At 51.6% G+C, this 57,671-nt stretch carries 39 protein-coding genes, 2 tRNA genes and 1 pseudogene (1 of these 42 running past the window's edge); 25 read left to right on the top strand and 17 right to left on the bottom strand.

Translation table 11 applies throughout. From position 1 onward, the window contains the following. Window positions 1-324 precede the first annotated feature (324 nt). Window positions 325-855 (top strand): annotated as a pseudogene (locus tag KA369_07110) (recombinase family protein). 1,067 nt (window positions 856-1,922) lie between these two features. On the opposite strand, the gene KA369_07115 reads toward KA369_07110, so the two are convergent. Then, window positions 1,923-1,994, bottom strand: a tRNA-His gene (locus KA369_07115). A gap of 548 nt (window positions 1,995-2,542) precedes the next feature. Here KA369_07115 and KA369_07120 point away from each other — a divergent pair. Next, window positions 2,543-2,746 carry a cold-shock protein gene (locus KA369_07120; GenBank protein MBP7735726.1) on the top strand — a complete coding sequence of 68 codons (204 nt, stop codon included), beginning with the start codon at window positions 2,543-2,545 and terminating at the stop codon, window positions 2,744-2,746. Between the two features lie 169 nt (window positions 2,747-2,915). Here the strand turns inward: KA369_07120 and KA369_07125 are convergent, their stop codons facing one another. Together KA369_07125 and KA369_07130 are read right to left on the bottom strand one after the other, a co-directional pair. Beyond that, on the bottom strand, window positions 2,916-4,622 hold the full coding sequence (locus KA369_07125) for an acyl-CoA dehydrogenase (GenBank protein ID MBP7735727.1): 1,707 nt from the start codon (window positions 4,620-4,622) through the stop codon (window positions 2,916-2,918). A gap of 129 nt (window positions 4,623-4,751) precedes the next feature. Further along, window positions 4,752-6,458, bottom strand: a complete 1,707-nt coding sequence (locus KA369_07130) for an acyl-CoA/acyl-ACP dehydrogenase (GenBank protein MBP7735728.1) — start codon at window positions 6,456-6,458, stop codon at window positions 4,752-4,754. A gap of 315 nt (window positions 6,459-6,773) precedes the next feature. On the opposite strand from KA369_07130, the gene KA369_07135 reads away from it, so the two are divergent. From KA369_07135 to KA369_07175, 9 genes are all read left to right on the top strand, one after another. Beyond that, complete coding sequence (locus KA369_07135) at window positions 6,774-7,391, top strand: TetR/AcrR family transcriptional regulator (GenBank protein MBP7735729.1); 618 nt, start codon at window positions 6,774-6,776, stop codon at window positions 7,389-7,391. A gap of 103 nt (window positions 7,392-7,494) precedes the next feature. Then, window positions 7,495-8,664 carry a hypothetical protein gene (locus tag KA369_07140; GenBank protein ID MBP7735730.1) on the top strand — a complete coding sequence of 390 codons (1,170 nt, stop codon included), beginning with the start codon at window positions 7,495-7,497 and terminating at the stop codon, window positions 8,662-8,664. Further along, window positions 8,657-10,105, top strand: coding sequence for a hypothetical protein (locus KA369_07145; GenBank protein MBP7735731.1), 1,449 nt, complete (start codon window positions 8,657-8,659; stop codon window positions 10,103-10,105). Before KA369_07140 ends, KA369_07145 begins: the two co-directional genes overlap by 8 nt. Window positions 10,106-10,115: 10 nt before the next feature. Then, window positions 10,116-10,862, top strand: a complete 747-nt coding sequence (locus KA369_07150; protein MBP7735732.1) for a hypothetical protein — start codon at window positions 10,116-10,118, stop codon at window positions 10,860-10,862. A gap of 198 nt (window positions 10,863-11,060) precedes the next feature. Then, window positions 11,061-11,264: a cold-shock protein gene (locus KA369_07155; protein ID MBP7735733.1), complete on the top strand. Its 204-nt coding sequence runs from the start codon at window positions 11,061-11,063 to the stop codon at window positions 11,262-11,264. A 178-nt stretch (window positions 11,265-11,442) separates the two neighbouring features. Further along, window positions 11,443-11,970 carry a MarR family transcriptional regulator gene (locus tag KA369_07160; GenBank protein MBP7735734.1) on the top strand — a complete coding sequence of 176 codons (528 nt, stop codon included), beginning with the start codon at window positions 11,443-11,445 and terminating at the stop codon, window positions 11,968-11,970. 95 nt (window positions 11,971-12,065) lie between these two features. Further along, entirely contained in the window at window positions 12,066-13,376 is a 1,311-nt protein-coding gene (locus tag KA369_07165) for a TolC family protein (GenBank protein MBP7735735.1), read from the top strand. After that, window positions 13,366-14,328, top strand: a complete 963-nt coding sequence (locus KA369_07170) for an efflux RND transporter periplasmic adaptor subunit (GenBank protein MBP7735736.1) — start codon at window positions 13,366-13,368, stop codon at window positions 14,326-14,328. The genes KA369_07165 and KA369_07170 overlap by 11 nt, the downstream gene beginning before the upstream one ends. 9 nt (window positions 14,329-14,337) lie before the next feature. Then, a complete protein-coding gene (locus tag KA369_07175) occupies window positions 14,338-16,299 on the top strand; it encodes an ABC transporter permease (protein MBP7735737.1) in 1,962 nt (653 codons plus the stop codon). Between the two features lie 2 nt (window positions 16,300-16,301). Here the strand turns inward: KA369_07175 and KA369_07180 are convergent, their stop codons facing one another. Beyond that, window positions 16,302-17,234, bottom strand: a complete 933-nt coding sequence (locus KA369_07180) for a HEAT repeat domain-containing protein (GenBank protein MBP7735738.1) — start codon at window positions 17,232-17,234, stop codon at window positions 16,302-16,304. Window positions 17,235-17,240: 6 nt separating this feature from the next. Further along, window positions 17,241-17,990 carry a tetratricopeptide repeat protein gene (locus tag KA369_07185; GenBank protein MBP7735739.1) on the bottom strand — a complete coding sequence of 250 codons (750 nt, stop codon included), beginning with the start codon at window positions 17,988-17,990 and terminating at the stop codon, window positions 17,241-17,243. A gap of 405 nt (window positions 17,991-18,395) precedes the next feature. On the opposite strand from KA369_07185, the gene KA369_07190 reads away from it, so the two are divergent. The 5 genes from KA369_07190 (at window position 18,396) to KA369_07210 (ending at window position 26,939) form a co-directional block, all read left to right on the top strand. Then, window positions 18,396-22,943 (top strand): hypothetical protein, encoded by a 4,548-nt coding sequence (locus KA369_07190; GenBank protein MBP7735740.1) that lies wholly within the window; start codon window positions 18,396-18,398, stop codon window positions 22,941-22,943. 33 nt (window positions 22,944-22,976) lie between these two features. Then, window positions 22,977-24,506 (top strand): carboxypeptidase regulatory-like domain-containing protein, encoded by a 1,530-nt coding sequence (locus KA369_07195; protein ID MBP7735741.1) that lies wholly within the window; start codon window positions 22,977-22,979, stop codon window positions 24,504-24,506. Window positions 24,507-24,616: 110 nt separating this feature from the next. Beyond that, a complete protein-coding gene (locus KA369_07200) occupies window positions 24,617-25,594 on the top strand; it encodes a hypothetical protein (GenBank protein MBP7735742.1) in 978 nt (325 codons plus the stop codon). A gap of 36 nt (window positions 25,595-25,630) precedes the next feature. Continuing rightward, entirely contained in the window at window positions 25,631-26,194 is a 564-nt protein-coding gene (locus KA369_07205) for a hypothetical protein (protein ID MBP7735743.1), read from the top strand. A gap of 133 nt (window positions 26,195-26,327) precedes the next feature. Beyond that, window positions 26,328-26,939, top strand: coding sequence for a hypothetical protein (locus tag KA369_07210; GenBank protein MBP7735744.1), 612 nt, complete (start codon window positions 26,328-26,330; stop codon window positions 26,937-26,939). Window positions 26,940-26,951: 12 nt separating this feature from the next. On the opposite strand, the gene KA369_07215 is transcribed toward KA369_07210, so the two are convergent. The 3 genes from KA369_07215 to KA369_07225 form a co-directional block, all read right to left on the bottom strand. Then, window positions 26,952-28,643, bottom strand: a complete 1,692-nt coding sequence (locus tag KA369_07215; GenBank protein ID MBP7735745.1) for an AMP-binding protein — start codon at window positions 28,641-28,643, stop codon at window positions 26,952-26,954. A gap of 307 nt (window positions 28,644-28,950) precedes the next feature. Continuing rightward, entirely contained in the window at window positions 28,951-30,435 is a 1,485-nt protein-coding gene (locus KA369_07220; GenBank protein ID MBP7735746.1) for an OFA family MFS transporter, read from the bottom strand. 170 nt (window positions 30,436-30,605) lie between these two features. Continuing rightward, window positions 30,606-33,932: an efflux RND transporter permease subunit gene (locus tag KA369_07225; GenBank protein MBP7735747.1), complete on the bottom strand. Its 3,327-nt coding sequence runs from the start codon at window positions 33,930-33,932 to the stop codon at window positions 30,606-30,608. A gap of 286 nt (window positions 33,933-34,218) precedes the next feature. Between KA369_07225 and KA369_07230 the strand changes: the two genes are divergently transcribed. The 4 genes from KA369_07230 to KA369_07245 all read left to right on the top strand — a co-directional run bounded on the left by KA369_07230 (window position 34,219) and on the right by KA369_07245 (window position 39,549). Continuing rightward, window positions 34,219-35,706 (top strand): amino acid permease, encoded by a 1,488-nt coding sequence (locus KA369_07230; protein MBP7735748.1) that lies wholly within the window; start codon window positions 34,219-34,221, stop codon window positions 35,704-35,706. 93 nt (window positions 35,707-35,799) lie between these two features. Then, entirely contained in the window at window positions 35,800-38,691 is a 2,892-nt protein-coding gene (locus KA369_07235; protein MBP7735749.1) for a hypothetical protein, read from the top strand. Window positions 38,692-38,710: 19 nt separating this feature from the next. After that, on the top strand, window positions 38,711-39,403 hold the full coding sequence (locus tag KA369_07240) for a hypothetical protein (GenBank protein MBP7735750.1): 693 nt from the start codon (window positions 38,711-38,713) through the stop codon (window positions 39,401-39,403). Window positions 39,404-39,475: 72 nt separating this feature from the next. Beyond that, window positions 39,476-39,549: transfer RNA gene (locus KA369_07245), tRNA-Arg, on the top strand. A gap of 87 nt (window positions 39,550-39,636) precedes the next feature. On the opposite strand, the gene KA369_07250 is transcribed toward KA369_07245, so the two are convergent. Together KA369_07250 and KA369_07255 are read right to left on the bottom strand one after the other, a co-directional pair. Next, entirely contained in the window at window positions 39,637-40,308 is a 672-nt protein-coding gene (locus KA369_07250) for a hypothetical protein (protein MBP7735751.1), read from the bottom strand. A 231-nt stretch (window positions 40,309-40,539) separates the two neighbouring features. Beyond that, entirely contained in the window at window positions 40,540-41,487 is a 948-nt protein-coding gene (locus KA369_07255; GenBank protein MBP7735752.1) for a hypothetical protein, read from the bottom strand. A 302-nt stretch (window positions 41,488-41,789) separates the two neighbouring features. Here KA369_07255 and KA369_07260 point away from each other — a divergent pair, with 302 nt between their 5' ends. After that, complete coding sequence (locus KA369_07260) at window positions 41,790-42,905, top strand: hypothetical protein (protein MBP7735753.1); 1,116 nt, start codon at window positions 41,790-41,792, stop codon at window positions 42,903-42,905. A 10-nt stretch (window positions 42,906-42,915) separates the two neighbouring features. Here KA369_07260 and KA369_07265 read toward each other — a convergent pair whose 3' ends face one another. Further along, complete coding sequence (locus tag KA369_07265) at window positions 42,916-43,737, bottom strand: SDR family oxidoreductase (protein ID MBP7735754.1); 822 nt, start codon at window positions 43,735-43,737, stop codon at window positions 42,916-42,918. 541 nt (window positions 43,738-44,278) lie between these two features. Between KA369_07265 and KA369_07270 the strand changes: the two genes are divergently transcribed. Continuing rightward, window positions 44,279-45,670, top strand: coding sequence for a phosphotransferase (locus KA369_07270; GenBank protein MBP7735755.1), 1,392 nt, complete (start codon window positions 44,279-44,281; stop codon window positions 45,668-45,670). Here KA369_07270 and KA369_07275 read toward each other — a convergent pair whose 3' ends face one another. From KA369_07275 to KA369_07285, 3 genes are all read right to left on the bottom strand, one after another. Continuing rightward, window positions 45,671-50,341: a protein kinase gene (locus KA369_07275; protein MBP7735756.1), complete on the bottom strand. Its 4,671-nt coding sequence runs from the start codon at window positions 50,339-50,341 to the stop codon at window positions 45,671-45,673. Between the two features lie 214 nt (window positions 50,342-50,555). Further along, the gene (locus KA369_07280) at window positions 50,556-51,242 is read right to left on the bottom strand and encodes a DnaJ domain-containing protein (protein MBP7735757.1); all 687 of its coding nucleotides are present in this window, start codon (window positions 51,240-51,242) and stop codon (window positions 50,556-50,558) included. Between the two features lie 89 nt (window positions 51,243-51,331). Beyond that, window positions 51,332-53,014, bottom strand: coding sequence for an FAD-dependent oxidoreductase (locus tag KA369_07285; protein MBP7735758.1), 1,683 nt, complete (start codon window positions 53,012-53,014; stop codon window positions 51,332-51,334). A gap of 174 nt (window positions 53,015-53,188) precedes the next feature. Here KA369_07285 and KA369_07290 point away from each other — a divergent pair, with 174 nt between their 5' ends. Then, on the top strand, window positions 53,189-54,226 hold the full coding sequence (locus KA369_07290; protein MBP7735759.1) for a DUF2804 domain-containing protein: 1,038 nt from the start codon (window positions 53,189-53,191) through the stop codon (window positions 54,224-54,226). A 3-nt stretch (window positions 54,227-54,229) separates the two neighbouring features. Here KA369_07290 and KA369_07295 read toward each other — a convergent pair whose 3' ends face one another. Beyond that, window positions 54,230-55,087: an alpha/beta hydrolase gene (locus KA369_07295; GenBank protein ID MBP7735760.1), complete on the bottom strand. Its 858-nt coding sequence runs from the start codon at window positions 55,085-55,087 to the stop codon at window positions 54,230-54,232. A 13-nt stretch (window positions 55,088-55,100) separates the two neighbouring features. Further along, on the bottom strand, window positions 55,101-55,481 hold the full coding sequence (locus KA369_07300; GenBank protein ID MBP7735761.1) for a pyridoxamine 5'-phosphate oxidase family protein: 381 nt from the start codon (window positions 55,479-55,481) through the stop codon (window positions 55,101-55,103). 281 nt (window positions 55,482-55,762) lie between these two features. Between KA369_07300 and KA369_07305 the strand changes: the two genes are divergently transcribed. Further along, window positions 55,763-56,476 (top strand): cytidylate kinase-like family protein, encoded by a 714-nt coding sequence (locus KA369_07305; protein MBP7735762.1) that lies wholly within the window; start codon window positions 55,763-55,765, stop codon window positions 56,474-56,476. Between the two features lie 29 nt (window positions 56,477-56,505). Then, window positions 56,506-57,456, top strand: coding sequence for a prolyl oligopeptidase family serine peptidase (locus tag KA369_07310; GenBank protein ID MBP7735763.1), 951 nt, complete (start codon window positions 56,506-56,508; stop codon window positions 57,454-57,456). 21 nt (window positions 57,457-57,477) lie between these two features. Here KA369_07310 and KA369_07315 read toward each other — a convergent pair whose 3' ends face one another. Beyond that, window positions 57,478-57,671, bottom strand: the 3' end of a protein-coding gene (locus KA369_07315; protein ID MBP7735764.1) for an NAD-dependent epimerase/dehydratase family protein. The gene runs 799 nt beyond the window's last position; 194 of the gene's 993 nt are visible here — the last part of the coding sequence; its start codon lies off the right edge, out of view; its stop codon occupies window positions 57,478-57,480.

Here is a 57,671-nt window from a genome sequence, read left to right on the forward strand (position 1 = left end):
GGTGGAGAGAATATAACGAGGAAAGACCTCAAAAGAGATTAAAAGGAATGACACCAAAACAATACACTGATATTTTAGTGATCGAAAAAACTAAACTTGAAAGTGGTCGAATTGTGGGGTAGGATCACATGGATAAAACTGCCGAATTGATATTGAATATTAATGAAAAAATATCCATGCGAAATGATTTATTGAATCACGTTATATCTTACAATAAACGTGATGAAGACTTAACAGCTGATGAATGTAATAGGATTAGTTATTTTAGAACAAAAATACTTATAAACTTAAATAAAGATAAATATATAATAGGGATGTAGTATTATGCGGTGGCAGAATATTCAAAATCTAATTCATCATGAAGAAATCATGAAATCTATTCATGAATCAAAAGAAAAAGGTATTCCGCACGATAAACTAGCATTAGCTTATGCAAGAGTATCGACAAAGCATAATGAACAGCAAAATTCAAAAGAAAATCAAGTTGAAGAATGTAAGGAATATGCTGAAAAGCAAGGGTTGTATATTATTTATATTTTTGAATGTGCTGAAAGTGCAAAAGCCCAGGGCAGAAAAGTTTTCAATACTTTAATTGAAAATGCTTTGAAGTATGAAATTAAACATCTAATACTTAAAGATACTTCAAGACTTACGAGGAATCTAAGTGATAAAGACAGAATTAATCAACTTGTTAAAAATGATAAAATGCAAGTTCATTTTTATTTACAAAATGATATATTGAATTCAGAAAGTAGAATGTTGTTCAGTAATATAATGTCAATAATAGATGCTGATTTTAGTGAAAACTTATCAATCAAGATGAAGCATGTTGCAAGGAAAAAAAAGGAAAAAGGCATCCCATATCAATTACCCGCTGGTTATATCTTCGGAAGAAGTGATAGAGGAGAAACAGAAACATCTATTATTGAATTTGATCCTAAATATGAGAGTATTATACATGAAATGTTCGATCTATATCTTAATCATGGATGTACACTCACAGATATATCACAATATTTTAATTCTGTAGGATACAATACTCGTCAAAAAAAACCATTTTATGAATCTACAATCCATAGGATGTTGACTAATAAGTTTTATACTGGAAAATATTTTAAATCATCAGGAGTTTGGGAAAAAATTGGTTTTTATTGTCCAGCCTATATTTCTGAAGAACAATATGAAGAAATTCAAAGAATTATTAAAGTGAACAGTACTGGGAGTAAGAAGCGGAGAGAAAAGTCATATCTTTTAACAGGATTAGTTCTTTGTGAAAAATGCAAATGTTTTGCTTCCGGGAATAGATGGTCATCAACTATTTATTATTCGCATAAATGTAAATGCAATGGTTCAAATAAAAAACCATATTGGCCTGAAAAAACTTTGATTGAAGCAATAAATTTAGAAGTTGAAAAGATTGTATATAATGAAAATCAAACAGAAATTCTTAAAGATAGATTAAGAACAATAATCAATTCACAAAATACAATAACACAAAAATCAGAAAAAGAAATAAATGTACAAATTAATAGATTGAGAAAGCATAAGGAAGTTTTATTGAATGATCGACTTGATGAAACAATAAGTAAGGATGATTATAAAAAGAGAAGTAATGAAATTGAAAAAGCATTAAAAACCTGTCAGGAAAGACTGGAAAATCTAACATTTAATTTATCCGATCATTATAGAGATGCAGAAAAGGTTATTGATGCAATAAGAAACTTTTCGATAGTCTACTTACAGGCAGTTAATATTGAGCGGATTATATTGTTAAGAAATATGGCAAAATGGATCAGTTTCGATGGCGAAAAAGCATATATCGAATGGAAAAAGCCTTTTAATATACTCTTAAATACAGATGAGACATTAAAACAACATCCCGCAGCCTATAAAGAGACTGGGGATGTTATATTATTACAATGGGTGGATGACGGGATTCGAACCCGCAACGACTGGATCCACATTCCAGGGCTCTACCGTTGAACTACATCCACCGTATTGAGTGGCCATTATTTTTATGAATTATACGTTGTCAAGAGCAAATTATCCGGGGAATAGAAGGGCGCAATGATAGCAGTGATTTTTTAGGGGCATGGAGCCATCCCGGCTAGCCCCTCGCAGGCGTCCGTGCCTTTCCCGTAAATTACAAATGTTATCAGTACTAACAAGATTATTATTTGGATCACTAAGAGCAATCGGGGGATATTGGTTATTGGGTAGGACTGATTCCTTGAAGAACGGGGAATTAATACTTCCATTATGCAAATGAAGTATGTCGCATTAGATCTGCTTACATGTACAGAGAATAAAAAATATGAATGGAAAAATTTTATTGAAAAGTTAAAAAATCGCCGACAAAATTAAATATAAAGAAAAAAAACCATTGACATTATTGTATAATCGTAATCAATATCAAATAACAATTAGTCTCAAAACGCTTCAATTGTCTTACCCTCGAATTTATCCTGGATTAAGTAATTGTAGTTTTGATGATTCTTTTTTAATCGGGTATATCCCGCATCATTTTTTCAGGAGTTTTTTAATGGCTAAAGGAACAGTTAAATGGTTCAATGAGAAAAAAGGTTTCGGATTTCTTTCTCACGATGACGGAACGGATCTTTTCGTGCATTATTCCGGCATAATCGGAAACGGCTTCAAGACACTCAACGAAGGAGACAGGGTCGAATTCGAGGTCGAGCAGGGCGATAAAGGCCCCCGCGCCATTCAGGTTCGGGCAATAAGCTAAATCTGTACTTAACCTTGTCAAAAATAAGGGCTGTATCCATCTGGATGCAGCCCTTTTTAATTATCATTTTCTAGGTATATCACTTCATTGATATCACGGATCTGACGAGGCCTGTGCAAAGGTGACAGTGTGTCGTTGCCGGCGGCTGTATGTCATCCATGATCCTGCGCTATTCATTCATCTTGTATGTGTCGGCCAGGGCGTACACGTAATCCTTGAGTATCCGGTTGTAACGCTCGGTGTCAACCACGGGCCGACGGATCATCTTCAGGCACAGCTCCTGCTGTTTTTCCGATGTGATCGGCTTCCCGTAGATGGTAAGGGCGAATTTCGACATGTCCCGCACCATGAAATCGAATATCTGGTCGATGAGCTCGTCATCGACGCCGTATATCTTCTTGTTCTCAAGGATTAGCTGTCCGTAGGCCACGAGGGTAAAGAGCTCTCCAAGGTTCAGGAGAAAGTCGATGTCCTTGCTCTGCTCCTTCATGGTGCCCATGGAGGCCATCATGAAGTCCCTGAACACGGCGATCTGCTCCTTGAACACGTTCACATTGGGTATGTTTACGCTGTTGTAGGCGAGGTTGTAGTCATGGAACTGGAGCTTGCCCAGGCCCTTCGTGGGGCCCTGGTTGAACAGGAAGTCGTCGTTCGCCGCGTCGCGGCGCTGCGGGACCTCCGGGAACGTCCCCGGGTTAAAGAAATAGTTGGGCATAAACTTGATGATAAGGGCCATGTTGACGTGCACCGTGCCCTCGAGCTTCGGCAGGGCGCGTATGTCCAGCACTGCGTTCTCGAAATACATGTCCTTCTCGAACCCCTTGGCCGCGATCACGTCCCAGAGGAGGTTGATGACCTCCTCGCCCTGGGTGCTCACTTTCATCTTGACCATGGGATTGTAGAGGAGGTAGCGCTTGTCAGTGTCGCTGGCGGCGCGCATGTAATCCGTGGCGCGCAGGGCGAAGAGTTTCATCGCCACCAGGCGGCAATAGGCGTCGGTAAAAAGCTGTTTGATGTGGGGGAAATCGGTAACATAGCTGTCGAAGAGCTTCCGGTGCGTCGCGTGGTTTATCGCTTCGTAGAAGGCATGCTCGCAGATGCCGATCGACGCCCAACCCAGGTTGAACTTGCAGATGTTGATGGTGTTGAGCATGTCGTCCCAGGCCTTGGGGCCGCGCTCGGTGATGTCGGCGTCGGTGATGGGATAATCGTGCAGGGCGTACTCGGCCACGTAGTCCTGGTTGTGTATTATGTTCTTAACGCACTCGTACTTCGGGTGCTTGGAGTTTACCGCGAAAAAGACATAGTCGCCGGTGTCGGCCATCTTGCCGAAGGTGGATACCATGGCCGCTTCGTTGCCGTTGCCGATGTAGTACTTGTCGCCGTTGGCCCGGTAGGTGCCGTCCGGGTTAGGGTAGAGCATCATGTCGCTGGAGTAAATGTCGGCGCCATGCTCCTTCTCGGACAGGCCGAAGGCGAAGATGGCCCCCTCTTTGAGAAAGTTGGCGGCCTTGTGCTTGGCCTCGGTGTTAGAGCCCAAAAAGATGGGTCCCAGACCCAGCGCGCTCACCTGGAACGTGTACCAGTAGGTGAGGCCGTAGAAGCCGAGGATCTCGGCGAAGTCGACTATGCGGGAGGTGTCCCACCGCGAATCGGGCCCTCCGAAGCCCTTCGGAGTGAGGAGCTTGGCCATGATCTGGTTTTCCTTCATGAAATCGAGGAATTCGGTGTACCATTTGCAGGCATGAAAATCATCTTTCATTTTCTTGAGGCCGCGGCCTTCGAAGAATTCGATGGTTTTGATCATGATCTGCCTTGTTTCTTCGTCAGCGTAGGTGGCGACGAGTTTTTTGGGATTTAAGATTATTTTTTCCATAATGGTCTCCTTGGGTGGGTTGTTAACCCCTCCCTTGATGGGAGGGGTTAGGGGAGGGTGATATACATCACCCCCACCCGGACCTCCCCCATTAAGGGGGAGGGGCTCATGCTTACATGGATTAAAAATTTAGAAATTCTGGTCCCTCATCTTATACGCGCCCTTGAGCGTATACACGTGGTCCTTGAAAATCTTCTCGAATCGCGCCGGATTGGGTATGGGCGTCCTGATGATTTTAAGCGACAATTCTTTCTGCTTGTCGGTGTTTGACGGCTTCATGTGAATGTTCAGGGCATACTTGGAGAAGTCCCGTACCATGAAGTCGAAAATCTCTTCCAGGAGGTCGTCCTCCACATCGATGAACTTCCTGCTTTCGATGATCAGCTGGCCATAGGCCACAAGGGTCAGGACTTCGCCCAGGGCCAGGAGGTAATCGATATCGGCAGATTGACCCTTGTCAGGACCGGCCTTCATGAGGAAGTCCTTGAACAGGGTGATCTGCTCCTTGAATATATTGACATTGGGAAGGTTCACGCTGTTATAGGCGATGTTGTAGTCGTGGAACTGGATCTTGCCCAGTCCCTTCGTCGGTCCCTGCTGAAAGAGGAACGCGTCGTTGGAGAGGTCGTCGCGGCGAGGCACATCCGGGTATTCCTTGGGATTAAAGAAGTAGTTGGCCATGAACTTGACGATAAGGGCCATGTTTACGTGGACCGTGCCTTCCAGCTTCGGCAGCATCGGCAGCTCGTGCTTGGCTATCTCGAAGAAGGGCTCGTTCTCAAAGCCCTTGGCGGCGATGATGTCGTGAAGTATGTTCATGACCTCTTCCCCTTCGCGGGTGACCTTCATCTTGACCATCGGGTTGTAGAGGAGGTACCGGCGGTCTTCAGAACCGGCGGAGCGCATGTAGTCCTGCGCGCGCTCGGAGAAGAGCTTCATGGCGACGAGCTTGCAGTAGGCGTCGACGAAGAGTCTTTTCACGTGGGGGAAGTCGGTGACGAATTTGCCGTAGACGTTGCGGTTCGCCGCGTGGTCAATCGATTCGTACAGGGCGTGGGTACAGAGTCCGATGGCGCCCCATCCCAGGTTGAACTTGCACACGTTGATGGTGTTGAGCATGTCGTCCCAGGCCTTGGGGCCGCGCTCGGTGATGTCCGCTGTTGTTATGGGATAGTCATGGAGGGCGTACTCTGCCACATAGTTCTGCTCGTTCACCACGTTGCGCACGCATTCGTACTTTTCGTGCTTGGAGTTTACTACGAAGAATACGTAGTCGCCGGTATCGGCCATCTTTCCGAAGGTTGAGACCAGCGCCGCCTCGTTGCCGTTGCCGATGTAGTACTTGTCGCCGTTGGCCCGGTAGGTGCCGTCGTTGTTCGGATAGAGCATCATGTCGCTGGAGTAGATATCCGCGCCATGCTCCTTCTCGGATAGGCCGAAGGCAAAGACGCCGCCCTCCTGAAGGAGCTTGGCTGTTTTATGCTTCACCTCTTCGTTGGTGCCGTTCCAGATGGGGCAGAGTCCCAGCATGGATACCTGCCAGGTGTACCAGTAGGTGACTCCGTAAAAACCGGTGATTTCGGAGAATTCGCAGTTGCGGTAGGTGTCCCACCGGGAATCTGAAGCACCGTATCCGGACGGCGTCATAAGTGTGGCAAAGACCTGGTTTTCCTTGAGGAATTCGACGAAATCATAGTTCCATTTTTTCTCATGCCAGTCTTTTTTTATCTCTTTAAGACCCTTTTTCTCAAAGAATTCTATGGTTTTAAGCATGATTTGCCTTGATTTTTCATCATTATACTTACGGTTGTGGTTTTTAGGATTGAATAAAATCATACATAACCTCTTAAATGTTTATTTTTAATAGAACTGCAATTATCATGTCGAACACTGTTCGGACTGTCAAACGATTTTCGGAAAATATCCTTGAAATAATTTTTATTTATTTCTGTAATGACTAAAAGAGAGATTAGATATTGTCTCATGCTCTTGGCCCCAAGAGGATGGGGGTATAAGGGGCTCCGCCCTTTGACCCCGATGAAGATTAATGGAATATATATGGTTCTATGATAAGGTGGGAATTTATCTCATAATAATACACCGGGATGGGATAACACTTTGACCCTTGAAAGAGCGTGACAAATAATGGTTATGAAACAAAAAAATACACTATCTAAAATGAAGAATAAGGAGCGTGAGGACAGAAAGCACCTCATCATCGATGCTGCGGAGCGGGTATTTTCCAATAAGCCCTTCAACAGGGTAAGCATGAGAGAAATAGCCAACGAAGCAGGTATCGCACCGTCATCGATATATACCTATTTCCCGAACCAGGAATCGCTCTTCGTTGAGGCCACGGTTCGGGACAGCAACGGCCTCATTGATGAGATTGACAGAATGGTCAATACGGCCGGCGAGGGAGCGCAGATCCTGGACCGCGGCATAGAGGCCTTCGTGGATTTCCTTGCCGACCATGATTCCTATTTCCGCATGATGGTGATCTTCATGACCGTGGGGAGCCTTAGCAAGGATTCCCTGCAGAAATTGTTCGAGGTGGTCCGCCGGGGCTTCGATCTTTTCGAGGCGATATTCAAGCGCATGGGCTACAAAGGAGATACAAGGATACTGGCCCACTATTTCTTCGCCATGATGAACGGCATACTGGTAACCTTCCGGAAACTGGAGGGGCGTAGCGACGAGCAGATCATCGCCCATATGAAACAGGTAGGCAAGGTTTTCAGGGAACTGCTGGAGAAAAGTATTAAGTAGAATAAGCTCTTTGAGACCTCACACCCTCGGTCCCCCTCTACCAGAGCGAGAGGGCGCGCCGGAGGCGGTGTGAGATCATACGGAATTAACTGAAGATATAGCCATGAAAAAGAAACCCGTCCCGGTAACAGCATCGGAGCTTGAGGAGATCCTGGACCATTACCTTGACGCCGGATCGACCCTCAATTACGCCCTGAAGATCGTCGGCCATCCGGGAATCGGCAAATCTGCCATCGTGCGCCAGGCAGCGGAACGGAAAAACCTTTATTTTATAGATACCCGCCTTGCCTTCAAGGAAAATGTCGACCTCGGGGGATACCCGGTGCCGGACCACCAGGCGCGGCGGATGGTCTATTATCGCCCGCGGTTCATACCGCCGGAACAGGTCCCCGATAACTATCGGGGCATCCTGTGGTTCCTGGATGAATCGAACCGGGCCCATCCGACGGTGATCCAGACCCTGTTCCAGATCATAACCGAGGGCACCTGCGGCGAGCACGCGCTCCCGGAAAAAACATCCATCATCCTGGCGGGAAACCTGGGCGAGGGGGACGACACCACCATTACGGAGTTCGACGATTCAGCCCTTGACGGAAGGCTGGCTGTGTTCCAGCTTAAGCCAACCGCGCAGGACTGGCTTCTCTGGGCGGAGCGTGAAGGCATCCATCCATCGATTTTACGATATATATCCATGTTCCCGGAGCGTCTCTGGGACGAGGAGAACATCAACCCCAATCCCCGGGGATGGCACCAGGTTTCCCGGGCCCTCGGCGGATCATATTTGATATTGACCGAGGAGGAGCTCCTGGCCCATCTCACGTCGGACCAGGGCGGGTCCCTGGAGAGTATCATCCATTCGCTCATAGGCCACATCGCCGGCGCTGATTTCATCTCCCAGCTCACGGCGCCGCGCGCCCTGAGCACAGCCGAGGTCCTCGGCGGCAGCGAGGAAAAGCTTTCACGGATGATAGACGGCTCCATTCCGTCAGAGGACATACTCTGGGCGCTGTCAGGGGCTGTCCGGGCCATGCGAGACCTGAAGCAGCAGCGGAAGGGGAACCTTGAAGGAAGGGACCTTGCCGAGCTCGCCAATGTGCTTCTCTTTATCGGCCACGCCCGGGCCGATCTGCGGCTTTCGTTCTTTTACCTGCTTCTGCGAGATTGCGGCATATTTACCCAGGTGCCCGCTGCAATCGGCCTCATTCCGGACGATGACAGGAAAAAACGGCTCCTTGAGAAATTCACAGCAATAATCGAGTCCGATGATGAATGAGCGCCTTGAATCCGTCCTTGAGTCCCTCTGGCGGAAGAGCAGGTTTGTCTCATATTTTTATCAGTCAGTCCATTTCATTGAAGATGAAGCCATCCCGACCCTTGCCCTCGCGGTCCGTGAATCCCGGCTCACCCTGTATTATTCAGCATTGTTTATTGAAGGATTGTCACCAGATGAGCTGACGGGTCTCCTTGTCCACGAGATGCTCCACGTGGTACTGAACCATGACCATCGGGCTTTTCCCGGGGATGACCTCTATCTGCAAAATATATCCCAGGACATGGTGATCAACAGTTACCTTTCCGGCGTGCGGAAAACCTTCTTCTCCCGCAGGGACGGGACAGCGCCAGTGGAACAGCTCCTTCTTCCCGCCGGCCTTCCCCGTGTTCCGGGGGATTTCATAACTGACACGGGCGTAACTGATCCTTCATGGGAGGAGCTGTACCGGTGGCTGAAACGTCAGCCCCGCCGTTCCATATCCGAGTATATATCCAACGATGACAACACGCCGGGAGTTAACGGGCCCGGCGCCGAGAACCTGTCGGACAGTCTTAACCGCGCCTTTAACTTCGATCCTCTTTTGGACGGCAGGTCCGACATGAATACCATATACTTCAGCGACATGAAGGGAATGGTCTTCACGGACAACCTTGATTCTGTCATGCCGACGGGGGTCCATCTCTACCATGACCGCGACAACAGGATGGTCATCGACGCGCGTAAGACGAACATCATAAGCTTGGCTGACAGGGACAGTGAATGCGCGGAGGAACGGGCCTATCAGGACATAAAGGGAATTATCGAAAAGATCCGGGAAATCGATACTGCCCCGTGGGAGCGGCAGCTGAAGAGCATCGTCGATTTTTCGGCGCAGTCCAATGAATGGACCTATACCTATGGAAGGTTCAATCGCCGCTATTTTGCCCAGGGCATTTATTCGCCGGGAAGGGTTTTCAAGGAACAGGAGCTCATAACCGTTGCCGTGGACGTATCCGGCTCCATGGTGATGACCCCGTCTGATATTGAGGGGGCCTTCGGTGTGGTCGAGCAGCTCATGGGCAAGTACCGCATAAACCTACTCTGCCTTGACGAGGAGCTGTTCGTTCCGGAAAAGCGGGGTGACATTCTTGCCGCCTCGAAAAACATGGCCAAGCCCTTCGTGTACAGCCGCGGCGACTGGCGGTTCATCAGGACGGGCAGCGGCGGCACGACATTTTTCGCGCCTCTTTTCAATCGATACATGAAAGGACACAGGGAGATGCTACTTGTAATTACTGACGGTTATATATATGACCTGGAAGGCCTCAGGCGATACAATCCCACGATCTGGGTCATTTCCGAAAGCAGGCAGGATCCCTTTCATCCTCCCTTCGGCCAGGCCGTGAAGATGAGGAGTATAAAACCCTCCCCCTTGATGGGGGAGGGCAGGGCGGGAGTGTAAAAAATCATTTATGAATGATAATACTATTATTAAAGAATGCCTCGAAAGATGCGACGCCGCCGGTCTCTATCGTGCCGCGATGAATAACAATGACATCGACATTGTTGCCGCCTGCTATGCGATGCTCAAGCTCGGCGATCCTGAATATATCTTTTTCGCGGGCAGGGATTGGCCCAGGTTCGATTACATGCGCGGTCTCGAGGCCCTTGTCCGGCTTAAGAGCTCCGAGTTCATACACAAGGCGGGAATTTTCTGGAAGGAGTTCGATTTTATCTCGGGGTTGACGGCATTGGACGACCTGGCTGATCCGGAGTACCTCTACCGCGCCGGGAGGTTCTGGAAGGGTTTTGACCATGAAAGAGGCCTCGACGCATTGATCAGAATCGGTAAGGCTCGGTATGTTTACTATGCCGGCCAGGAATGGAAGGTTTTCAATTATCGAAAAGGGTTTGAGGTGCTGATGGATATGGGAAGCGCCGAATTCATCTTCTATGCCGGCGCCCATTGGAAAGAATTCGATCACCGGATCGGCTTCAAACGACTCATGGAGCTTGGAAATGCAGAGTATCTGTACAAGGCTGGAACACTCTGGCCTCAATTCGATTATCCGGCAGCCTGGGCTGTTATTGAATCAGATCTTGAAGAGGGGGCGCGTTGGCGGGGAAAGGCCTTTACGCACCACATGTGGAGACCGGCTCTTAAAAAAATCTGGAAAGATTCCATGGCGGCGCAGGGGTTGCAAAGAAAGTATGAATAAAAAAAAATATACAAAAAAAATAAATTTAATAATTGACATTAATTTTATTTATGGTCCAATAGTCAAAGGTTGAATAACTTCGAACAATATCTTCAATTTTCTTACTGCGTGTTTCATAACAGCATAAAAAAATTGTAGTCAGGAAGTTTATTCATAGGGTAAAACCCGCATTATTTATTATTTATAGGAGTTTTTCTTATGCCTAAAGGCACAGTAAAGTGGTTCAACGAGAAAAAGGGCTTTGGTTTCCTTTCTCAGGACAATGGAGCAGATCTCTTTGTTCATCACACTGGCATACTCGGCTCAGGCTTCAAGACTTTGAATGAAGGCGATAGAGTTGAGTTTGAAATTGAAAATAGCGAAAAAGGCCCGAGAGCTGTTTCAGTCAAGCCCATCAGCTAATTTATCGTGAATGACAATTCATTAAAACCCGGCTTATCAAGCCGGGTTTTTTTTTTGAGGTTTTTTTGCCATTTCCAGGGTCATACAGGCAATTCTATCAAAAAAAACAACAAAATAGTTGACGATATAAATAATTGTTAATATAATAGTTGTATAAACAACTATGATATGGCTGCCAATGAAAAAAGCAAAACAATCTTTGACACATCCCGACGGTTTTCATGGTTCCGTTGACGAACAGCTGAAGTTCCTTGAACACCTGGAGAAAACAAGGCCTCCCTCGGTAATCGAGCAATCGATGGGATTCATCATAGCCTCCACCATGACCCGGATCAGGATCCTCATGCTTAGGAAGATCAAGGAATATGGATACGATATCACACCGGAACAGGGCGCCGTCCTAAATGCCGTCGGCGAGTCGGAAGGAATCTCCCAGAGCATGATCGCGGAGAAGACATTGAAGGACAAGCCGACCATCACGCGCATCCTGGACAATCTTGAAAAGAAGAGCCTTATCAGCCGCAAGGCAGATTCGGGGGACCGGCGGGCCTACAAGATCTATTTAACGGGATCAGGCAGGGAGAAGATTGAAATGTTCAGGCGAATAATCGCCGAGGTGGACGCAAAGGCTTTCGCGGGCCTGGATCAGAAGGATTTACGCAAGATGGAGGAAATACTACGGGCCGTCAGGGCCAATGTAAGTTAAAAATCAGTAACCCGGAAAAGAGGCTGATTCCAGATTATACAAACGGTGCGAAAATGAATCGATTGAGTATCAAAACAGTTGTTATATCAAGTATCATGGCCGCAGCATCGCAGGTTGCGTTCGGCCAGGAAAAGGTCACCTGGGAGGAATGCGTGATTTACGCGCATCTGAACAATCCCGCTTTGAAGTCTTCCCTGGAGGCGGTGAGTAAAAGCAGGGCGGCCACTGGCGTTGCGCGGAGCGCCTATCTTCCGCAAATAAGCGCCAGCGCCGCGGCCAATACCGCAAAATCCTTCGATAATTCAAAGACCGCCAATAAGGAAAAAATAACCTGGTCCCAGAGCCAGTACATTCAGGACATGCGCAAATCGGATTCGACCATAACCAATTCATTTTCCTACGGCGTCAGCGGAAAGCAGCTGATCTTCGACAGCATGAAGACCATTTACGACATCAAGGCGGCGGAGAGCGCCGCGGACGATTCACTCCTGCAATATCATATAAAATCGTCCCTGGTCCGCCTCGAGCTGAGGACCGCCTTCGTAAAGCTGCTGAAGGCGCAGGACGCGGTCAATATATCGAAGCAGATCATCGAGATCAGGAAGAAGAACTACAACCTGGTTAAGATGCGTTACCAGGCGGGAAGGGAGCACAAGGGGTCGCTCCTTAACGCTGAAGCGAACCTGGAACAGGCGAAATACACCATGAAGCAGGCCGAGCGAAACATCATCGCGGCCCAGCGGGCCCTTCTGAATGTAATGGGGATCTATTCCCACATGGACATAAGGGCACAGGGTAACCTCCTGGATAAAACGGCGGTGAAAGAAAAGCCCGATTTCAACTCGATAGTGAAATCACATCCGTCTGTCCTGAGCGCCAGGAAGCAGAGGGAGGCAGCGGGATATATGGAAAAATCGAAAATAGCCAGCTTCCTCCCGGTGATCAGCGCCACCGGCAGCGCGGACCGGACCATCTCGGAAACGACAGGAAGCAAGACAGACGCCGTGAACCTGAAAGCGGGCCTGTCCGCCACCATGCCACTGTTCACGGGCGGGAATAATTACTATAACCTGGAGCAGGCCAAGGCGCAATCGCGCAAGCTCAAGGCGGACGAGGAGACCGCGCGGGACCAGGTATTGACGGACCTTCAGCAAAAATGGATTGACTGGCAGAACGCCATTGACGCGGTGGAGGTGCAGCGCAAGTACCTTGCCGCCGCGGAGGAGCGGGCCAGGATCGCGGAGGCGGAATATTCGCTGGGACTGGTGGTGTTCGACATATGGATTCAGATCGAGGACCAGCTGGTCCAGATGAAGCAAAGCTATCTCGACGCCCAGGCCAACCGGCTGCTGGCCGAGGCGCAATGGATACAGTCAAAAGGGGAGACGCTGGCATATGACAAATAAACGGAACACGATACTGATCATTTCAGCCGCTGCGGCGGTCATATTGATTATAGCTATTTTTGCGATAAAAAAGAACGGCAAGACCGTCGCCATATCCAGGATCGTAACGCCCCATGTGGGCACCATCAACCAGGCGGTTTCCGCCACGGGAACAGTCCTGCCCTATAACCGACTGGAGATAAAGCCCCAGGTCAACGGGAGGATGGAAAGCGTTCTCGTCGTCGAGGGCCAGAAGGTGCGCAAGGGTCAGATACTCGGCTGGATGAGCTCGACGGAGAGGGCGGCCCTCATGGACGCGGCCCGGGCACAGGGAGCGGCATCCATTAAATACTGGGAGGACGCGTACAAGCCGATAGCGGTAATCGCCCCCATCAATGGAACGGTGATTGACCGGAGCATAGAGCCCGGGCAGGCGGTGCTGACCACTGCGGCCATCATGGTCCTCTCGGACCGTCTTATCGTCAAGGCCGACGTGGACGAGACGGACATCGGCAGGGTGAAGGAGGGACAGCGCGTCACCATCAGCCTTGACGCCTATCCCGATGTCAATGTCAGCGGCAGGGTGGACCTCATAGAATATGAATCGACAACGGTCAATAATGTGACCATGTACAAGGTGAACATAATACCGGACAGGGTGCCCGAGGTGTTCCGGTCCGGCATGACGGCCAATGTGAATATCATCGAAAAAGCGAAGGAAGACATCCTCCTGATACCCACGGACGCAATTGTGTCGGACAAGGGGAAATCATACGTATGGATCGCTACCAAGGATACAAAAGACCCTGAAAAGAGACTGATCACGACTGGCATGTCCGACGACCAGAATACGGAAGTGATTTCAGGCATTGATACCAGTGCCAGGATAGCCATACTGGCCCAGACGGGGATCAACCTTGAAGCGAAAAAAAGCACCAATCCATTCATGCCGCAGCGGAAAAAGGCGCGCTGACGAGGAACCATGATCGAACTGAAAAATGTTTCCAAGATATACGATACGGGCAAGGTAAAGGTCCACGCCCTCAATAATGTTTCCCTCACCATCGAGGAGGGCGAGTTCGTGGCGATCATGGGCCATTCCGGTTCCGGAAAATCGACCATGCTCAACATTCTCGGGTTTCTGGACAAGCCTGATACCGGCACCTATTCTCTCATGGGCGACGATATCACGACGCTGAGCGACGACGATCTTTCCATGCTGCGAAACCATATCGCCGGGTTCGTGTTCCAGCAGTTCAACCTGCTTCCCCGCATGAATTCCATGGAGAACGTGGGGCTGCCCATGATCTACGCCGGCAAGAGGGACTTCAAAACCGAGGCGACGAACAGGCTGCGGCAGGTCATGCTGGGACACCGGGAGAGCCATTTCCCGAACGAGCTTTCCGGAGGGGAGCAGCAGCGGGTGGCCATCGCCCGCTCCCTGGTCAACAAGCCGATGATCATCTTTGCCGACGAGCCAACAGGCAACCTGGACACGAAGAGCGAAGATGAGATCATCACCCTCCTGGAGGAGCTGAACAGCGAGGGGATCACCATCGTCATGGTGACCCACGAGATGGAAATCGCCGAGCATGCCAGGCGGATCATACGGATGCGGGACGGCGTTATTATGTCGGACGAACGGGTCAACAAGAATAAGTCCGGGGTCAAAGGCAAAAACACGCTTTCCATCAGGGATATCCTGGGCAAGAAACATTCCACCTTCGGCACCGCTGAATTCACCGACTACATGCGCCAGGCCTTTTCGGCAATTGTCACCCACAAGCTCCGCTCCCTTTTGTCGATCCTGGGCATCCTCATCGGCGTGGCGGCCGTGATCTCGATGCTGGCTCTGGGAGAGGGCGCCAAGGATTCCATAAAGCAGAGCATGAGCTCCCTTGGCTCCAATATTCTCACCGTGCGCACCGGATCGCGCCGGCAGGGCCCCGTGGCCCTCCAGTCGGGTCTGGTCACCAAGATCATCCTCGATGACGCCAGGGAGATCGCCCGCCTGAGCGAGGTAAAACGGGTCTCCCCGGCGGTCATGGGCCGCGGCCAGGTGGTCTATGCCACCAAGAACTGGAACACCCAGATATGGGGAACAGGAATAGACTACGCGGCCATGAAGGCCGCGGTCCCGATCAGCGGCAGGTTTTTCACCGAGGAGGAGGTACGTTCGCGCAGCAAGGTGGCGGTCGTCGGGGCGACTGTCGTCAAGCAGCTTTTCGGCACGGTCAATCCCGTGGGCCGCAGCCTCAAGATCAACAGGATCAATTTCAAGATCATCGGGATACTGCCGGTCAAGGGAACGTCCTTCATGTTCGACCAGGACGATGTCATCGTGATACCGGTGACCACGGCGATGTACCGTGTCCTGGGCAAGGAATATGTCGATTCCATAGACGTTGAGATCAAGGACCAGACTATGATAGACGAGTCCCAGGATGTCATCAGAAATCTTATCATCAAGCGCCACCGGCTGGACCAGGATGACGAAGAATCCTTCGAGATCCGCGACATGTCGGAGATACGGGATATGCTGTCTCAGACTACGAAAACCATGAGCCTGCTTTTAAGCATCGTGGCGGCCATCTCGCTCCTGGTGGGCGGCATCGGCATCATGAATATCATGCTGGTTTCGGTGAAGGAGCGCATCAAGGAGATCGGCCTGCGCAAGGCCATCGGGGCCCGGCGAAAGGACATCCTGGTGCAGTTCCTCATAGAATCGTCGCTCCTGACCCTTACGGGCGGCCTTGCCGGCATAACACTGGGTGTTGCCATATCGGTATTGATTTCGCTGATGGCGCAGTGGTCTATCAAGGTGTCGATATCGGCCATCATGCTCTCAACGGTGGTATTGGTGCTGATCGGCGTCGGTTTCGGCCTGTGGCCGGCCGTGCAGGCGTCGCGGCTCAACCCGATTGAAGCGCTGCGGTGGGAATAGGATTAACATGAATTCTCTTTCGCAAATTCATCACGGGCCTTTTTAATCTGACCTTTTAATTCCTCGTTGCGGGAAGCGCCGCTGATGTACATCAGGGCGGCATCGGCCGCTTTGCGCAGGTCCATGTCATTGTCGTTCAGTGCCTTGATGAGAGGCTTGACCGCCGGCTCGTAAGCGAGCTGACCGAGGGCATGGGCCGCCCACCACCGGACCTGAACCCAGGGCATGCCGCTGTCAGTGGCGGTTTCCGAGTAATTCTTGAATATCCCGAGGATCCGCTCCCCGGCCGCAGCATATCGGAGATCGCCCAGCGCCACTATGGCCGATCGTTTTACATGATAATTCTTATCATCAAGGGCGGCCATGAGTATGGCCGGGATCCTGGCATCCTTGATCCTGCCCAGGGCTTCCAGAGACGCGCAGCGGATGTATTGGTCTGGATCGCGGGCCACCTCGATGAGGGTGTCCGTCGAAGAAGGATCTCCAATGTTCCTCAGTGCGAAAATAGCCAGCTGGCGCGCCCCGTTTTTTGTATCCTTGACTATTTCGATGAGGACCTTCGACGCGGCCGGATCGCTGATGTTCTTGATGATGTCGCCCAGGGCCAGTATCGCTGGCTGGTTTTTCTGATAGTCATCCATCCGTGAGCTCAGGGTATTATAGGCCGCGATTGCCGGGGCAACGACGCGGGCGTCATTCAGCTTCGCCAGCTCAAGGCACGCCTCCGCCTGTTCCCTCTGGTTTCCGTCGGTCGCGCAGGCCACAAGGGTTTTGATCTTCTCCTCGATGTCTATATGATCGACGACGACAGCGGAGATGGAGAGCTGGTATTCAACGCCGCAGTAGGGACAGACGACCAGGTACTGCTTGTCGCCGCCGGTGATGGACCCGCCGCACTTGACGCAGGTGATGGTGGTGGTGATTATGGGCGCCATGAGTTCCTATGATTTCAATTGTTCGGTAATTGTTTTGGAAAAGCGAAGATACTGCTCGTTGCTTGGAGCCAGTTCCAGCGCTTTTTTTATCATCTCCTTGGCTTTCCAGTAGTCCCTTCTTTCAAAATAGAGATATGCCAGGCCGTAAAAGGTCATATGCTTGAACCTTGTTTCATCATAATCGGCTATCTTGAGGCCTTTCAGCCAGCGTTGCTCGGCGAATTCTTTTTCGTTCACGGCAAAGAAAACAGATCCCAGATTGTAGTAGGCCGCGCCATTCCGCTTGTTGAGCCTCAGGGCTTCAGTATACTGCGCAATGGATTTTGGGACGTCCTTTTTTGACCTATAATAAAAGTCTCCCAGGTATCTGTAGTATAGTGATTTGCTGGACTTGGCATACTCGCGGGCGATAGCTGTTTTAAGATCATTTTCCGCCGCGTCGAAATGTCCTTCGGCTTCATTGACGAGTCCCATGAGGGCCATGCAGCGCGTGGAGGAGCTTTTTAGCTGAAGGCATTTTTCAATATCCGCCCGGGCGGATTCAATGTTCCTGCTCTGGATATGACAGAATCCCCGTTCGGAATAAAATTTGTATTCGTCGGGGTACCTTGTTATACAGGTGTCGGCGAACTGAATAGCTTCGCTGTAACGGTCATTATTGCACAATTTAATTAATTTCGCGAAATCCTTGTCTGCCTGCGATTTGCAGCCGGTAACTGTTGATAATGCCATGATAAAAAGCAGTATTCGTTTCATGATTCTTCCCTATAAATAATTCTGTTACATGATTTTATATGGAGCTGTTAAAAAACCAGAGTGTCAAATAAAAATTAACCAATGTTGATTTTTTCTTGGTAATATAAACCACACTATTGCGGTTCAAAAAAAAAGGACCACCTCATAAAAAATTTTGTCAAAATAATCCGCAAATCGTTACCACCTTGTAGAAGGATGAATCAATCATTGGCCGGATGTAATCTTTAAAAGTTAAAGATAAGACCAAATCGTCCGGGCTCCCTTTGAAAAGCAATAGAATGCCGTTAACGGTTTACATACCGCAAGGATCGACCTATGCCTTCGCGGAAAAAAAGGATTCCTCCATATCATTGACGCGTCTGATCGCTGAAAATGATCGGGAATAGTATAAATGAGGGTAAAAGTATGAACATAAGATTATGTAAAACTCTTGTTTCGATTCTATCAGTGACAGCGGTAGTTATAGTCCAGGGCTGCGGCAAGAATGATTTTCTGGGTAAGAAAGCGACTCCACTCATGATCGAGGATGTTGATCCCGGCACCATCGGTCCGGTCGCTGCTCCGCAGCCGGTTGATCCGCAGAATCATGACAGTGACGAAAAAGATCCTTGCAATTCGGGGAAGATAACCCTCAAGCCGGCGGGAGGACTTCACCCGATCTTCAGCGCCCCCCTGGGGATTTCCATACCGCGTTACGCCATGGGCGTGGTGGACGCCGACCCGACGGGCGTAAGGGTTGAAAATGACTGGGACGGCGACGGAGTGGAAAACGACCTGGAAGTCATGTCAGGGTCCATGGTGGCTGATTACCCCCGCGTCGTTACCCGCATAACGACGCCCATTGTCATGGAGCTTCGCAAAAGCGAGACCGCCACCGGTGAAAATTACACCGAAGTGATCGATAATAGCGATACCAAGCAGACCATCGCCAACAGCATGGAGAACAGGCATTACGCCCAGATGAATACCAAGACGACCCCCTATGTGACAAAGGAGAGCCAGTCCACTGATAATGGCGACGCCTTCTCTTATGGCGATTCACACTCAACTGAAACTGATCTGAGTGTAAATATTGGACTCCCTGTTATTAGCCCCATGGGTGGCGCTGCCGCTGCGAATTCCTCAACAAGTACATCGACAAAATCAAGCAACAGCCAGAATTACAGCATATCAAGCAAGTTTGCTCAATCCACCATGTCGGAAAAGACCGTGTTCCAGGACGTGGACTACGCGGACAACCTGGACCGGAACGGCATCGAGTTCAGGGACGAAAAGATCCAGACCATGACCACCAATTTCCGCAAGAGCGAAAAGACCAAGGAAACCTATGAAGTTGGGCCCAATGCCGGTTTTGTGCGCGCCGGTCTCTACATCAAGAACGACACGGTGAACATGCCGGTGCGGATCAGCAATGTCATCTGCACTCTCTCTTTCAGGACAGCGGGAGGGGCAATTCTGCCGGTGAAGACCTTCCGGCTCCGCAACGACGACTACAGCGAATTCGACCAGGAGATCTACGGCGACGAGGAGCTGGGGCCCTATACTATCGAGGTGAGCGGCCTCAACACCTTTGAGGTGAAGCAGGCCCTTGCCAACGGCTACATGCCCCAGATCACCGTGGTCAACTATGACATGACCAGGGTTGATGATTCCAATTACAACCCCGGGGCCGACAATCTCAAAATCGTGGAGGAGACGGCCAAGGCCAGGACCGCCCTCATCAAGATCGTGGGGGCCAACACCAGGGAGATCTACCGCGTGGCCGCCTTCGACGTGGCCGGGGACGGCACCGTCACGCCGGGCATATCGTTAAAGAAGGCGCTGTTTAACATCTACGGCGATTCCATCGGCCGGGGGGAAACATGGGAGGCTGACACAAATGGCAATATCCTGACAGTACAGAATACCGGTTTGAAATGGAAGGAAGGGTTCATCCCCGAGGCTGATAATCAGAAGGAGTATGCGTATTCGTCCAATAAAAAGGGGAACCAGTGGCGGCTCTTCGAAACCTACGTGAAGTCCTATGTCGATGAATACAACCAGACCCGCAGGATTGAGACGATCAGGCGGATAGGCCCCCTGAGGGCGTACAATCCCTTCGACGTCATGGACAATTCAACCTACAATCCAAACGAGTACCTCGAACGGGAAGAGCTGATGAAAATGAAGTACTGGATCATACTCCACAACGGCCGTTATTTTGAGGGTGATATAAACGATCCTATCTGGGCCGGGGAGCGCTACGAGATCATATGCATGGACATCCGCGATTACAATGAATACTTCAAGGCCTGCTCTTTCACTCCGGTGCAGTCCAGGGAATACTTCACCATGGGCACGAGCTGGAACAGGCTTACCAACGAGGGCGAGTTTGCCCGGTCCAGGTATCTCGGCAGGATCGTGAAAAACGACGTGGTGCACCTGGAATTGAATCTCACCGATTCGAGGTTCCTGTTCGCCAATAACTCGAGATTTCTTCAAGGCGGAGGCGTGAACAATCACTATACGCTGGAAAGTGATGCAAAAGCGGCCGAAGGGATCCCGGCGCAATTTTCCCATTATGCCGAGGGAGGGTTCAATAATATAAAGGTCACCATCAATGAATCAAAGAACGCGCAGCGATACGAGATAAAATTCAGAAGAAACGCCAATGAAGCACAATGGAGAAAAATCGTGCTGGGCGCCGAAGAGCTGGCCAGAAACAACGGGGAGGTGTTCATTCACAGCAGAACCGTCGACTCCGACGGCCGGGGGATCGGCCTGGTCCAGGGGAGCCTTCTCTCGCAGGGCGGCCTTGAGTATGTGGTCAATGTGACGGCGCTGGGAACGATCAACGGAGTGCCGGTGTACACGGCCAGCATGAACAATAAAAAAGAAGAGGCCTTTGCCCATGTCTATGCGGTGGAGTACCAATCTGATTCGCAGAATTGCACGGCGCCGGGAGGCAGGCACGGTTTCACCTTCAGCGCCGCCGGGCTCGCGGACAATTGGATATACGTCCGCGTGGCCGACGCGGAATACACCGAATACTTCATCATCAAGGTAAAAGGGCCATATAACTATTCTCACAACGGATATGAACCGCCGTTGAAAGAAGATACCGTGCCGGTAAAGGATTTCATTGGACACAGGGGATTGAACAGGATACAGATGACCAATCCGCCCGGAGAGATCGGGGAACCGGGGGTGTACAAGGTAGAAGTGTACGCTCTCAACAACAACAGCGACGCCTGCGGCCTGGGCCCGAGGATGGCCGAAAACGAGCTGCAGTTCGTCACCCTCGCCCATGACCGCTACGCAGCCCAGAGGATTTACAAACCAGCCGTGAGCGAAAAACTATTCGATGTCAATGCCATAGACCTCGAGGTGAACTTCAACAATGGGGACGGGTGGTGCCGCCTCAAGCTCGAGGGGAATGACAGGGCCGCCGCGGATGTGTACGGTGAAAAGACGATAGACTGCAGGTTTCATAGCTATGTCGATTACGACACCCAGAGGTTCCACATTTTCTTCAAGGCGCCCACCGGGACAAATGACGAATACTCGAAGCAATTCGCCAACAGCCACAACGCCTTTTTCGGCGGACGTGAAACGGTGGATCTCTACATCAGGACTCCGGCCGATATGGTGTACCGGGACACGTTCTGGTCTAAGGCGCAGCCGGCATTCCTGCCCGATAACAGCATGGCTCCCGTATTGGATTGGCTGAACCTGGTCGTGGATAACGATACCACTGACGCTTCCAACATCGAAGAGACGCTGAAACATAATCTCACCGCGGCGGTCGGTTTCAACGGGGCGAATCTGGATGATTACTTCTTTTCCCCGGTGGAGTACCGGAAATTCGACATCCGGGCTTCCCTTGCGGAAAAACTCCCGGACATGCAGGCCAATGCCGTCGATCTCCCAAGGTATACCGTGGCGGGAAGCTGCGGCATGATACAATTGAGCAATATAAATTCGCGGTTTGCCGACAGCTACGAGATATATTATCGCATGGTCAATCCCGGCGTGCAGGGCGCCCCCTATATAACTTTCGGTGAAAGCCCCTTGAGCTGGGACAGGATCTCCCTGGAGCCGTCGCAGTCAATCCCGGGTCAATTGTTTCGGCAAGTCATTCCGGATCTTGCGGTCGGTCAAAGATATCTGGTCGCGGTGATCGGCTATAACAAGTATGGAAGAAGCGAGCCGTCGTACTGGGACGGTGCGGGTAATATCGAGGTGAAAACCGGTGATGACGCAACCCTGGTAAGGCCGGTGAGAGTGCCCGATTGCACGGCGCCGGGCGCGCCGACTTTCGATCTCGGGGAGAATCCGGGGAACAACAGGCGCATTGGCATTCACAATATCCAATGTGAAGGCGCCCATCACTATCTGATCGAATGGAAAGTGACAGATCCCGCCGTGACCATTTGGGAAAGCCATGATACCGCCGCTGATGCTAATCCGCTCCCCCTGGTGTATGCGACCCAACAGTTATTGCCATGGAGAACCTACCTGGTGAGGATGCGCGGAGTAAACCGTGATGGCTATGGAGGCGTTGACTCTGAAACCAAAGAGTTTGTCACGGGCACAGACTTCAGTTTCGGAAGTCCGTCCCTTGAATGGAGCGCTTTGTTTCAGCGTGGAACAAGGTGGTATGCAGATCTGTCATTGGTGAATATTAACAATCCCGAGGGAGTCGTCAGATATACGGTCTCCGGCACTGTGATAAGAACCGAATCGGATTTAAACGGCAACCAGATTGCCAACGAGGCAAGGTTGCCCGTGTCGTTCAATTCACTCCTTGTTGCTGATGATCTGTGGGTCGGGGATTATGTGGGAGCTTTCGCCCAATGGAAGACGGTCCATATTTCAGGTACGGTTAATATAACTTTTTACAGTAGCGAAGGCCTGATACATCGGATAACAGATGTTCCCGTAGAAGGAGGTTCTCCGGAACTGCCATGGTGATTTGTATTGAGCGGCGAGGAGAGGCTCCATGATATGAAACTATATCACATATTAATGGTAATGCCAATGATCCTGCCCATTGTTTCCTGCGAAAGCATGATAGCGGACAAGGCGAAGGCGTCAATGGACAATCAGATGGTCTTTCTCTTCAGACCAGACGAAGGAAAGGCAGTATCACGATGCATCATCTCCGGCAGGGTTCTGAAGGACGGATCCGGCATCGAGGGAGTGACCGTCACCGTAACCGGCGGGGACGGGGCGAATGTAACGGTCATCACGGACAGGGAGGGCCGTTACATAGCATTGCTTCCATCTCCGGGGAACTACACGGTGACACCGTCCGGGCAAAGATATCGCATGTACCCGCCGGCCAGGGACCTGGCAGTGGAAGGAAGGGCGTCGGATGTCGATTTCATGGCGGGGGCGTCCCTGTGGTGGCGCACCTACGGCACCGGTCTGGAAGAGAGGGCATTCAGCGCCTGCGCCACATCGGACGGAGGGTATCTCCTGGCGGGGTATGGGTATTCCCTGCGGAGCGGATCCTTCAGCCGTGACGGAAGGATGGTGAAAATCGACAGCGGCGGTAATGTGATATGGGACCGCTACTATGGCGGGTGTGGTGAAGAGGAGATCCGTTCAATAATTGAAACAACGGCCCATAATTATGCGGCTGCAGGATATACCTCTTCCAGGGGCCATGGAGGAAAGGATGCCTGGCTGATCATCATCGATCGGGATGGGAATGTCGTATCGAACCGGGAGCATGTTTTCGGCGGCGCCGGAGACGACCGGGCGAACTCGCTGATTCAGGGCTCCATGGGGGAATTGGTCCTCACCGGCGTAACCGAGACCGAAACCGCGGAAGAGGACGCCTATGCTGTGGGGATCAGCGAAGCCGGTTCAGTGCTTTTCGAAAAATCCTATGGCGGCGGCGGCAATGACCGGGGTAGCGCGGTAATTGAAGCCTGTCCAGGTGTGTACTTTGTGGCGGGCCACGGCAGGCCGGATGGTTCGGGAGATATGGACTCCTGGGCCTTTATGATCGACGGTTCCGGAAATATTCTTTCCGTCTCCGGCAGCTCCCCTGGGTGGAGCCGCTTTTACGGCAGGCCCGGCGAGGATACCTTCGACACGGCCATTAAAGACGTGGCTGGCGGGTTCATCCTCGGGGGATATTCCACTGACAGGGATAAGGGCCGCGTCCGGGCGCGTATGATGCGGATCGATTCAAGGGGCTCCGTTGTTTGGGACTGTAATGATGTGAACGGCGGCGGTGACGACGAAGCGATTAACGGTATGTGCATCACCCCGGAGGGAATCTTTGCCGTCGGCAAAACGTCATCAAACAACTTCTATGGAAACCCGCTTGTGATCAGGGTTGGTTTTGAAGGGGGCGGGCTGGAAAGAAAAACCATCGTCAATCCCGGGGATGGAGAGGCCTTTTCCATTGTTCCCGGCTGCGACGGTACGTACCTTGTCACCGGCTATATGAAGAATGATTATTCAGCGTCGATAGATTTCTGGGCGGTAAACGCGGACGTTTTTTTCAGGTTTAATAAATGAAAAGGGACGGTTCTTACAGTCATCAATGCATTAAGGTACTATTCTCTTTGGTAGTGTTCTATGCCTTTGCAGTCGCGCCGTTGCGGGCGCGAGGAAGAGATGCGGCGGGAATGGGTAGGCATGAGGCGCCGCAAAGAACTGTCGCCCTTGTCGTCGGAGTGACAAACTGCGGAGGCGAAGAAAGATCGTTTATAACCGGACTGCTGGTAAAAGAGATCGGCTCGCTTCCCGGGATCGTGATTATTCCGGTTGATAGGGCATCGGCGGGAGGGGGACTGAAGCCGGGAGCCAAGCCAGGCCATGCAGCGATCTGCGCCGGGGAATGTGGCGGCATGCTGTCAGCTGACATCGTACTGACCGGATCGGTCGATAAAAACACCCGGGACCATGGCCGCTCCATTGACGGGGCGGCATTTCCCTATCTTCGGGAAGTGGTCAGGGAAGATCGCTATCACTGTAAATTCTCTATATACGGCGCCTCACGGAAAAAAATCGTGTATAACCTCGTCGAGAAAACCGGAAGGCAGGGACTATACGCTATCGCCAGGAGATTGTCATCGGCGCTGAAAGCGTATCTCGATTCGGCACCGGCAACTCCGTTAAGGCACGATGTGGAGATCACCCTGTTCGGAGCAGCAATATTTCCGGTGGGGAAGCTAAGTAACATCCTGAAGGCCGGGTGCGGCACTGGGTTCGATGCGGGGATTTCACGGGTATTCCTGGACGGCGATGTGCTCATGATAAGGGGCAGGTATTTTTTTCATTCTTTCAAGACCCCAGGAACGGCTTTCTACAGCTCCTTTGACGTAATGCTTCTCTGGGGAATCACATTTCCGGCGGGGAAATATTTACGGATCGGCCCCATGGTCGGAGCCGGGTGCCAGGTCTCCTTTGCCAGGTTCGCCGGGATAACAAGGGGCTGCAGGAAACGCTATCTGCACCCGGAGATAGGAGCTAGAATCGTGGGCAATATCGTTCTTCCGGGCGATTTCGCCATTATCCTTGCGCCCGAATTTGTCATATTTTTCGAGAGGAGCGACATCGCTCTGTACGCCGGCGCGCAGGCGGGAGTGCGGTATAGATTTTAATAACAGATGGCCGGGGCCGGGAGGGATCGTAATTTCATGAATAATATGCTCGTCAACAAAAAATCCAGGTTCGGACTTGCCGTGAAAGTGTCTGCGCTGACCCTGGCCACGTACGCGGTCATTGTTGTAATGACGGTGGCAGCGGCCGGTGATAACCTGTCCGGAGGCAGTGCCAGGCGGGCCGAGGATCTCGGGAAGGCGATCGCAACGCAGGATGCCATCGTGAAATCCTTTCTCGAGTATTCCAGGAGATCCAATGACTCCGGCGTCACCGTGAGTTCGGATAGGGTTCTCCGGGACCATGCTCGCAGCATGACAGCCGTGAAGAATCATTATGAGCTCATAAAGGCACGCGAGAGGAGTACCCGGTATCTCCTTACCGGGATGGGCATTGTCATGGCCCTCTACCTGATCATCCTTTTTTCGTACCTGGTGTATAAGACAGGCGGATTATATGGTCCCGCCGGTGTCATGTTAGACCATGTACGGGATAGTCGGAACAGGAAGGTGCCTTCCATGACACCTGTGGATACCGGCGGTGAATTGGCGGATTTGCGCAGTATAAATATCACACAACATTCAGGCGATTATCATGAATAAAGCTCTCATTCAATCCATCATTCTTATCACTGCGCTTGTTTATCATACTAACGGTTTTGCGCAGGATCCCATTGACGTTAAAAATACAGAAATCAACGGTGGAACCGGAGAAATAAAAGAAGGCAACTCTACAATGAAGGGGCAGGTTGACTGGAATGACCGGATGAAAGAGAAGCCGGCCCGAGGAAACGATAGTAATAAAAAGATGTCTTCCCCTGGATGGAAAGACAGGGAATACATCGGTATGTTCGCGGGCTACGGCGGCCATATACCGGTGGCCGATTATGGAGAGAGGTTCACACCATCACATCTTTTTTCATGGGCCCTGGGAATATATGCGCTCAATCTTGCGGGGATTTCCCCGGAGCTTCATTTCCGGTATACCATGATGAAGAGAGATCATATACAATTCAGGTATGATTCGACAATCGTCCTGATGCAGTTCTATCCCGGTCTTGTGTACCGGCATCACTTTAAAATGCCCTGGAACACATTGACCCTCTATGGCCGCATCTGGGACGGCATGTCGCGCATCGAATATAGATCAAGGAACCCATATTTTATGTTTTTGAAAGAACGTATCGTGGAATACGTTAATATTTTCGGTCTTTCCGCAGGCTGCTACTATGATATATGGCAGGGCATACTCATAGGGGCCGATATCAGTTACAGCATAACCTTCACAGCCGGAAAGCCGCTGCAGTCAGTGGCGGTTACGCTGAATGCCGGATGCAGGATCCTCTAAGGCTAATGAAAATCAGCGATTGGTCAGCATTTTCTTGATCTCCCGCTTCAGGATCTTCCCGACGCCGCTGGTAGGGAGCTCGTCCATGAACTCGACGACCTTCGGCACTTTGTATGGCGCCACGTTGTCGCGAAGATACTGGATGAGCTTCGTCTTTTGTTCGTCGCTTTTGGCGATGCCCGGGCGGAGCACAACGGCGATACCGACCCGCTCCGATCCCGGTCGTTCCGGGTCGGGAATGCCGACCGAGGCCGCCATGGCTATATCAGGGTGCTTCGCAAGCACCTCGTCGAGCTCCCTTGTGAAGACTTTAAAGCCGGATACGATGACCATGTCCTTGACCCGGTCCACGATATAGAAGTAACCGTCCTCGTCCATGTACGCCACGTCGCCGGTATGCATCCAGCCGTCCCTGACGGCATTATCGGTTTCATCCTGCTTCTTGTAGTAACCCCTCATGATCTGCGGCCCCGTTATCACGATCTCTCCGGGCTCGCCGAGCTTGGCGGGCTGGCCCGTCTCGGGGTCGATAAGCTTGACCAGCGTGTCGGACAGGGGCATGCCGATGGAGGTCGGCTTCTTTACGCCGAATCGCGGGTTGCAGATCATGACGGGCGACATCTCGGTCATGCCGTAGAGCTCTATAAAATTCTGGTTCCCGATGATCGATTCCAGGTCCTTGATGTATTCCGCGGGGAACGGCGCTGCCGCGCTCAGGCACCATTTCAGGTGCTCCTTGAGGTCAAGCTTCCTGAAGGCGGGCTGCTTTAAAAGCTCAAAGTAGACCGTGGGGACATTTACCACGAACGTAGGCTTGTATGCCTTGAGCGCCTCAATGATGAAATGGGAATCCCGGGGATTGGGCACGCAGATCTGGGTGTTGCCGTCGGTGATGGTGAATCCGCCCAGGGCCAGGCCGGCTATATGGAAGAGCGGGAAGGCAGACAGGGCTATATCTTCCGGCTTGATGTCAAGCCACGACAGAACCTGCCGGCGGTTGCTCATGTAACTGCGTTGGGTCAGCATGGCTCCCTTTGCGGGACCCGTAGTGCCCCCTGTGTACATCATGAAAATCATGTCATCAAAGCCCCGCTTAACGTGGACCGGGTCGGCTTTGGATTGGTTCATTATTTCCATGAAGCGTTTAATGGATTTGCCGGCGATCGGCTTCACTTCAGCGGTCGGGATTTTTTTCAAGAGCTTACCGAGGACCCGCTTGATACCGGGAAGAAAATCTGCGATTTCAGTCACCACGACCGTGGTGAAGGCGGCCCTGGCCGACGCTTCGGCGATCTTTTCGAGCAGGATATCCACGGTAATGACGATCTTGGTCCCGGAATCGATGAGCTGGTGTTCCATCTCGGCTGCCGTGAGGAGCGGGCTCAGGCCGGTGGAGACGCAGCCCGCCTTCTGGACGCCGATAATGGCTATGTAGTGGGCCGGGATATTGGGCATATGGAGGCCCACCACGTCATCGGGGCGCAGGCCGCTATCGATGAGAAAATTGGCCAGCCTGTTGGAAAGATCATCCACTTCCTTGAAACTCAGGGCGCGGCCCATGTATATGAGGGCTGTCTTGTCGGGATACTGGGCGACGGTTTCCGCGAACATCTCGGCAAAGGACTTTTCCTCGTATGGCAGGGTCGGCGGGACATTTTTGTCATAGTGCTTCAGCCACGGCTTATCCGAATATGCGTCGCTCATAGTATCCTCCCTCATAAGTATAGTGTGGTTTTTTGAAAATGATGGGGGCATAACTTATTACTACCCCTCATGGGGAGAAGAGAAAATACGGTTGGTGCGGCAACTATCATCCATGAAAATGAAATTTCCATGCCATCGTGCAATCCGCTTCCCCCTTGCGGCTTCATGCAACATGATAACTGCTATTGGAATTATTTTAGTTCAATATGGATACTTTGTCAAGGCGTATTATATTTTTATACTGGACGCTAATCAGCAAAAAAAAAGCCGGCATTGTGCCGGCTTTTTCGAATGCTTGTAAAGAATATTACTTTTGAGGCTGCTTGAGCAACGCAATGCAGAGAATAATGCCAAGCACCGCGAGACCGGCGGTAGGGTAGAAAGCCACCGTGAAGCTTCCGAAAAGGTCCTTCGCAAAGCCTGAGATCAGGCCGCCGATGAGGGCGCCGAGACCGTAGGCGAAGAAGACGACACCATAGTTCCGAGCATAGTTCTTCATTCCGAAGAAGGAAGCGGTAGCCGCGGGTGCGATGGCGAGCCATCCGCCCAGGCAGAGCCAGAAGCCGCAGAAGGCGACCACATAAGCGGTGGTAGTGCCTTCGCCGGCTGCAAAAAGCATGATCAGGGAAACGACCAGGATGATGGACATGTTAAGGACGCCGGCCCATTTCGGCGTGATCTTGTCGGTCAGGGTGCCGAAGATAGGACGGCCGATAGCGTTAAATATGGCGAAAATGCCGGTGAACATCGCGGCCTGGGCGGCGGTAACCTTGATAATATCCTGGCCGACGGGCGCCGAGATGCCTATAGCCATGAGTCCGGCTATTGAACCGATGAGGAATGCAAAGAAAAGGCCCCAGAACGCGGCGGTCTTAACCATTTCTCCGGCGGATAAATCGGTACCGCCAGCGGCACCGGCGGGAACTGACCACCCGGCGGGTTTCCACCCTGCTTCAGGGAACTTGTAAGGCAGGGAAAGGAGTACCAATATAATCGCGAAGGCGACACCGAAATAGAGGAACGTGGTGAACAGTCCCACTTTAGGTATGAGCGCGCTTGCGATGTTAGCGGTGAGGAGCGCTGAACCGCCGAAACCGGCCAGCATGAGGCCTACCGCGAGGCCCTTCTTGTCGGGGAACCAGCGGGCGCCGAGGGAAACCGGGCAGCCATAGGCGAGACCCACGCCGGAGCCGGCGACCACGCCATAGGTGAGCATCAGCATGTATATGTTCTGGGCGAAATATGAAAGACCCCATCCAAGGCCGACGATCAGGCCGCCGATGAGGGCGAGCTTCTTGGGACCAAGTTTCTCCATGATCTTCCCGCCGAAAAACATGAGTATTGAGAAGAAAGCAAGGAACAGCATGAAAGGAAGATTCCCTTCAAGGGAGGTGACTTTTTTCACGCCCTTGAGAAGCTCAAGGTCCTTGTCCGCCAGCGCCGGGATCAGCTTGGTAAAATTATCAATCTTAACTTTGTCTTTTTCTACATCAGGTTTCAGCTTGAATATCTCCGCGACCTGTTCCGGGGTGATGGCTTTTGTTGACGAGTAGAACTTCTCTGCCCCGTCCCCTTTGAGCGAAAATATGCCCTTGAGCAGGTCCTTGTCGATGGAATTGACGGCGACTCCGGCCTGTTCCGCTTTTTTCTTGTTGAATTCGAATTCAACATGGGGCTTGAATACCCCGTAGGAATAGACGCTGCCGAGGCAGAGGTTCATCACCAGTCCGAAGACCACGAATAGCCATCTCCCTTTTTCGGCAGCCATCCCGAATGCATGTGTGTCAGCCATAATGTAAAACTACCTCCTGAGGTTTTTTGAAATGTGTGATTGAGTTGTACAGAATTATGCGACGTTAGGTTCTGAAAAACAAAATTGGAAGTTTTTAATAGAGGGTGATGTATAAGTCAATCATTAAAACGACAACTCCCCGTAATTTATACGGGGAGTTGGACGCCGGCTTATTTCTTTTTCCTTCTTGGTTTCCCGGGATTGGCCGTGTGCCTTGCTTTGGGCCTTTCTGCCTGACCGGGGTCGCCGGATAGGCTTTTTATAGTAATAGGATCATGGTTTTCATCCGTTATTTCCTCTTCTTCATCAATCTCTTCCATCACATTGTGTTCCTCTTTTTTGTAAGAGGGACGAAACTTGCTTTCAATCCATTCGCGGAAGATGTCGATGTATTCGAAAAGGGCCGGGACCACGATAAGGGTCAGGAATGTTGACAGGATCAGGCCGCCCATGATGGCAATACCCATGGCCATGCGGAATTTGGATACCTCTCCGATGCCCAGGGCGATCGGAAGTGTTCCCGCCAGCATGGCAAAGGTGGTCATCAGGATCGGCCTCAATCGGGTCATGCCGGCCTTGTAGATCGCCTCCTTCCGAGTCATGCCGGACCGGTATCCCTCCAGGGCGAAGTCGACAAGGAGAATGGAGTTCTTGGTGACCAGGCCCATCAGCATGACCATGCCGATCATGGAGAACATGTTCAGTTGCTGACTGAAAATATACAGTGCCAAAAGCGCGCCGGAAAGTGCAGGCGGCAGGGCCATGAGGATTGTGACTGGCGTAATGAATGACTCGTAGAGGCTGGAGAGAATGAAGTATATGAATATGACAGCCAGCAGCATGGCGAGCATTATATCTCCCATCAGCTCCTTCAGGTCCTCGGCCTGTCCAACAAAGTTATATGTTATTCCTTTCGGGGGCGGCATTTTTTTCTTGAGGAGATCCATCGAAAAATCCGTAGCTGAGCCCATGGCGCCATCGGGCGTAAGGTTCGCGGTAATCTGTACGACACGGGAACGGTCATACCGGAGTATCTGGGAGGGGCCGAATTTGTCCACGCCGTTGCTTATGGCTTTAAGCGGCACCATGCGGTACATCTGGTTCGGGACCTTGGTATTTTCAAAGGCGGAACGCAAGTCACGCTGATCAGGCTTCAGGCGGAGGCGCACATCATATTCGATCCCCTTGGCGTGAAGCTCGCCCACAACCTCACCGGCTATTTGGTATCGGAGTTCGGAGCCGGCTATGGAAGGCATGACGCCGAATTTCTGCATTTCGTTCGGATTAAACACGACCTGGAACTCGGGCTTGCCGGATTCCGAGCTGATATCGACGTCTGACAGGTCTCGGCTCTTTTGTAACTCTTTGTAGAACTTTTGCGCATACTCGTCAAGAACTTGCAAGTCATTGCCGACTATGTTCAGGACATAGGCCGACATCGCCATGTTCCCCAGGCTGTATTCAGTGAGCTTCGGACGATCATCGCGGAATTCCTTTAAAAGCATATTCCTGATAGCGGTCTTAATCTCGGGCGCGGTGCGTTTGCGGTCTTTCATGTCGACCAGGGAGAGGCCCATGGTGACAAAGTTGGTTTGCGCGGTGTTCATTGCGTTCATGCCGACGATAATGGACATCGTGTTCATTTCAGGGGCAATTTCGAGTATACGCTTTGCCGCCCTATTCGCGACCTCGTTGGTACCGTCCAGGCTCGTGCCGGAAGGCAGCTGAAGGGATATGTTGAAATCACCGAAATCGCTCGAGGACATGAAGTTCTTTTTGATGAAGGGCGCGGTCGCAAGGCTAACGACAAAAATGATGGTGGTGATTCCCATGATGAGAAGCGGATGGTCCAGCGTAAAGGTCATGATCCTGCCGTACCATGATTCCATCCATCGCTGGAAACGCTCGAAGTTGCGGATAACGACGTTCTGCGCCACGTGGCCTTTACCGGCGAAGTAGGCTGAAAGGAAAGGCGCCACCGTGAGGGCGTCAAAGAGGCTGATGGCCATGGCGAAAATAATGGTGAAGCCGAACTGTTTGAAGAACTGGCCTGTTATGCCGCCCAGGAACCCAATGGGGGCAAAGACCGCCATGATGGTGAGGGTCGTGGCTATGACAGCCAGCATGACCTCGGTGGTCCCTTTTTCAGCCGCATCCATGGGGTGCATGCCTTCTTCGAGCTTTCGGAATATGTTCTCCCGGACAACAATGGCGTCATCGACCAGGAGGCCAACCGTCAGGGAAAGGGCCAGCAGTGAGATGACGTTGATGGTATAGCCCATGATATACATCAATATAAAGGCCCCAAGGAGACTGTTCGGAAGGGCGATGCCAGTAATTAATGTCGACCGTATGTTGCCCAGGAAGAGGTACACTACGATTATGGCCAGGGCGATGCCGAGTATAATCGTGACCTTTACTTCGTCCAGGTTCATGCGGACGATCTTCGCACCGTCATAGATGAGGTTGAGCTTCGGCTTGCCTTCGCGGTCTTTCATCTCCGCATTCAACTTCTTTATTCGTCCGGTAACTCCGTCGAGAACGGCAACCGTGTTGGCCCCTGACTGCCGGTAAACCTCGAGGAACAGGGCGGGCTTCATTTCACGCTTGATCTTTTTCTTTTTTGAACTGAAGAAACCTGATTTTTCAGCCGTGGTGTTTATCGGCGCGTACAGGTAACCGTAGGTTGTTCTTTCCTCGGATCCGTCGCTTACGGTGCCGAGGGATTTGACGGAGATAGCGTTGCCCACATCGCCGGAAAACTGCACCACGGCATTGGCTATCTGGTTGACATCCGTGAATTGTGCCACGGTCCTGAACGAGGTTTCTTTGTCGCCTTTTTCGTTTTTACCGACAGGAATGTTCATCCCCGCGCTCTTGATGGCGTTTGCGACAGCCAGTGCGGATACCTTACTCTGATTCAGCTTATTGCGGTCCAGCTCCACCTGTATCTCTCGCCGGCGTCCCCCGACAATCTTAACCTGCGCGACGCCGTTAACCTGCTGTAGTGCGACAGTAAGCTCTTCCTTCGCCAGATCGTAAAGCTCATTCGTTGTCAGGTCGGCCGAAAGGGCGATCCGAGCGATCGACATGCTCGCCGGATCGAAACATACCACGAGAGGTTCTTCTATATCTTCGGGAAGGTCCTTGCGTATCTGGTCCACCTTGTCCTTGACCTGCTGTTCCGCGTATTTCGGGTCGACGTCGAGGTTGAATTCGGCGATGACAAGGGACACGCTGTCCATGTTCCTCGATTGCAAGTGCTTCAATCCTGAAATAGAGCTTACCTGGTCCTCGATGGGCTTCGAGATGAGATTCTCTATCTCCTCAGGTGAGGAACCGACGTAGACTGTCTGAACGACGACATAGGGAAATTCGACGTCCGGGTACATGTCTACGCCAAGCCGGTTCATAGATAATAATCCGACAAAGATAAGGACAAATACAATACTGGTTATAAGGATGGGTCGCTTGATGGCTAAACGGGCTATATTCATAGATTGATCAAACCTCTCAGATTGTAACAATTATGTTTAATAGATTGGACGTGTTTAACCAAATGGTTAAATTTATGCAAGAAAAAAATAGTTTTTTTTATATATCATTGAAAAATGCATCTGCGGCGGTTTTTTCAACTGAAAAGATAGGTTTCCAGCTCCATAATCATCATATATCATGCATGAGTGTAAAAACCAAATTGTTCTTGTCAATAGATACTTTATTGCTATTTTGTCAAATGACAATTCTCTCTCTTGTACACAAATAGAATGGTGGTCCATCTCTATGAAGCATAGAATAAAAAAGCACCTCGAGCGAAAACCGATAGAAGAATTGATGGTTGAGACTCAGGATCACGGACACTCGCTGAAAAGGGTCCTTGGGCCATTGCACCTGACCATGCTGGGGGTGGGCGTCATCGTGGGTGCCGGCATATTCGTCCTCACCGGCCAGGTGGCGGCGCAGTATACCGGTCCGGCCATCGTTCTATCCTTCGTGATATCCGCCATTGCCTGCGGATTTGCCGGCCTCTGTTACGCGGAATTTGCCTCCCTTATCCCGGTCTCAGGCAGCGCCTATACCTATGCCTACGCGACCCTGGGAAAGGTTTTTGCCTGGATCATAGGGTGGGATCTGATCCTGGAATATCTCTTTGGCGCCTCATCCGTTGCCGTGGGGTGGTCTGGATACGTCACCAGCTTTTTTAAGGATTTTGGCATCATCATTCCCACGTATCTCTCCAGCGCGCCCTTTGCCCATGACCCGAAGCTCGGGTGGTATGCCACCGGCGCCATAATCAATCTTCCGGCAGTACTGGTGGTCCTCGTGTTTACCTTCCTCCTGATACTTGGCATAAAAGAATCCGCTTCCTTCAATAACGTCATTGTCATACTAAAGGTCACAGTCATAATCCTTTTCATCGGCTTCGGGATATTTTTCATCAAGATGGACAACCTGACGCCATTCATACCGGAAAACACCGGCGTTTTCGGTGAGTACGGATGGAGCGGCATCCTGCGTGGGGCGGGTGTTATATTTTTCGCCTATATCGGTTTTGACGTGGTATCGACGGCCGCGCAGGAGGTCAAAAATCCCCGCCGCGATATGCCCATCGGTATCCTCGGATCGCTAACCATTGTCACGATCCTCTATATACTGGTGGCCTTTGTCCTGACCGGGATCGTGAGCTATACCCAGCTCAGAGTCCCGGACCCCATTGCCGTGGGAATCAACTCCCTGGGCGACGACTATTTTTGGCTCAGACCCATAGTCAAACTGGGGGCCATCGCGGGCCTTACCTCGGTGGTGCTGGTACTCCTCTACGGGCAGTCGCGGATTTTCTTCACCATGGCCAAGGACGGGATGCTCCCCGGGACCTTCGCGAAGGTCCACAGCAAGTACAGGACACCTTACGTAACCACGCTGGTAACCGGCGCTGCCGCTGTCTTCTTCTCGGGTCTGTTCCCGATAGGCCTTCTCGGAGAAATGGTTTCCATAGGGACCCTCCTGGCCTTTGTGATCGTCTGCATAAGCGTCATGGTCCTCCGATATTCGAAGCCGAAGCTGCACCGGCCCTTTAAAACGCCTTTCATGCCCTTTGTTCCCATTATGGGGGCCCTTGTTTCGCTTGCGCAGATGTTTGCGCTTCCCGGTGACACGTGGATGAGGCTCTTGATCTGGATGTTTATAGGGTTTATCATCTATGCCACGTACGGCGAACGCCATGCGCGGAAAAAGCCGACCAGGCCGGATGACGGTCCCATCATTTCGTGATACGGATAATATGGCGGAGTTAGACCGCACTGTAATTATTTAATTTGATAATACTCACACGCCAGTCAGCCATTGAAGCATGAAAATGCGGTAATGATACAGATGAATATGGGCGACGAAATAGATTTTTTCATTGAACGGTTCAGGAAAAATCCGGGGAAAAGGGCCGAGATTGTCGATGAGCTAATCGAAGCCGGCCGCCTCACTCTCAATATTCCCCGCAGCGGACTCGCGCGCCGCATAGCCGAACGGCTGAGAGAGGGAGCCTTTTCAGACTATTATGAATTCGAAAAACTGCTGGCGAGGGCCCTCCATCCTGTCCTTGCCAATCTCAATCTTAACGCCGTGGCTGATATTTTCGTCAACAGGCTTTTTTCCGAGCGCTATCTCCTTTATGCCCGTGATGTCAATATCGTCCTCGCCGCGGGCGGAACGCCGGATCCCCGTGCCTTGAAAAGGGTCATCGTGCGAATGGCAGGTTCCGAGGGCCATTACATGGTCGTAAAATTCTATGACCTCGTTCTGCGCACCATCAATCCGGCCCTTGCGAAGTCATTGAAAGCGGTCGAAACGACATTGATACAGATGAAGAAAGGCCTCGGCGAGGACACCGAGATGAATCGCTCCATGGTTCGGCGGATAATGGGAGGCTTCCACGGCAGCCTGGGTGATGATGCCGCGGAAATTCTGCTAGCGAGGATGGGTTGGGATGATGATCTCCGCCACTATGTCCCCCAGCTGGCTGAGGAATCAGGACTGGTCTGGGATGTCGGAAATTTCGATACAAAAGCACCCTCTGATGAAATGGAGCCCGAATCGTGTGTCATGGCGACTTCCGATGACGATAGTTACTCAGGGGATGAACCCGTCGAAAAGAATATTGATCCACGAACCATGGACAGGCATATAAGTGAAAACGCAATTACACGATACGCCCGCATGATAAAAACCGACTATCTTGATGCGGTCGATCCCGATGATGAGGGCAAAATCAGGGGCATCATTAAGGGGATATACATCAAGAACGAGAAGGTCTACAACAGCAGGAAGGCCGCTGAAACCGTCAAGCAGGTCTTGGCCCTGTGGCTTGCGGACGCTTCACTTGATGACCGGGTAAGGCAGGTCCTGGAGGATATCGTACAAGAGGAGGATATCGTCGAGGAATCTCCACCTGTTGATCATGGCGAAGAATCAGAAGAAACTGAAGGGCAATTGCAGGAAAGCGGTGCGGGTGCTGCAGAATCTGATGAGGATGCCGTTGACATCGATTTGCTGCATGAAGAGGATCCTGTCAATCAAGGCGCCATATCCCCGGAAGAACAAAACGCTTTGCTCGATGACATTCAAGAAGAACATGAGGCCGGTGGCGAAGGTGCCGATGCACCTCACACCATGGAAGAATCAGATGGAAACGGCGCTATCGTTGATGTCGCTGAAACGATGATTATGGAAGAACTTATCAATGATGTTTCCGGGGAAAGGGAGGCGGATGCCCCGGCAGCCGCCCCTGGCCACGGGGAGGCCGTCCCGGAAAACGTGATCGTTTCCGGGGACGAGCTGGATGCCCTCCTTGACGACTATTCTGAAGAAATCGCCGCGGAGGAAGGATCGGTGGAACCCGAAGCGGATAATGCTGTTTCGGCCGAAAGCGATCTTCCCGGCGAAGAAAAGGATATCCGTTCGCTTGGACATGACGAGAAAGACCTCCGCGAACTATCGGAGGAAATCCTTGTGTCGGGAGAAGAGCTTGCTGACGATGGGATTGCCGGAGAAGATATGGAGGCCCTTCTCGGAGATAGCGTCAGGGTTAGTCCCGGAGACATAGGTGCCGCAGACCCGGACAATAAGACTATCGCTCCGGTGAACGCGATCGTTTCCGGAGAAGAGCTGGATGCGCTTCTTGTCGGCATTGATGAGGATGGGGCAGCGCAGGAATCGCCGGGAGAACAAGAGCGCGGCGCTGTTCCTCCCGAGGATTCTTTCCTCCTGGACGAGGGGCGGCAGCTGGAGCAGGATAATCCGTCGGAACCTTCGACTCCCGGAACGGGCGACACAGATGACTACTTGCTTGACGAAAAGGAGCCCGCTGTCTCTGAAGAAGACCTTGATGAAACGATGGCGGTCGAGAATGAGGAATTTGTCGTAAAGGATGAGCTGCTTTTTGAAGACAAGTCTTTTCACCGAAGGGCCTCTTTCCGTGAAAGGAAAAAACCCGCGAAAGTGCGCATTACCATGAGGGATATAGCTGATACCGATCAGAGAAAAAATCTGATGGCTCTGCTGGACCTGCTCGCTGAAATGGATGCTGCGGCAGACGTCTCTCGCTATCTCGTAGGGTCCGGTGTCGGCAGCGAGGTGAAAACGGAGATATCAAAGATGCTCGATTCCGATAATTTTGACGAATCCCTGGCTTTAATAAAAAACTCTGATGTTTTCGATTGCCAGGAAAAGATAATAATTCTGCAGAGGTGGCTCAGGCCCGTGTCGTTAAGGAAGGGCTGGGTCGATGACACCCATGATGAAAGACTTGATCGAATAAGAAAGTCGGTGGAAGTACTGGCGGCCGACATGGTCAAAACGGATAAAAGGGCGGTGAATGAAAGCGGCGGGCCCGATCAGGAAGGTAATGGATCTTCACTGGCCGGGCCTGATGAAAAAGGGAACGGGGCGAAACTGATCGAAATCCGGCAGAAAGAGATGATGAAAACCGGCGAGGAATCGATCCGCCTTTCCCATGAAATCGAGGAGTTCCGGGATCTCTACGAAGCCGGGATTGATGATGCCGCGGTGGCGGAACGCATTGCCGAGATGCAGTCATTCTTCGATAGCCTTGCGGCGGGTGATGATGGGGCCGTCCATTTTGCAGTGTATCACAAACCGGCATTTCTTTCTTTCTTGAGCTTCATCGATGAAAATCCCGGTCTGAAAGACCAGCTGGAAATCGAATCGGCGCTGAACTATTGTAAAAAGAAAAGAATATTGTGAATGCAGGGCGATTGTTCCCATGAAAAGAAAGACGATGATCTGCGCCGTATCAATAACCGTTAATATACTTTTTGCCGCCGGAATCATCGGCGTCACCGGCTGGAAATATTACCGGAAAATGACCAGGCCCTTTCGTGCCGACTATTACGAGAGCAAGACGAGCCATTTCGCGACGATAAGCGGCGGGAAACCCGATATCGTTTTTATCGGCGACAGCCAGACGGACCGGTGCGAGTGGGCCGAGCTGTTCGGCCGTTGCGGCATCGTAAATCGCGGCATCGATGGAGACACCACAGACGGTGTCCTGAACAGGCTGGAAGAGATAATTACCATGAAGCCGAAAAAGATATTCATAATGATCGGCGGCGCCGACTTCATAATAGGAAGAACCATTCCCCGGATAGAAGAAAACTATAAGAAGATAATTGCCCGGATCCGAGCGGAATCGCCACGGACGAAAATATATATCCAGAGCGTTCTCCCCACCGATCAGAAAAAGGCGCCGGTCCCGCCCGGACTGATACCGGGCCTGAATGAAAGGCTCAGGACCCTCGCGGACAATGACAATGTTATCTATCTGGACATTTACGGCGCCATGGCTGATGCCTCGGGGGGGCTCGACCCGTCATATTCGATAGACGGGGTGCATCTCAATGGCAAGGGATACATGGTATGGAGGGAGGCACTGGCGCCCTATGTTCACCCAAGGTGATGATTGTGCTTGAATGACGGCGATCTATATGAAATATTGGTATGGTGATATAGTAAGGTAATTAAAACATTTGCGCCCGTAGCTCAGCTGGATAGAGCGCCGGACTTCGAATCCGTAGGTCGCAGGTTCGACTCCTGCCGGGCGCGCATGCTCACCTGACCGTTGTCATGGTATCCCTGCGCCGCGGTTAAGACGCGGAGCAGGGACAATAATTGCATGAAACCGTGTATTTTTTATCGGCGTCCCTTGAAGTTGTCAGAAGGAACGCGGAAGATGAAGGCCATGGTTATCAAACCATCTCCTCCGTATCCTCCGGCGGTATAGTGGGTGCCATTATACGTGTAGACCCTGACGCCTCCGATGTACCTTCCGGACCCCACAAAGGAAAGAGTAAACACATCGCCGATGTTGATATTCAGACCCATGGCAAACCCCAAGCCGGCAATCAGACCGGTAAGGTTTGTCAGCATACCGGCAATGGTGAGCTGCGGTCCCAGCCAGAAGCGCACGTTTTTTGTCCTTACCACGCCGAATCCGAAATAGTGGACCGTGCTCATGAGCAGCGAATTTTCATAATGGGTAACCGTTTTATCCTGTCGGTACGGTAAGTTGAGTATATTTATGAATAAGAATGTTTTTGCGAAATCCATCTCCTTGACCTCGTAGGGGGTTCGCAGATTGCTAAAACCGAGCTCAAGGCGGTAATTAAAAACCGAATCCATGGCAAGGTTCGTATCCAATACGAAACCGCCGCCATAGTTCATGAACTCTGCCCCATATCCCTCCCATACCATTTTACCACCGTCAAAATTACCGAAGAGGCCGAATCCCACTGCATGGGCAGGGGCTGCCCCCAGGCCAATGAGGCCCATAAGGATGGCAAACAACAACAATAATCTTTTCATAGAACATCCTCCAAGATGTTATTAAGGAACTCGTAAATACTTCAGAGTACCCCAGGGAGCGATCATTGTAAAAAATCGGAATCAAACGACGATCGTATGCATGAAATTCCGATTTATACAAAGTCCGTCGTCAATATCCTCTACTATGATGCGCAATATACTATATTAAATCAGAAATGCAACTGTTTTATTGAGAATCTGGAGCAGTGTAATGCCCATAAAGGAAAAGTACTAATCGAACTTGGCGACTTCCAGCATCTGGTCATAGTTCTGAAAGATATTCCGCAGAATGGGATCGGTTACGATGGCATATACGATGTTTTTTTCAAATTCGTCGATAAAAACAGATTCGGTGTTGAAATATTCGATGGCCCTGTGGGGATCGGGGAGGTCTTTTATCATGTTTGTAAGAAATGAGATGCGGCTCATGTCCCTCCGGTTAAAGGGAAGATTGACATCCTGGATATAGCTGGTCTCCTTCCTGTATTTTCGGATCATGTCATGGAGAACGCCGAATTGCTCGATCTCCTTTTTGTATTTATTGAAAAACGAGAAGTAGGTTTTGTCCCCGGAACCTTCCTCAAGCATCATGAGCATGATGTATTGAAAAAGCTGGTAGTTCCTCGATATCAATGTCTTCATGATATCGTCAGGCAGCTGCAGGAAATACTTATTGAACTCGGAAATGTCCTTCACCATTGAAAAGTATTTACTGAGGTACTTTGTGTCCAGTCTCGTGAGCACAAAGAAAAGCAGCAACTTGTCCTGCTTGATGTACTGGGATTGCAGGACAAGGTCGAGAAGACGTTCATTGGACAGGAAATACAGGATCTCGTCGATGATCCGGTCCGTGGTGTGGTTGTGCATGGTGCAGAAGCCGTAGGTAAAGATGATGAATTTTTCCAGGTGCTCGGTACAGAACCTCTTCGAATTGATGTATTCCTGGAGGTGAGGCATGTCGCGGAAGAGCAGTAGAAAGTAGAAGAACTGTGTGGTCAGTTCGTAATTATCTGCACTGATGATCTTGTCCACGAATGTTATGAAGTCATCAAGGGAAAGCTGTTCAAAGATAGGCTTTATCTTGCTGAATTGCGGAAACGAAGAATCGCTTAAGATCGCTTCAACATAAAAAAGTTCATAATAATCTATCTCGTGGATTTCATCTTTATCATGTTCCATGATTGCGGTGGCTCTATATATATGTCGTTACCCAACAATTACAATTATATTATAGTAAATACTTCCTGTAAATGAAAAAACGAGAATAACTGAATTATCTGTTGATTATCAGGGATGCCGCCATGTATATGTCTGGATCATGTATCAGCGGACTTTTTTTCTTGACGCTTATCTATTATGGGATTTAACTGAATATAATACAAAGAAATATAAAGGCCCGGGATGGACATGAGAAGATCTTGATGCATGCTCCGCCTGCGGGCCCTCTGAAGTCACCTTAAAAATTGCTGGAGGATAATTACATGCTTACCAAGTTCGATGAATTTACCTGCCACCAGGTGGTGTCCACCTTTGATCATCCGGAAACGAGCGACAGGGCATGGACCGAAAAATTGTGGTGCAATGTCCACGACACGAAAGGAGAGATTGTTCTGGCAACGGGTTTCGGCGTGTACCCCAACAGGAACGTGCTGGACGGGTACGGATGCGTCAATATCGGGAACAGGGAACAGTACAACATGAGAATTTCCCGCGCCCTCAGGCCGAAGATCGACGAAATTTCACTGGGCCCCCTATCCTATGAGGTCGTTGATCCCTTTCGAAAGGTGCGCATCGTCATGGGCGAGAACAAGTACGGGTTCAGCTACGAACTGGAATTTCTGGGAACAATGGTCCCGGGCGAGGAAGATCCGCAGTTCGGCCGAAGCAGGGGGCGATTGTACGTCAATACCTGCCGCTACGCGCAGCTGGGACGGGCCCGCGGATGGGTAAAAGTGGACGGGAAAAAATACGATATCGATGAAAAGAGCCATTACGCCCAGAGGGACCATTCCTGGGGAATACGGATGGGGACCGGCGCGGCCGAGCAGGGCGTACAGGCGCCGGACCATGAGAAATTCACGGCCATGATGATAAACTGGCTCACGGCGCAATTCAAGGACTGGGGCCTGTATTGCTATCTCATTGAAAAAAACGACGGTTCGATCCAGTACCTCAGCGGTTCCGTTGTAAGGTCCATTGCGAGCGGCGCCAGGGCTGTTCCGATCACGGCGGTCGATCACCAGTATGAATATCATCCCGGGAGCCAGAGAATGAAGGCGGGCAGGGCGGTCTTTACCTGCGGGGACGGCAAAAAAATTGAGCTCACCATGAAGGAGCTCACCACCATGTATCTCCGGGGCGGAGCCTATGTCGGATACAAGGGGTTCCGCCACGGCACATGGATGGGCGAGTACTGGGAAGACGGTGAGCGGTGGAACATCGGCGAAGAATCCGTCGCCAATGATGTGCACGGACTCGATGATACAGTTGTAGAGATCCGGTGCGGTGATGAAACGGGCTATGGCATCATCGAAAATATGATATTCGCTCCATTTGACAAATACGGCTTTAAGCAGTGGGGATTCAAGCCGGCATAGGGAAACCATGTCAATATGAATTCTTGCCCCGGCCGATGACAGCCAAAATTCCTCCGATGATGGAGCCGATCAGCGGCGCGGTGAGCGTGCGGACGAAAAACCGATTGCCCGCTCCGGGGATGAAGATGGTCTTATCCTTCTTCAGTGCGGCGAGTGATTCCTTTACCACGTCGTCCGCGTTCATCCAGGCGAAGCCGGGAATATCGGAATAGCTGAAGTCCTTGAATTCCTCGGTGTACATGAACCCGGTCCTTGTGAGTCCCGGGCAGAGGGCCTGTATCCTGACGCCTGAGCCGGCCAGCTCATCGCGTAATCCCCGTGTCATCATATTGATGAAGGCCTTTGTGGCGGAATAGGTGACGTAGTGGGACGTGGTGAGAAACGCCCCGACTGATGAAACGTTTATTATGTAACCTCTCCGGTTTGAAACCATGCGGGGAATTACTGACCGCATGAGGCGGGTCGGCGCCAGCGTATGGAGAAAGACCATGCGTTGTATCTTGTCGGTGTCGACTTCGGCGAAAAAACCGCGGGTGCCGAATCCCGCGGCGTTAACCAGCACCTCGATCGAATCGTCGCCGGCAAGCAGCTTCTCCGCAAGGCGCACGCCGCTATCGGTAGAGAGATCTGCTGAAAGAGCCGTCGCTTTAACCCCGTGAGCGGCTTCGATCTCCCTGGCCAGGGATACAAGGTTATCTTTTCTGCGGGCGATCAGGAGACAGTTGTATCCTTCACGGGCGAGATGCCGGGCAAAGGATTCTCCGATGCCGCTGGATGCGCCGGTGACCACGGCGGTACGGCCCATCGTTTTGTGGGTGAAATATTTTTTCATATACGGTAATACCTCTTTATTTCGCCGGCTCCTTTCATGATGCTTGATGCAGAAAACCGGCCCTTTTTTTACAATGATAACAATAGGTTATTGTCACGTAAAGAAAAAATATTGCCGGGCCACGTGAATATCATGCCTGTAAAAGTAAACGCGAGTTATATGTTGATCACGCATAACTATTGTATTGACAAAAAACATGACACTACCTAAAATTGATTCAATAAAGTGATTAAACGACATTTCGATCGAGCTAACGCTCACCTTGTTGGGATAAAAAAATATAAACGAGGTTCTTATGCTCTCCACTCATGAGGAATTCTTGTGCTAATTTTCTATGAAGTAGTGTGCCGATGAGCCTGCAGATCTGTCATTGAACAATGCAGGCTCAAGTCGATTAAAATAGACAGGTATTGGAGTAACGGACGCCTGTTCTGTTGATTTAAAGAATGCCGTCCCCGACTTGCGGGGATCCTACAAAAATATAACGGCAACGCGCGGCGCATATGTCGCGGGTTGGGCCATATTAACAAGGAGTATTACAATGAAGAACGAACAGGATACCCTGGGGCGTATCATGACCCACCTCGTGCCCTGGCTTCAGAAAAAAATGCCGATGGCCCTCCATGTGGCGATTTCAGACATCCAGAAGCCGGGCATGGGACTTTCCAATGAAACATACCTTTTCGACCTCTCATGGGACCAGGAGGGAAAGCGTATGAAGAAGGGATTGGTGCTGCGCGCGGCACCATTGGATCAGAAAGTTTTCCCGGATTACCACCTGGAGCACCAGTTCCTAGTCATGGGGTCTCTCAAGCAGAGCACGGTCCCTGTGCCGGAGATGCTCTGGCATGAGGAGAACCCCGATGTTATCGGCACGCCATTCTATATCATGGAGCGGCTCAACGGCACCATGCCGAAGGACTATCCGTCGTATCACGGTTCCGGCGTTTATTTTGACGCATCGCCGGAGGAGCGCGCGGCAATGTGGTGGAACGGCCTAGCGGTGATGGCCGGGACCAACATGACGGACTGGAAAAAGCTCAGGCTTGATTTTCTTGGCGTTCCCGGCGCCGGGACGGACCCGATCGACCGTCAACTCGCCTACTGGGAGCGGTTCTTCAACTGGTTGAAAGAAACTCCAGCGGAGCATTATCCCATCCTTGAAGAGTCCATGCGGTGGCTTGAAGCGAATAAATATGAGCCGGAGCGGGTATCGCTCTGCTGGGGCGATGCCCGCATGGGAAACATTCTGTATGGGGAGCCGGGCTATGACGTCGTCGCCGTCCTTGACTGGGAGATGGCCTTCCTTGGCGACCCCGAGGCCGACCTGGCCTGGTATATCTTCATGGACTGGTACCTCTCTGCCGAATACAGCCTGAAAAGACTGCCTGGATCGCCAGGCCGGGAAGAGACCATCAGGCGATATGAAGAATTGACCGGTTGGAAGGTGAAGCACTTTGAATATAACGAGGTCTTCGCCGCCATGCGGTTCGGCATGATACTCATTTCAGTTCTGAAAAAGATGAAACAGCGGGGCGTTCCCATCGCTGACGATATGTTTCATAACAACTGCTGCACCCGCCGCATCGCGGAGATTTTGGGTGTCCAGCCCCCCGGGGAACAAAAAAAGTCGAAGAACATCAAGGAAGACACGGTGACCATTCAATTCAGCTTGAGCGGTCCGGGCGGAAGTGAATGGTTTATCGTGTCTGAAAAAGGGATTGCCCGGAGGCATGAAGGAAGGACGGAGGAACCGACCTGCATGGTAAAGGCGACGGCCGAAGACTGGGGAAACCTTCAGAACGGGACCCTGAACCAGCTCGAGGCGTGGAAGTCGGGACGTCTCATCGTGGACGGCGATCTTAAGGTGATGATCGATCTCAAGGACGAGATATCCCGCCTTCAGTCAGAGCAGTCCTGCTCTGAGGTGTGATCAGAAGCGTTTTTTTCTATAGTACGCAGGGGAGATTTTCATGATCTCCCTGAACGACTTGTTGAAGGTCCTGAGGCTCCCGAAACCGACGGAAAAGGCTATGTCGATTATCTTTTCGTCCGTTTCCTGGAGCTTCCGCGCCGCCTCTTTAATGCGAAGCTCGTTGATGTAATCGCTCATCTTCTTGCCCTGGTAGAGCTTGAAATACCTGCCCAGGTTATCATGGTGCAGGCCGATATGCGACGCCAGGCCCTCGCGCGATATCTCAAAGGCGTAATTCTGATGAATGTATTCAACGGCCTTCTGTATCTTTTCGTTGATAAGCGGCGAATGGAGCGCTTTCTTGTCCGGGTCCTTCGTGTTCTGGTACCTGCGATGGAGGAATTCGATCTCCAGGGCAAAGGCGACATGGGATAAGAACGTCAGGAGCAGGTTGGCCTCTTTTTCGGTAAAAATGCCGCTGGTGAGGGAATTATCGAGATAGCACACGCCCACGGTCCTGTCGCGCTCCTTGATGGGAACGCAGAGTATCGACTTCGAATGGGGCCGCGAGCCGTGCTGGTCACCCGTCTGGGGAATGGCGTTGGCGTCGCCGAGGATCACCTGCGTCTGCGTATTGTAAACCGCTTTGATGATGTTCATGGAATACTGGTCAATGGCGGTGTCGTACCCGAGCATGGAGTGGACGGCCTTTTTCTCCAGCTCGTTCCTCTGGTTGGCGATAAAGATACATCCTCGCTGGGCGCCGGTGATCTCCACGGCCTTGGCGAGTATTTTCCCCAGGAGGTCCTCCGTTTCGGAGATATTGCTTATTTCCCGGGCCAGCTTGATGACCGACGACTGGCGCTCGTTGTCGATGCGCCGCTCGAGTGAGGTCTGGCCGCCCTCGTCGTCCTTTATGCCGAGGAGGCTTCGCAGCTCCTCTACATACCTGGTTGCCCCGATTTCGTTGAAAAGGCTGTAGGCGGTCTCGAGGTTCTTTTTGGCGCTTGCTCCGGCGTCGGACTGGGAGAGAAACAGGCCGTATTCGTAGCAGCTCCGCGCGAGGCAGTAGCGGCGGCCGATCTTCTTGTTATGGCTTATGCTCTGAAGGAAGATCCGCTCGGCCCTTTTCTTTTTCCCCAGCACGGCGAGGTATTTTGCGTGCACCAGTAGGGCGATTCCGTAATGGCTTGGCCACCGTTTGGTCCCGGAAATCGCTTTTTTGCAGAATTCCTTCGTCTTGTTGATATACCTTTTCGCGTCGCCGCCGCTTATGTCCTTGCCGGTGATGTAACGGTAGAGATAGGCCTCGGCAAGGGTCGGCAGGAGATGAACCGTATACTGCTTGAGAAAGCTGTTGTCTCGGTAGAGGTCATAGGCTTTTTCGAGATATTTGAGTGACTGCGCGATGTCCCTTTTCTCGAGGTAGACCCTGCCGAGCTCTATGCAGGACGTGCACTGCGTGAACAGCAGATTTGTATCGAGGCTGTAGTTGTACCCGGCGTTTCCGAGCCATTCGGCCGTATCGATATTGCCTTTCTCCAGGAAATAGGGCGTGCTGTATATCCACGCTTCGTTTATCCCATAATAGTTGTTTGTCTGGTTAGTGATGATATAGTATTGATCAAGGTAATGCTTGAGATGTTCGTAATCGGCAAGGTACATGTAATTATACAGCAGGCCGGCGTAGGAATTCCCGATTTCATAGATGTCGCCCATTTTCTTGAAGCGGCGGGCGGATTCCTCGAAGCACTCTATGCTTTTCAGATAGTCGCCTTTCCACTGGTGGCAATAGCCGAGCCACTGGTACGATTGGGCCGCTCCCCAGGGATCGTTCAGCTTTTCCCTCATGGAAAGGGCTTTGGTCTGGTACCGTAATGCCAGCTTAAAAAAAGATATGGCCATGAGAATGCTGCCGAATCCGCCGATGGCCATTCCGAGCTCGGGCGACTTGCCGATCTTGCTGATGGCGATATTGAGGGCCCGAAGGGTAAACCTGGTGAACTTGAGGGTGTTGCTGTAAATGTAAGACCAGAGAAGGGGCAGTGCGAACTTTGCCTTGATCTTGTTGTATTCCATGGTTTTCATCCGCCTGAACCTGACTATGAGACGGGGAAACATGGAGTATAATCCAAGCAGGATCAGCTCTTTGGCCAGGGTTGCCATGATGACGATCCTGTTGTCCGTGAAATGTTCGCCCAGGAGCTCGCCGGAACGGATGGCGTATTCCTCGCATTTCTTCCAGTCGCCCTTTCTCATGTACGCGGCGCAGATGTGGCTGTATATGTCGGCTTTTTCCGTTTTTGATTCGATAAGCGGACATACCTCGTTGAGCGTCTTGATCGCCTGATCGTAGTTGCCGATGGTCAGGAAAACCCTGCTCATGTGCACCTGTATCTTTATCCATTGGATGGACCCTCGGTGCCCGTTTTTTTCAAGGAGATCCATCGCCGTCCTGAAGTACTTGAGGGCCTCCTCGTTGGCGTATTTGCCCATGGCGTTGATACCCGCGGGGAAGGCGAATATGATGGCGCGATCGGTTTCGTCGCCCTCGATGAAATGGTGGGCAAGATCGAAAATAACGGTGTCAAGGGTGTCCCGGTTGCCGTCTTCTATAGCGTTTGCCACGGCAATATGCAGGTTTTTCCTTTTATCGGCCCCAAGGTTGCCGTAAAACGCTTCTTTTATTCTGTCATGGGCGAATCCTATCTCACCCCATGCCGGCAGATCGACCAGGAGCTGGAGATCGATCGCCTTGTCGACGATGCGTACGATCTCGGTGCGATCAAGGCCGCTGACCCTGAAAAGTATCCGCATGTTGAATTTTTCACCCATGACCGAGGCGCACGACAGTATCTCAATTTCATCGGCGTTCAGCTTGTGGATGCGCTTGAGGATGATGTCGACGATGGAAGCCGATATTTCTATTGAATTGAGTTTCGATTCATCGAAGATCCAGCGGTTGTTGGCATGGGACAGGACGCCTTCATCGATCAATTGCTTCAGCAGCTCGATGGCGAAGAACGGGTTGCCGCCGCTTTTTTGATAGAGAAAATCGGATACGGCCGGGATGCGCTCCTCGGTCTCCATGAGCAGTCCGGCGGCGAATTTTTTCATGGTCTCGGGATCGAATTTCTGGAGGTGGATCGACATGGACGGGACCTGCTTGCCGGCGATATCCATGTGGAGCTTTTCGATTACATGGCCTTCCGCGATCTCTTCTTCCCGGTAAAGGCCGATGATAACCAGCGGATGGCACCCGATCTCGTTCAGGAGCTCGTGCATGAGATTGATGGTGCCTTCATCGGTCCACTGGAGGTTTTCCAGCACCAGCACCAGGCCCCCGGAAAGATCGCTCAGCCTGTAAATGAACTTGCTGACGACCATGAGAAAACGCTTGTATTCGCGGTCGGGCTCCAGCGCGACAAGGGGGGGGCATTCTCCCAGGAGCTCTTTCATCGCGGGATTGAGCTTGATGATGATCTCGCCGAGGTCGCCGAATTCCCCGCTGAGCGATTCGATTATTTCACCGCGCTCTTCCTCGGAAAGGTTGTGGAAATTGACCATGAATTCGTCGAGGGCCTCTTTCACGGGAGCATTGGGGATCTTGTTGCTCTGAATTGAACAGGTGCCGCCGGCAAGAATGAAATCGTTGGCGAAGATGGAGCTTTTCAATTCCTCGATCAGACGCGATTTTCCCGAACCGCCCTCGCCGGTGATGAAGTACACGCTCCCCGAGCCGCTGGCGAGATCGTTGATTACTCCCGTGAGACGGGCCATCTCGCGCTCGCGGCCGATCAGCCTTGTGCGATAGCTGAGCCTGGCCAGGCGGTCGTCGAGGCCGAGGCTGAACTCGCGCTCGCCGGCGGAGTGGCGCTCAAGGTCCGCCATGAGACCGCGGGCGCTCTGGTACCGGTTCTCCGGTTCCTTGTCAAGGAGCTTCATCACGATCCGGTCCAGCGCCGGCGGGACCTCCGGATTATAGGAGCTAGGCAGCTCCGGGACCTTCGCGATGTGCTGGTGAATAATCGAGCATATGTCCGAGCCCTCGAAAGGCGTCTTGCCGGTAAGAAGCTGGAAAAATATGACGCCGAGGGAGTACAGGTCGCTCCGGTCGTCGATGGGCCGCTTCAGTATGCCGCATTGCTCGGGCGACAGGTACAGGAAGCTTTTTTTTATTTCGTCAAAGGGGATGGATTCATTGAATTCCCTGATATGGGCAAGGCCGAATCCGGAAAGCTTGACCGTATCATTGTCCACGAGGATATTGGCCGGCTTGAGGTCCCGGTGAACGATGGCCGCTCCATGGAGATGTTCCAGGGCCCCGCATATCTGCCGGACGCAATCGATGCTCTGGGCCATGGAAAAGCGGTTTTTCTGCAGGGCTTCCTGGAGACTGATGCAGGGAAAATACTCCATGACGACATAGACGACCTCGATGAGCTCCCCGGTTTCAATGATCCTGGTGATATTGCGGTGTCTCAGTTCCGATACGGCGTTCAGTTCTATCCTGAACCTGATCTGGTCCTCGATCCGTTTCGATATGACATTGTTTTTCAGGAACCGGATGATGACCGGCTTTTTCTGGGCCGTTATTTCAGAAGCGAGATGCAGGTAGCTGACGGCATCTTCCCATATCTGCTTGTCCACGAGATATTTATTCTGGATTATTTTACCTGCGATATCCATACAATGCGCGTACGCGGTTTTGGGATGATCAATAATGCATTATTACGTATAATAAACCGGGCGGTCAGTTTTTCAACATAAAAAATTATCCTGACATGAACAGGAAATAACGGCTGCATCACGATTTGACGTATCTGTCTATAAAAGTTTAAAAATGTCAAGAGATATTCAGCAACACCTTTGATTAAACCGGATGCTATCCGGTAAATTAGTGTCAACCTTCCATGATGCTGATCTTGATCCTGAGATATTTAAGGTTAAATGATGTCAATTTGTCAGGCCGTATCTTGATCAGATCCACGTCAATGAAGGTCGAATCATCCACATGGGGAGGGATCTGCACCTCCAGTTGGGACGTGGTGTGGATCCTGCCGACGCCGTTGCAGATGTGGCATTTTGACCGGACCTGCGCCTGGCTGCCCATACAGAGGGGACAGGTCATGCGGGCCGGCAGCTCGACGTAGGCAAGGGCGCCCTTGCGCGCTTCAAGGGGAGTGATGACTATCTCGATATCCTGCCCGAAATTGTGGAGGATATCCTTATGCTTCATTCCTTTCGGCATGAGCCTGGCTTTAAGCATGTCTCCCAGGGTCGCTGAATACTTTATCCGTTTTTTGGATATTATGGCGTACCCGCGTTCATCGGCCTTTCTGCTGCTGAAGAGGACGCGATCATATTCCATTCGGAGGTCCTCGTCGATGAGTATCCTGTAACCCCGAATGATGAGATCGAGCTTTTCGGTGAGGTTGTCGGATTTAACGGCGGCGGTATCGGGATGATACCGCTTGATCAGGTCCCGGAACGCCGATTTGATCTGCTCGGGCGCGGCAGTGCCGGGGAGATTGAATATGGTGTAAAAATCTATTACATTGCCGTTTTTATCGTAGCAGGATGGAAGCATTATTGTCCCTTTGCCTGAAAAATGACATTAAAAATCGGCAATGTCAAATAGAAAACGCCTTGATGCGGCCGCGGCCATAGCCCCTTTGATCAGCAGCAGGTTCCTCCAAGGGCGTTCAACGATCCCATGGCAAGAGAATACGTTTTATATCCGCCTGAAAGGTTGCGTACGCTGGTAAAACCGCTCTGGAGCATCATCCTGCCGGCCACATATCCCCGGAGGCCCACGGCGCAAAAAATGACGATCTTCTTGTCCTTCGGGATCGACCCGAGACGCTCCCGCAGGTCGTCGACCGGTATATTGACGGCGCCGGGGATTGTCCCTCCCTGGAACTCGCCGGGCGTGCGTACATCGATAAGCATCGTGTCTGACTGGTCGAGGCCCCGGAGCTCGTGCCAGTGGATGATATGGGCAAGGCCCACCAGGATGTTTTCCGCGACAAAGCCGGCTATGTTGACCGGGTCTTTGGCCGACGAATAGGGCGGCGCGTAGGCATGGTCGAATTCGGTGAGGTCCTCCACCGTGCCGCCCGAGCCGATGACCGAGGAGATGACATCGATCCTCTTGTCAACCCCGTCAAAGCCGGCGATCTGGGCGCCCAGGACGACGCCGATATCAGGCGAAAACAGGAGCTTCATCGACATCTGGACCGCGCCGGGATAATAAGTGGCGTGGGATGCGCTGTGGGTTATCGACGCAACATAGGGAATGCCCGCTGATTTTAATAGCTTCTCAGAGGCGCCGGTGGACGCGACCGTGAGATCGAAGATCTTCGCAACGGCGGTGGCAATGCTGCCGGTATAGGCCTTCCTGTTGCCGTTCACGATATTGTCGGCGGCTATGCGCCCCTGCTTGTTGGCCGGTCCGGCCAGGAAGGTGATGGTGCTCTGTTCGGTCAGGGGATGCCTGAATTCAATGGCGTCTCCCACGGCGTATATATCGGGATCGGAGGTTTGCAGGTATTCATTGACCGAGATCCCGCCGCGCTGTCCGATGTCAAGTCCGGATTCACGGGCGAGTTTCGTGTCAGGACGGACTCCGATTGATAAAATGACCATGGCGGCAGCCACCTCGCGTCCGCTCCCGAGGCGGGTGACGATGGAATCTTTCGTTTTTTCGAAGGATTTCACCCCGTCTTTCAGCAGCAGTTCCACGCCATGTACCGTCAGGTGCTGGTGCACCTCGGAGGCTATCTCATAGTCAAGGTTCGCCATCACCTGGTCCGCCATCTCGACAACGGTGACCTTCATGGCGAGGTTGCGGAGGTTTTTCGCCATCTCGAGGCCGATAAACCCGCCTCCCACGATCACGGCCGAAGTTGGTTTCTTGTCATTGAGATAGCGTTTAATATTGTCGGTGTCCGATACGTTGCGGAGGGTGAAGATTCCCTCGCTATCTATGCCGGGTATGGGGGGGCGCACCGGTTCTGCGCCGGGGGATAAGACAAGCTTGTCATAGGGCTCGCTGGTAATTTTACCGGTGCCAAGATCCTTTACGGTGATGGTCTTATTCTCGCGGCTGATGGCGGTGACTTCGGTGCCGACGCGTACATCAATATTGAATCGTTTCTTGAAGCCGGCTGGAGTCTGGACGAAGAGGCGGTTCCGGTCTGGAATGACGCCGCCAAGGTAATAGGGGAGGCCGCAGTTGGCGTATGAAACGTGACCGCCCCGCTCGAAGATAATGATCTCTGCGTTTTCGTCCCTGCGGCGGAGCCGCGCCGCCGTCGTGGCGCCGCCCGCTACGCCGCCGATGATAAGATACCGTGCCATATAATCATCCTGTAATAAATCTTTATTCGAATTAAATTATATCTTTTAAAAATGATAATTCGTAAAGTTACTAATATCCTTCTGTTTCAGTGTCAATTAATAATTCAAAAAAACAAAGGCGGCTTGACATATTTGTATTTGCCTGTTAATGTTTTGCATATTGTGGAGGACGCCATGCAACATGAAATAACCGCGCCCCTGGAGCTCATTGACGACAATGGCCATCTCGTGAAAGAGGGATGGGCGAGAAAACCGTACTGGCGGTATGACCGGAACAGGATCCAGGCCCCGTGGCACCGCATAAAGGAATGGGACTATTATGCCATACTGTCCCATGACAAGCAGTACGGGATAGGCCTCACCATCGCGGACCTGAGCTACCTGTCCCTGTGCGCGCTCTGCTGGCTTGATTTCAAAAATGATGTCTGCGTACAGTACGATTCCATGGGTCTGCTGACGCGGGGCAAAATAGGTTTCCCTTCATCATCTGAAAGCGGCGACGTGGCGTTCCGTGACGCCAAGATCGACATGAAATACATTGTCAAGGACGGCGCCAGGAGGATTATCATCTCGGCGCCGAAATTTCAGCTTCCCGACGGCTCGCGGGACCTTTCGGCGGACATAACCCTTGCGCAGGATCCGGCCATGGACACCATGGTCATCGCCACGTCCTGGAAAGAAAACAGGAAGGCCTTTTATTACAACCAGAAGGTCAATTGCATGCCGGCCCACGGGACGGTGACCATCGGCAGCAAATCGTACTTCTTTTCCCCAAAAACTGATTTCGGCTGCCTGGACTGGGGGCGGGGCTACTGGACCTATCGTAACCGCTGGTACTGGGGATCGGCTTCAGGCCTCATAAAGGGCGTCCCCTTTGGATGGAACATCGGCTACGGTTTCAGCGACAGGTCACCGGCATCCGAGAACATGCTGTTTTACAGGGGCGTGGCCCACAAGCTTCAGGATGTTGCTTTCCACATCGACGCAAAGGACTACATGAAGCCGTGGAGGTTTACGAGCAATGACGGCCGCTTTGAGCTTGATTTCAAGCCGCTCATGGACCGTTCCAGCTCCCTGAACCTTCTCGTAATGAAATCGATACAGCACCAGGTCTTCGGCCTGTTCAACGGCCAGGTCACCCTTGATGACGGCACCCGTCTCCAGGTGGAGAATTTTCTTGGCTTCGCGGAGGATGTGCTGAACTGGTGGTAGTGTTCACTGCGATCCGAAAAACTCGGCAAGTATTGCCGTCACTTCGGCCGGTCGTTCCTGGGGTACCAGGTGCCCGGCTTCCCTGACGAGCCGGTATTGCCCCCGGGGGATTTTGCCTGCTATATCGGGAAGATTGATAAAGTTCCTGTTTTCGCTGACCTCTCCTTCTATAACCAGGACGGGGCACCGTATGGTGCCGAGAACCGGCCACGGATCGAAATGGACGCTTCCCATGAAAAGCGAGGCTTCATGGCGGGGGTGGCAGGCCAGCACCAGGCCGCCGTGCTCTCCGCCGACCATGCCGTATTGGATGTACAGGTCCATCATTTCCTCGTCCCATTTTTCGAACATCTTTTTGGAGTGCAGATAGTTCTTGGCCTCCGTTTCATCATCCCACGCGTTGCGACGCTTGATTGACTTCGATGCCAGCGGATGCTGTTCCACGGTGAGTCCTGATTTGTAAATGAACTGCGGCAGGAATATCGGCTCTATGAGCGCAATTTTTTCAGCGTCGAGCCCTTCTGTAGTGTGGGCGATGGTGACGACGGTGGCGCCCATGCTGTGACCGACGAGGTAGGGCCGCTTGAGAGAGAGGGACCGGCATAGCTCCGAGAGGTCTTTGGCCAGGACAGCCCAGCTCAATCCGCCCTCTTCCGGGGCGCTTGTCCGATGATCGCAGAAATATGGCGCGATTACCCGGTATTTCGATGAAAGCTCACGCGCTATGGGGTGCCAGAGCCAGGGCAAAAAGCCGGTGGCGTGGAGCATTACGAGGGGTGGGCCATCTCCTGGATACTGGAGATACTGCATATCGGTATCGCCGATCTGCAGAGTGATGACTTCGGGCCGGATATCCTTCATCGTTTTGTCCGCCTCAACGGTCCCCTGTAAGGGGACGGGTCGATGTGACCCTGAAACGCACAAGGAACCGGTCCTTTTCCTCGCCGGCAGTATCGGTGCCATGCTTTTTTTTCCGCATCTCATCGATTAGGGGGCTGTTCTTTTCTTCGCCGATTTTTTCGATATAGAGCCTGATGCCCTTGTACCCTCCGCCGTCTTCCTTGAACAGGAAGGCAGCTTTCGGATTGCTCTGGACATTGCGGTGGCTCAATCGGTCGGCCATGATGAAGGCGACAGTTTCGCCGTCCAGGACATGGGGACGGGAGTACACCGCCAGGTCTACATTGCCGTCTGAGTCCGCCGTGGCCAGGATGCTAAGGCCGGTGGTTGTTTCAAAATAGTTTTTCAGGTCCATTGATTTATCCTCACGCCTGAGTAATATATCGCTTTCGACATGATGCTGTCAATATAAAATAAGCCCCGGCAAGCTATGTGGCAGGTTATCGCAAGATTTTTTCGCGCCTTGCGATCTATTACTATTTGACCGGGTGGATTTCTTTATGTCGATCGTGCCGCCGAAGAGATATACTTTTTGCGGCAGATAATATTTTTTTATTGATGTTTAATTATAGTGCTGATATGTTACAAACACGCGGTTTGGACCGTTATTATGAATGCGCGGCAAAGGGGGAATCCATGAAAGAGATTTTTTCGATCGACAGCGCGATTTCATACCAGGAAAGCAACTGGAAAACAAGGAAAAAGACCGTTGATATGACCGGCAGCAACGCCCTGCCGTTCCTGACGATATCCCGGGAATACGGGTGTCTCGGATATCGCGTCGGCGTGGCTGTTGCGGACATATTCAACACCAAATACCATAACGAGCCCCGGTGGACGGTGTTTGACCGCGGGATTCTTGATCATCTCATGAAGGATATGAATATTTCCCGCAACCTCGCGGAGACCCTGACGGACAGGGCCCGTGATTCAATGGATTATTTTTTCAAGACAACCTTTGAAAAGTATCCTCCTGAAGCCCTTGTTTACAAGAAGCTCGTTGAAACGATAAGGATAATTGCCGCAAACGGTCATGCCGTCATCATAGGCCGGGTCGGCAATGTGATAACCCGGGACCTGCACCTCGGCTATCATGTGCGTCTCCTCGCGTCGAAGGAGAAAAAGATAGATAATATCACCGAGCAGTTTAAAGTGAGCAGGAACGAGGCAAAGGATATACTGGCAAAAAAAGGCGAAGAGCGGGAGCAATTCATACTCAAACGGCTTACGGTTGACATGAACAATCCCTCCATATACAATCTGGTCATCAACACGAGCGAATTATCCATTGAAGACACCGCATCATTGATACTCAAGGGCATGGAATGCTCCGGGATAATAAAGATCTGAACATGGCCCGGGAATCATTCTTCCAATAAATGAATCGATACAAAGATACTATAATCGCAGCGGCCATGGTGTCGGCGATGTTGATGATGCCCGTGCCGCAGCACGCCGACCCGGGCAATCCGGCCAGGAAAACGGTCGTCGCCGGTTCTATCAACAGGAGCTATCTGGTCTATCGGCCAGCCGGCATTCCCGCAGGCGGCAAGCCGCTTCCCCTCGTGATAGTGCTCCACGGCGCCAATGCCAGCGGCACGGTCATGAGCGATTATTCCGGTTTCAATGAGCTTGCTGAAAAGAACAATTTCATGGTTCTCTATCCCGATTCCCTTGGTCTTTTGTGGAACGATGGGCGCGTGGATATGGATTCCGTTTCCTTCAGAAGCGGCGTGGACGACGTCCAGTTCATTTTCCAGGTGGTGGACGCGATGGTTGCCGATTCCCAGGTCGATCCTGCCCGCGTATACGTTGCGGGTTTTTCCAATGGGGGCATGATGGCCTTACGGATCGGCATAGCTGTCCCGGAGAAGGTGGCGGCAGTGGCCTGTATCTCCGGGCTTTTGCCGAAGCATCTGTCTCTGGTGAGACCGGGAAAAGAAGTGCCTCTTCTCATGATGCACGGCACCGAAGACAGGATCGTTCCCTGGAGCGGCGGCATCCTCATGAATGGCAATAGAAAGCACGGTGAAGTGCTCTCAGTCCTTGACACGTTATCATTCTGGGCCAGGAAAAACGGCTGCTCCGCGCAGGTATCGGTTAAGATACTTCCTGACCGGGATACCAGGGACGGTACGGTGGGCTTCCTGATAAATTATGCCTGCGCAGGACAGGGTAACGAGGTCTCGCTCATTTCCATACAGGGAGGGGGCCATACGTGGCCAGGAGTCGTAAAATCGTCGCCGGACTCCATTGACGGAAAGACCAGCAATGATTTCAGCGCCACGAAGTACATCTGGGATTTCTTCTCCCGGCACCAGAGGCATTGATGCCCCCCATGACCGGATCGGTCAGCGGCATTCAGCCTTGAGCATCCCCTGGCTCCTGAACCAATCCAGCGTATCCCGTATGGTTTCTTCGATCGGCCTGGGCCGATAGCCCAGTTCCCTTGTCGCCTTTTCGTGCGAAATATAGCGGTGCCGCTGCAGTGTTTTAATGGCGATGGGCGTAAACTTGGGAGATACGTTGCGGACCTTCGCCACGG

This window comes from Spirochaetota bacterium (assembly GCA_017999915.1).
GTDB lineage: Bacteria > Spirochaetota > UBA4802 > UBA4802 > UBA5550 > RBG-16-49-21.

Excerpts from the sequence above, each read along its gene's own strand:
- KA369_07120 (MBP7735726.1), top strand. The coding sequence starts at position 2,543 with ATGGCTAAAGGAACAGTTAAATGGTTCAATGAGAAAAAAGGTTTCGGA.
- KA369_07125 (MBP7735727.1), bottom strand. The coding sequence starts at position 4,622 with ATGGAAAAAATAATCTTAAATCCCAAAAAACTCGTCGCCACCTACGCT.
- KA369_07130 (MBP7735728.1), bottom strand. The coding sequence starts at position 6,458 with ATGATTTTATTCAATCCTAAAAACCACAACCGTAAGTATAATGATGAA.
- KA369_07135 (MBP7735729.1), top strand. The coding sequence starts at position 6,774 with ATGAAACAAAAAAATACACTATCTAAAATGAAGAATAAGGAGCGTGAG.
- KA369_07140 (MBP7735730.1), top strand. The coding sequence starts at position 7,495 with ATGAAAAAGAAACCCGTCCCGGTAACAGCATCGGAGCTTGAGGAGATC.
- KA369_07145 (MBP7735731.1), top strand. The coding sequence starts at position 8,657 with ATGAATGAGCGCCTTGAATCCGTCCTTGAGTCCCTCTGGCGGAAGAGC.
- KA369_07150 (MBP7735732.1), top strand. The coding sequence starts at position 10,116 with ATGAATGATAATACTATTATTAAAGAATGCCTCGAAAGATGCGACGCC.
- KA369_07155 (MBP7735733.1), top strand. The coding sequence starts at position 11,061 with ATGCCTAAAGGCACAGTAAAGTGGTTCAACGAGAAAAAGGGCTTTGGT.
- KA369_07160 (MBP7735734.1), top strand. The coding sequence starts at position 11,443 with ATGAAAAAAGCAAAACAATCTTTGACACATCCCGACGGTTTTCATGGT.
- KA369_07165 (MBP7735735.1), top strand. The coding sequence starts at position 12,066 with ATGGCCGCAGCATCGCAGGTTGCGTTCGGCCAGGAAAAGGTCACCTGG.
- KA369_07170 (MBP7735736.1), top strand. The coding sequence starts at position 13,366 with ATGACAAATAAACGGAACACGATACTGATCATTTCAGCCGCTGCGGCG.
- KA369_07175 (MBP7735737.1), top strand. The coding sequence starts at position 14,338 with ATGATCGAACTGAAAAATGTTTCCAAGATATACGATACGGGCAAGGTA.
- KA369_07180 (MBP7735738.1), bottom strand. The coding sequence starts at position 17,234 with ATGGCGCCCATAATCACCACCACCATCACCTGCGTCAAGTGCGGCGGG.
- KA369_07185 (MBP7735739.1), bottom strand. The coding sequence starts at position 17,990 with ATGAAACGAATACTGCTTTTTATCATGGCATTATCAACAGTTACCGGC.
- KA369_07190 (MBP7735740.1), top strand. The coding sequence starts at position 18,396 with ATGAACATAAGATTATGTAAAACTCTTGTTTCGATTCTATCAGTGACA.
- KA369_07195 (MBP7735741.1), top strand. The coding sequence starts at position 22,977 with ATGAAACTATATCACATATTAATGGTAATGCCAATGATCCTGCCCATT.
- KA369_07200 (MBP7735742.1), top strand. The coding sequence starts at position 24,617 with ATGGGTAGGCATGAGGCGCCGCAAAGAACTGTCGCCCTTGTCGTCGGA.
- KA369_07205 (MBP7735743.1), top strand. The coding sequence starts at position 25,631 with ATGAATAATATGCTCGTCAACAAAAAATCCAGGTTCGGACTTGCCGTG.
- KA369_07210 (MBP7735744.1), top strand. The coding sequence starts at position 26,328 with ATGAAGGGGCAGGTTGACTGGAATGACCGGATGAAAGAGAAGCCGGCC.
- KA369_07215 (MBP7735745.1), bottom strand. The coding sequence starts at position 28,643 with ATGAGCGACGCATATTCGGATAAGCCGTGGCTGAAGCACTATGACAAA.
- KA369_07220 (MBP7735746.1), bottom strand. The coding sequence starts at position 30,435 with ATGGCTGACACACATGCATTCGGGATGGCTGCCGAAAAAGGGAGATGG.
- KA369_07225 (MBP7735747.1), bottom strand. The coding sequence starts at position 33,932 with ATGAATATAGCCCGTTTAGCCATCAAGCGACCCATCCTTATAACCAGT.
- KA369_07230 (MBP7735748.1), top strand. The coding sequence starts at position 34,219 with ATGAAGCATAGAATAAAAAAGCACCTCGAGCGAAAACCGATAGAAGAA.
- KA369_07235 (MBP7735749.1), top strand. The coding sequence starts at position 35,800 with ATGATACAGATGAATATGGGCGACGAAATAGATTTTTTCATTGAACGG.
- KA369_07240 (MBP7735750.1), top strand. The coding sequence starts at position 38,711 with ATGAAAAGAAAGACGATGATCTGCGCCGTATCAATAACCGTTAATATA.
- KA369_07250 (MBP7735751.1), bottom strand. The coding sequence starts at position 40,308 with ATGAAAAGATTATTGTTGTTGTTTGCCATCCTTATGGGCCTCATTGGC.
- KA369_07255 (MBP7735752.1), bottom strand. The coding sequence starts at position 41,487 with ATGGAACATGATAAAGATGAAATCCACGAGATAGATTATTATGAACTT.
- KA369_07260 (MBP7735753.1), top strand. The coding sequence starts at position 41,790 with ATGCTTACCAAGTTCGATGAATTTACCTGCCACCAGGTGGTGTCCACC.
- KA369_07265 (MBP7735754.1), bottom strand. The coding sequence starts at position 43,737 with ATGAAAAAATATTTCACCCACAAAACGATGGGCCGTACCGCCGTGGTC.
- KA369_07270 (MBP7735755.1), top strand. The coding sequence starts at position 44,279 with ATGAAGAACGAACAGGATACCCTGGGGCGTATCATGACCCACCTCGTG.
- KA369_07275 (MBP7735756.1), bottom strand. The coding sequence starts at position 50,341 with ATGGATATCGCAGGTAAAATAATCCAGAATAAATATCTCGTGGACAAG.
- KA369_07280 (MBP7735757.1), bottom strand. The coding sequence starts at position 51,242 with ATGCTTCCATCCTGCTACGATAAAAACGGCAATGTAATAGATTTTTAC.
- KA369_07285 (MBP7735758.1), bottom strand. The coding sequence starts at position 53,014 with ATGGCACGGTATCTTATCATCGGCGGCGTAGCGGGCGGCGCCACGACG.
- KA369_07290 (MBP7735759.1), top strand. The coding sequence starts at position 53,189 with ATGCAACATGAAATAACCGCGCCCCTGGAGCTCATTGACGACAATGGC.
- KA369_07295 (MBP7735760.1), bottom strand. The coding sequence starts at position 55,087 with ATGAAGGATATCCGGCCCGAAGTCATCACTCTGCAGATCGGCGATACC.
- KA369_07300 (MBP7735761.1), bottom strand. The coding sequence starts at position 55,481 with ATGGACCTGAAAAACTATTTTGAAACAACCACCGGCCTTAGCATCCTG.
- KA369_07305 (MBP7735762.1), top strand. The coding sequence starts at position 55,763 with ATGAAAGAGATTTTTTCGATCGACAGCGCGATTTCATACCAGGAAAGC.
- KA369_07310 (MBP7735763.1), top strand. The coding sequence starts at position 56,506 with ATGAATCGATACAAAGATACTATAATCGCAGCGGCCATGGTGTCGGCG.